Source organism: Akkermansia biwaensis (genome assembly GCF_026072915.1).
GTDB lineage: Bacteria > Verrucomicrobiota > Verrucomicrobiia > Verrucomicrobiales > Akkermansiaceae > Akkermansia > Akkermansia biwaensis.
In genome coordinates this window covers 2,825,439-2,882,833 of record NZ_AP025943.1, presented here as the reverse complement: position 1 = coordinate 2,882,833, position 57,395 = coordinate 2,825,439, and the positions used below count along the sequence as shown (strand labels likewise).

Annotated in this window: 47 protein-coding genes (1 of these 47 only partly in view); 23 read left to right on the top strand and 24 right to left on the bottom strand. The window is 59.4% G+C overall.

Annotated features, from left to right (window positions below; translation table 11 throughout):
* The 6 genes from OQH67_RS11890 to OQH67_RS11865 form a co-directional block, all read left to right on the top strand.
* Positions 1 to 1,008, top strand: the 3' portion of a protein-coding gene (locus tag OQH67_RS11890) for an efflux RND transporter periplasmic adaptor subunit (RefSeq protein WP_215433695.1). The gene continues 144 nt to the left of window position 1, outside the view; only the last 1,008 of its 1,152 coding nucleotides appear in the window; its start codon lies off the left edge, out of view; it ends in the stop codon at positions 1,006 to 1,008.
* Positions 1,009 to 1,018: 10 nt separating this feature from the next.
* Positions 1,019 to 4,108 (top strand): efflux RND transporter permease subunit, encoded by a 3,090-nt coding sequence (locus tag OQH67_RS11885; RefSeq protein WP_215433697.1) that lies wholly within the window; start codon positions 1,019 to 1,021, stop codon positions 4,106 to 4,108.
* A gap of 440 nt (positions 4,109 to 4,548) precedes the next feature.
* A complete protein-coding gene (locus tag OQH67_RS11880; protein WP_215433699.1) occupies positions 4,549 to 5,034 on the top strand; it encodes a hypothetical protein in 486 nt (161 codons plus the stop codon).
* 465 nt (positions 5,035 to 5,499) lie between these two features.
* Positions 5,500 to 6,078, top strand: a complete 579-nt coding sequence (locus OQH67_RS11875) for a flavodoxin (protein ID WP_251828193.1) — start codon at positions 5,500 to 5,502, stop codon at positions 6,076 to 6,078.
* 8 nt (positions 6,079 to 6,086) lie between these two features.
* Complete coding sequence (locus OQH67_RS11870) at positions 6,087 to 7,133, top strand: carboxymuconolactone decarboxylase family protein (RefSeq protein WP_215433701.1); 1,047 nt, start codon at positions 6,087 to 6,089, stop codon at positions 7,131 to 7,133.
* 207 nt (positions 7,134 to 7,340) lie between these two features.
* Positions 7,341 to 7,961 carry a flavodoxin family protein gene (locus tag OQH67_RS11865; protein ID WP_343195898.1) on the top strand — a complete coding sequence of 207 codons (621 nt, stop codon included), beginning with the start codon at positions 7,341 to 7,343 and terminating at the stop codon, positions 7,959 to 7,961.
* A gap of 6 nt (positions 7,962 to 7,967) precedes the next feature.
* On the opposite strand, the gene OQH67_RS11860 is transcribed toward OQH67_RS11865, so the two are convergent.
* Together OQH67_RS11860 and OQH67_RS11855 are read right to left on the bottom strand one after the other, a co-directional pair.
* Positions 7,968 to 8,453: a MerR family transcriptional regulator gene (locus OQH67_RS11860; protein ID WP_215433704.1), complete on the bottom strand. Its 486-nt coding sequence runs from the start codon at positions 8,451 to 8,453 to the stop codon at positions 7,968 to 7,970.
* Between the two features lie 243 nt (positions 8,454 to 8,696).
* Positions 8,697 to 9,401, bottom strand: a complete 705-nt coding sequence (locus OQH67_RS11855) for a PEP-CTERM sorting domain-containing protein (RefSeq protein WP_215433706.1) — start codon at positions 9,399 to 9,401, stop codon at positions 8,697 to 8,699.
* A 363-nt stretch (positions 9,402 to 9,764) separates the two neighbouring features.
* On the opposite strand from OQH67_RS11855, the gene OQH67_RS11850 reads away from it, so the two are divergent.
* Positions 9,765 to 10,214: a NanQ anomerase/TabA/YiaL family protein gene (locus OQH67_RS11850; RefSeq protein ID WP_215433708.1), complete on the top strand. Its 450-nt coding sequence runs from the start codon at positions 9,765 to 9,767 to the stop codon at positions 10,212 to 10,214.
* An 83-nt stretch (positions 10,215 to 10,297) separates the two neighbouring features.
* Here the strand turns inward: OQH67_RS11850 and OQH67_RS11845 are convergent, their stop codons facing one another.
* On the bottom strand, positions 10,298 to 11,797 hold the full coding sequence (locus tag OQH67_RS11845) for an alpha-amylase (protein ID WP_215433711.1): 1,500 nt from the start codon (positions 11,795 to 11,797) through the stop codon (positions 10,298 to 10,300).
* Between the two features lie 216 nt (positions 11,798 to 12,013).
* Complete coding sequence (locus tag OQH67_RS11840) at positions 12,014 to 13,399, bottom strand: MATE family efflux transporter (RefSeq protein ID WP_215433714.1); 1,386 nt, start codon at positions 13,397 to 13,399, stop codon at positions 12,014 to 12,016.
* Positions 13,400 to 13,633: 234 nt separating this feature from the next.
* Between OQH67_RS11840 and OQH67_RS11835 the strand changes: the two genes are divergently transcribed.
* A complete protein-coding gene (locus tag OQH67_RS11835) occupies positions 13,634 to 14,071 on the top strand; it encodes a hypothetical protein (protein ID WP_215433717.1) in 438 nt (145 codons plus the stop codon).
* 85 nt (positions 14,072 to 14,156) lie between these two features.
* Positions 14,157 to 16,343, top strand: a complete 2,187-nt coding sequence (locus OQH67_RS11830; protein WP_215433720.1) for a family 20 glycosylhydrolase — start codon at positions 14,157 to 14,159, stop codon at positions 16,341 to 16,343.
* Positions 16,344 to 16,478: 135 nt separating this feature from the next.
* Here the strand turns inward: OQH67_RS11830 and OQH67_RS11825 are convergent, their stop codons facing one another.
* Complete coding sequence (locus OQH67_RS11825) at positions 16,479 to 17,438, bottom strand: enolase C-terminal domain-like protein (RefSeq protein ID WP_215433722.1); 960 nt, start codon at positions 17,436 to 17,438, stop codon at positions 16,479 to 16,481.
* A 79-nt stretch (positions 17,439 to 17,517) separates the two neighbouring features.
* Between OQH67_RS11825 and OQH67_RS11820 the strand changes: the two genes are divergently transcribed.
* The 3 genes from OQH67_RS11820 (at position 17,518) to OQH67_RS11810 (ending at position 22,283) form a co-directional block, all read left to right on the top strand.
* On the top strand, positions 17,518 to 18,423 hold the full coding sequence (locus tag OQH67_RS11820; protein ID WP_215433723.1) for an SDR family oxidoreductase: 906 nt from the start codon (positions 17,518 to 17,520) through the stop codon (positions 18,421 to 18,423).
* Entirely contained in the window at positions 18,420 to 19,739 is a 1,320-nt protein-coding gene (locus OQH67_RS11815) for a class I SAM-dependent rRNA methyltransferase (RefSeq protein ID WP_215433724.1), read from the top strand. Before OQH67_RS11820 ends, OQH67_RS11815 begins: the two co-directional genes overlap by 4 nt.
* Positions 19,740 to 19,814: 75 nt before the next feature.
* On the top strand, positions 19,815 to 22,283 hold the full coding sequence (locus OQH67_RS11810) for a phage tail protein (RefSeq protein ID WP_215433726.1): 2,469 nt from the start codon (positions 19,815 to 19,817) through the stop codon (positions 22,281 to 22,283).
* Between the two features lie 87 nt (positions 22,284 to 22,370).
* Here the strand turns inward: OQH67_RS11810 and OQH67_RS11805 are convergent, their stop codons facing one another.
* Both OQH67_RS11805 and OQH67_RS11800 read right to left on the bottom strand, forming a co-directional pair.
* Positions 22,371 to 22,652, bottom strand: coding sequence for a KH domain-containing protein (locus tag OQH67_RS11805; RefSeq protein ID WP_067570394.1), 282 nt, complete (start codon positions 22,650 to 22,652; stop codon positions 22,371 to 22,373).
* Between the two features lie 321 nt (positions 22,653 to 22,973).
* A complete protein-coding gene (locus OQH67_RS11800; RefSeq protein WP_215433728.1) occupies positions 22,974 to 24,158 on the bottom strand; it encodes a class I SAM-dependent rRNA methyltransferase in 1,185 nt (394 codons plus the stop codon).
* A gap of 334 nt (positions 24,159 to 24,492) precedes the next feature.
* Between OQH67_RS11800 and nagB the strand changes: the two genes are divergently transcribed.
* A complete protein-coding gene (nagB, locus tag OQH67_RS11795; RefSeq protein WP_130082742.1) occupies positions 24,493 to 25,236 on the top strand; it encodes a glucosamine-6-phosphate deaminase in 744 nt (247 codons plus the stop codon).
* Between the two features lie 145 nt (positions 25,237 to 25,381).
* Here the strand turns inward: nagB and OQH67_RS11790 are convergent, their stop codons facing one another.
* On the bottom strand, positions 25,382 to 25,786 hold the full coding sequence (locus OQH67_RS11790; RefSeq protein WP_215433731.1) for a hypothetical protein: 405 nt from the start codon (positions 25,784 to 25,786) through the stop codon (positions 25,382 to 25,384).
* A gap of 53 nt (positions 25,787 to 25,839) precedes the next feature.
* On the opposite strand from OQH67_RS11790, the gene OQH67_RS11785 reads away from it, so the two are divergent.
* The gene (locus OQH67_RS11785) at positions 25,840 to 26,532 is read left to right on the top strand and encodes a type 1 glutamine amidotransferase domain-containing protein (protein WP_215458910.1); all 693 of its coding nucleotides are present in this window, start codon (positions 25,840 to 25,842) and stop codon (positions 26,530 to 26,532) included.
* A gap of 18 nt (positions 26,533 to 26,550) precedes the next feature.
* Positions 26,551 to 27,279 carry a nitroreductase family protein gene (locus tag OQH67_RS11780; RefSeq protein WP_215433737.1) on the top strand — a complete coding sequence of 243 codons (729 nt, stop codon included), beginning with the start codon at positions 26,551 to 26,553 and terminating at the stop codon, positions 27,277 to 27,279.
* Positions 27,280 to 27,403: 124 nt separating this feature from the next.
* Here the strand turns inward: OQH67_RS11780 and OQH67_RS11775 are convergent, their stop codons facing one another.
* Positions 27,404 to 28,132: a TlyA family RNA methyltransferase gene (locus tag OQH67_RS11775; protein ID WP_215433740.1), complete on the bottom strand. Its 729-nt coding sequence runs from the start codon at positions 28,130 to 28,132 to the stop codon at positions 27,404 to 27,406.
* Positions 28,133 to 28,277: 145 nt separating this feature from the next.
* On the opposite strand from OQH67_RS11775, the gene OQH67_RS11770 reads away from it, so the two are divergent.
* Complete coding sequence (locus OQH67_RS11770) at positions 28,278 to 28,898, top strand: DUF2062 domain-containing protein (protein WP_215458911.1); 621 nt, start codon at positions 28,278 to 28,280, stop codon at positions 28,896 to 28,898.
* Between the two features lie 39 nt (positions 28,899 to 28,937).
* Here OQH67_RS11770 and OQH67_RS11765 read toward each other — a convergent pair whose 3' ends face one another.
* Positions 28,938 to 29,636 (bottom strand): pirin family protein, encoded by a 699-nt coding sequence (locus tag OQH67_RS11765; protein WP_215433746.1) that lies wholly within the window; start codon positions 29,634 to 29,636, stop codon positions 28,938 to 28,940.
* A gap of 243 nt (positions 29,637 to 29,879) precedes the next feature.
* Between OQH67_RS11765 and OQH67_RS11760 the strand changes: the two genes are divergently transcribed.
* A complete protein-coding gene (locus OQH67_RS11760) occupies positions 29,880 to 33,071 on the top strand; it encodes an AsmA-like C-terminal region-containing protein (RefSeq protein ID WP_215458912.1) in 3,192 nt (1,063 codons plus the stop codon).
* A gap of 332 nt (positions 33,072 to 33,403) precedes the next feature.
* Here the strand turns inward: OQH67_RS11760 and OQH67_RS11755 are convergent, their stop codons facing one another.
* The 3 genes from OQH67_RS11755 to OQH67_RS11745 all read right to left on the bottom strand — a co-directional run bounded on the left by OQH67_RS11755 (position 33,404) and on the right by OQH67_RS11745 (position 37,126).
* Positions 33,404 to 34,156, bottom strand: a complete 753-nt coding sequence (locus OQH67_RS11755; RefSeq protein WP_215433757.1) for a GNAT family N-acetyltransferase — start codon at positions 34,154 to 34,156, stop codon at positions 33,404 to 33,406.
* A 399-nt stretch (positions 34,157 to 34,555) separates the two neighbouring features.
* A complete protein-coding gene (locus OQH67_RS11750; RefSeq protein WP_130082750.1) occupies positions 34,556 to 35,779 on the bottom strand; it encodes an aspartate kinase in 1,224 nt (407 codons plus the stop codon).
* A gap of 18 nt (positions 35,780 to 35,797) precedes the next feature.
* Complete coding sequence (locus OQH67_RS11745) at positions 35,798 to 37,126, bottom strand: homoserine dehydrogenase (protein ID WP_215433759.1); 1,329 nt, start codon at positions 37,124 to 37,126, stop codon at positions 35,798 to 35,800.
* A gap of 295 nt (positions 37,127 to 37,421) precedes the next feature.
* Between OQH67_RS11745 and OQH67_RS11740 the strand changes: the two genes are divergently transcribed.
* From OQH67_RS11740 to OQH67_RS11725, 4 genes are all read left to right on the top strand, one after another.
* Complete coding sequence (locus OQH67_RS11740) at positions 37,422 to 37,943, top strand: phosphoribosyltransferase (RefSeq protein ID WP_215433762.1); 522 nt, start codon at positions 37,422 to 37,424, stop codon at positions 37,941 to 37,943.
* Between the two features lie 115 nt (positions 37,944 to 38,058).
* Complete coding sequence (locus OQH67_RS11735) at positions 38,059 to 38,490, top strand: hypothetical protein (RefSeq protein WP_215433764.1); 432 nt, start codon at positions 38,059 to 38,061, stop codon at positions 38,488 to 38,490.
* A gap of 403 nt (positions 38,491 to 38,893) precedes the next feature.
* Entirely contained in the window at positions 38,894 to 39,214 is a 321-nt protein-coding gene (locus OQH67_RS11730) for a GNAT family N-acetyltransferase (RefSeq protein ID WP_215433766.1), read from the top strand.
* 288 nt (positions 39,215 to 39,502) lie between these two features.
* Positions 39,503 to 40,459 carry an acyltransferase family protein gene (locus tag OQH67_RS11725; RefSeq protein WP_215433768.1) on the top strand — a complete coding sequence of 319 codons (957 nt, stop codon included), beginning with the start codon at positions 39,503 to 39,505 and terminating at the stop codon, positions 40,457 to 40,459.
* A gap of 42 nt (positions 40,460 to 40,501) precedes the next feature.
* Here OQH67_RS11725 and OQH67_RS11720 read toward each other — a convergent pair whose 3' ends face one another.
* From OQH67_RS11720 to OQH67_RS11700, 5 genes are all read right to left on the bottom strand, one after another.
* Positions 40,502 to 42,547 carry a sulfatase-like hydrolase/transferase gene (locus OQH67_RS11720; protein ID WP_215711740.1) on the bottom strand — a complete coding sequence of 682 codons (2,046 nt, stop codon included), beginning with the start codon at positions 42,545 to 42,547 and terminating at the stop codon, positions 40,502 to 40,504.
* A 20-nt stretch (positions 42,548 to 42,567) separates the two neighbouring features.
* A complete protein-coding gene (locus OQH67_RS11715) occupies positions 42,568 to 44,538 on the bottom strand; it encodes a beta-N-acetylhexosaminidase (protein WP_215433779.1) in 1,971 nt (656 codons plus the stop codon).
* Positions 44,539 to 44,615: 77 nt separating this feature from the next.
* Positions 44,616 to 45,368, bottom strand: coding sequence for a PEP-CTERM sorting domain-containing protein (locus OQH67_RS11710; RefSeq protein ID WP_215433782.1), 753 nt, complete (start codon positions 45,366 to 45,368; stop codon positions 44,616 to 44,618).
* Between the two features lie 347 nt (positions 45,369 to 45,715).
* On the bottom strand, positions 45,716 to 46,159 hold the full coding sequence (locus OQH67_RS11705) for a DciA family protein (RefSeq protein WP_251828199.1): 444 nt from the start codon (positions 46,157 to 46,159) through the stop codon (positions 45,716 to 45,718).
* Between the two features lie 101 nt (positions 46,160 to 46,260).
* Positions 46,261 to 46,494: a ferredoxin gene (locus OQH67_RS11700; protein ID WP_067570353.1), complete on the bottom strand. Its 234-nt coding sequence runs from the start codon at positions 46,492 to 46,494 to the stop codon at positions 46,261 to 46,263.
* Between the two features lie 77 nt (positions 46,495 to 46,571).
* Between OQH67_RS11700 and lnt the strand changes: the two genes are divergently transcribed.
* Positions 46,572 to 48,539 carry an apolipoprotein N-acyltransferase gene (lnt, locus tag OQH67_RS11695; protein WP_215433789.1) on the top strand — a complete coding sequence of 656 codons (1,968 nt, stop codon included), beginning with the start codon at positions 46,572 to 46,574 and terminating at the stop codon, positions 48,537 to 48,539.
* Here the strand turns inward: lnt and OQH67_RS11690 are convergent.
* Both OQH67_RS11690 and OQH67_RS11685 read right to left on the bottom strand, forming a co-directional pair.
* Entirely contained in the window at positions 48,506 to 49,258 is a 753-nt protein-coding gene (locus OQH67_RS11690; protein WP_215433796.1) for a phosphodiester glycosidase family protein, read from the bottom strand. The two genes, lnt and OQH67_RS11690, sit on opposite strands and share 34 nt — an antisense overlap.
* Positions 49,259 to 49,266: 8 nt before the next feature.
* Positions 49,267 to 50,178 (bottom strand): nucleotidyltransferase family protein, encoded by a 912-nt coding sequence (locus tag OQH67_RS11685; protein WP_215433798.1) that lies wholly within the window; start codon positions 50,176 to 50,178, stop codon positions 49,267 to 49,269.
* Positions 50,179 to 50,322: 144 nt separating this feature from the next.
* On the opposite strand from OQH67_RS11685, the gene OQH67_RS11680 reads away from it, so the two are divergent.
* A complete protein-coding gene (locus OQH67_RS11680) occupies positions 50,323 to 51,639 on the top strand; it encodes a bifunctional UDP-3-O-[3-hydroxymyristoyl] N-acetylglucosamine deacetylase/3-hydroxyacyl-ACP dehydratase (protein WP_067570345.1) in 1,317 nt (438 codons plus the stop codon).
* A gap of 81 nt (positions 51,640 to 51,720) precedes the next feature.
* On the opposite strand, the gene OQH67_RS11675 is transcribed toward OQH67_RS11680, so the two are convergent.
* The 4 genes from OQH67_RS11675 to aroA all read right to left on the bottom strand — a co-directional run bounded on the left by OQH67_RS11675 (position 51,721) and on the right by aroA (position 56,941).
* Positions 51,721 to 52,674 carry a PfkB family carbohydrate kinase gene (locus OQH67_RS11675; RefSeq protein ID WP_215433800.1) on the bottom strand — a complete coding sequence of 318 codons (954 nt, stop codon included), beginning with the start codon at positions 52,672 to 52,674 and terminating at the stop codon, positions 51,721 to 51,723.
* A gap of 124 nt (positions 52,675 to 52,798) precedes the next feature.
* Positions 52,799 to 53,959, bottom strand: coding sequence for an iron-containing alcohol dehydrogenase (locus OQH67_RS11670; RefSeq protein ID WP_067570411.1), 1,161 nt, complete (start codon positions 53,957 to 53,959; stop codon positions 52,799 to 52,801).
* Positions 53,960 to 54,060: 101 nt separating this feature from the next.
* Positions 54,061 to 55,344 carry a hypothetical protein gene (locus tag OQH67_RS11665; protein WP_215433802.1) on the bottom strand — a complete coding sequence of 428 codons (1,284 nt, stop codon included), beginning with the start codon at positions 55,342 to 55,344 and terminating at the stop codon, positions 54,061 to 54,063.
* A 286-nt stretch (positions 55,345 to 55,630) separates the two neighbouring features.
* The gene (gene aroA, locus OQH67_RS11660) at positions 55,631 to 56,941 is read right to left on the bottom strand and encodes a 3-phosphoshikimate 1-carboxyvinyltransferase (protein WP_215433803.1); all 1,311 of its coding nucleotides are present in this window, start codon (positions 56,939 to 56,941) and stop codon (positions 55,631 to 55,633) included.
* Positions 56,942 to 57,395 lie beyond the last annotated feature (454 nt).

Here is a 57,395-nt window from a genome sequence, read left to right as displayed (position 1 = left end):
GTCACCTCCAATCTGCCCGGCCGCATGGAGGCCTTCCTTCAGGCGGAGGTGCGCGCACGCGTCACCGGCATCATTCAGGAACGCTTTTACCAGGAAGGGCAGAACGTCAAACAGGGCGACCTGCTGTTCAAGATTGAACCGGAGCCGCTTCAGGCGGCGCTGGACGAGTGCAAGGCCGCCCTGGACCGCGCGCAGGCCGTACTGACGGACGCGCAGGACAAGGCCAAAAGGTATTCCGCCCTGGTTTCCAAGGGGGCCGTGAGCGGCCGGGAGCACACGCAGTCCGTGGCGGAGGAAGCCCGCGCCCGTGCGGAATACGCCGCGGCGAAGGCCGCCCTGGAACGGGCCCGACTGGACCTGGAATACACCAATGTGACGGCTCCCATTTCCGGGCGGGTGCGCCGCGCCCTGGTCACCAAGGGGGCGCTGGTGGACCAGAACGGGTTCACCCACCTGACTACGGTGGAGCAGATAGACCCCATCTACGTCCGTTTCAGTTCCCCCTCCTCCCAGCGCAGCAGACTCCGCAGGGCCATTCTTTCCGGTCTGTGGAAGGAAATACCGCTGGAAGAAATCAAGGTCCGGCTGCTGCTCCCCAACGGAGAGGAATACCCGCATAAGGGCCATTTCTTCTTCTCGGACATGGCGGTGGACCCCGGCACGGACACCATTGAAATGAGGGCGCAGTTCCCCAACCCGGACCACGAACTGCTTCCCGGAAGCTACGTGCGCGTGGTCTTTGACAAGGCCGTCCGCAACCATGTCTTTTCCGTGCCGCGGGATTCCGTAATGCGCACGGCGCAGGGCGCTTCCGTCCTGGTCGTCGGGAAGGACGGCATTCTGGAAAGCCGCCCGGTGACGACGGAAACCATGAATGAAAAGAGATGGCTGGTCACCTCCGGCCTGAAGGACGGGGACAGGGTGGTCACCAGCAAGACAATGTTCCTCCGGCCCGGAATGAAAGTGAGCGTGAAGGAAGAGGCCGCTCCCCTGGAAAACTCCAACTGACCGCCAGACCATGCCTGACTTTTTCATCAACCGTCCCATTTTCGCGTGGGTGGTGGCCCTGCTGATCTCCCTGGTCGGCCTGCTGGCCCTTCCCATGCTGCCCGTAGCGCAGTACCCGGACATCGCTCCGCCCGTCATCACCATCCGCACCACTTATCCGGGGGCCTCCGCCCAGGTTACGGAGGAGGCCGTCACCGCCGTCATTGAGAAGGAAATCAACGGCGCGCCGGGCCTGCTGTACATGTCCGCCACCAGCGACTCCAACGGCATGGTGGAAATAGCCGTCACCTTCCAGCAGGGGACGGACCCGGACATTGCCGCCGTGGAAGTGCAGAACCGCCTGAAAATCGTGGAATCCCGCCTGCCGGAATCCGTACGCCGGGAAGGGGTGTTCGTGGAAAAATCCTCCAACAACATTCAGGCCGTCATTTCCCTGTCCTCCGACGGGGCGCTGGACGGCACGGAGCTGGGGGAACTTGCCTCCGCCCGCCTCATTCCGGAATTGAAGCGCGTGAAGGGCGTGGGCCGCGTGGAGCTGTTCGGGGCGGAAATGTCCATGCGCATCTGGCCGGATCCGGAAAAGCTGGAAGCCCTCCGGCTCACGCCCACGGACATCGTCAGCGCCGTGGCTTCCCAGAGCGAGCGTATCATCATCGGGGACATCGGCGGCGCGGCGGTCTCCAAAAACGCGCCGATCAACGCCAGCGTGGTGGCCAGCGAGGAATTGCACACGCCGGAGGACTTCGAAGCCATTGCGCTGAGAACGCTCCCGGACGGCTCCTCCGTCAAGCTGGGGGACGTGGCGCGCGTGGAACTGGGCGCCAACAATTACTCCTTCTTCTCCCGGTGCAACGGACTGGCCGCCACCGGCATGGCCATCAAGATGGCCCCCGGCTCCAACGCCGTGGAAACCATGGGGCTGCTGAGGGACAAGATGGACGAACTGTCCAAGGATTTTCCCCCCGGCGTTTCCTACCAAATCCCGTATGAGACCACCCACTTTGTGGAAATCTCCATCCAGAAGGTGGTCTCCACGCTGCTGGAAGCCATCGGCCTGGTGTTCCTGGTCATGTTCCTGTTCCTCCAGAACTTCCGGGCCACGCTGATTCCGACGCTCGTCGTTCCCGTGGCCCTGCTGGGAACCTTCGCCGTCATGTGGATTTCCGGATTCTCCGTCAACATGCTCACCATGTTCGGCATGGTGCTCAGCATCGGCATCCTGGTGGACGACGCCATCGTCGTCGTGGAAAACGTGGAGCGCATCATGCAGGAGGAGGGTCTGGACGCCCGGCAGGCCACCATCAAGGCCATGAAGCAGATCGGGGGCGCCATCGTGGGCATTACCGCGGTGCTGGTCTCCGTGTTCATCCCGATGGCCTTCTTCAGCGGGGCCGTGGGCAATATCTACCGGCAGTTCTCCGTAACCCTGATCGTTTCCATCTCCTTCTCCGCGTTCCTGGCCCTTTCCCTGACGCCCGCGCTCTGCGCCGCCATGCTGAAACCCTCTTCCGTGGAGCATCAGGACAAGAGGGGCTTCTTCGGCTGGTTCAACAGGACGATCAACCGCTCCACGGAACGCTATGGAAAAACCGTCTCCGGCATCATCAGGCGGCCCGTCCGTTCCCTCTTCGTGTACGTCCTCGTCATTGCCGGGGCCGGCTACCTGTACCTCACGCTGCCTTCCTCCTTCCTTCCGGAAGAGGACCAGGGGAGCTGCATGGTGCTTGTCTCCCTGCCGCCCGGCACCCTTCAGGAAGAAACGAGCGCCCGCCTGCGCGACGTGGAAGACTATCTGATGAAGAACGAACCGGTGAAGCACGTCTATTCCGTGGGCGGTTTCAGCTTCTTCGGCAGCGGGACGAACATGGCCATGCTCTTCGTCGGCCTGAAGGACTGGAGCGAGCGCACGGACCCGGCCCTGGGCGTCGGTGAAATCGTCAACCGGATCAATGGCCGCTTCATGAGCGATCCCCAGATGTTTGTCCTGGCCATGAACGTGCCGGCCCTGCCGGAACTGGGGAACTCCTCCGGGTTCGACTTCCGGCTCCAGGACCACGGCGGCATCGGCTACGAACGCCTGGTGGAAGCCCGCGAGGAGTTGCTCAGCCGGGCCGCTGCGGACCCCAGCCTGGCGGACGTCCACTTCATGGGCCAGGCGGACACGCCGCGCCTGGGCGTCTCCATTGACCGGGACAAGGCCTTTTCCATGGGCGTGCCCATGACGGAAATCAGCAACTCCCTGGCGGTCATGTTCGGCTCCAGCTATGTGGGGGACTTCATGCACGGCAGCCAGGTGCGCCGCATCATCATCCAGGCGGACGGGAAGAGCCGCCTGAGCGGGGACGACATTGAAGACCTGCACGTGCGCAACGAAGCGGGCAGCCTCCTGCCGCTCTCCTCCTTCGTTAATCTGGAATGGACGGCCGGACCGCCGCAGCTCACCAGGTACAACAACTATCCCTCCTTCACCATCAACGGCTCCGCCGCTCCCGGCAAAAGCAGCGGGGATGCCATGAAGACCATGGAGCGGATTGCCTCCTCCCTGCCTCCGGGGATCGGCTTTGAATGGACGGGGCAGTCCTATGAGGAACAGCAGGCCGGCTCCCAGGCCTCCCTCCTGTTCGGGCTTTCCATCCTGATCGTGTTCCTGGTGCTGGCCGCGCTGTATGAAAGCTGGTCCATCCCCTTCGCCGTCATTCTAGTGGTGCCGCTGGGGCTGATCGGGGCGCTCCTGGCCGTCTTCCTGAGGGACATGCCCAACGACATCTACTTCAAGGTGGGTCTCATCACCACCATCGGCCTTTCCGCCAAGAATGCCATTCTGATCGTGGAAGTGGCCAAGGAACTGTACCGCGACGGCATGGGCGTGATGGAAGCCACGGTGACGGCGGCCAAGCTGCGCCTGCGCCCCATCCTGATGACCTCCCTGGCGTTCGGCGCGGGCGTCATTCCGCTTGCCTTTGCGCGCGGCGCGGGCGCCGGAGCGCAGCAGGCCGTGGGCACGGGCGTGCTGGGCGGCATCATCACCGCCACGGTGCTGGCCATTTTCCTGGTTCCCCTCTTCTTCCGGCTGACGGCCGGGAAAAGAAAGAAGGTGTAAATCCGCCGGAGAATTTCCGGTGCAACGGGGCTGTTCCGCTTATGGGCAGGGCAGCCCCGTTGAATATCTCCCGTTCCGGATTTTGCGGAACCCGGTCATCCTTCATGATTCCTGAGGCTGGAAAAAGTTTTTGGAGTGCCGGATTTTTCCCATGCCTGCGCGGAATGAACGACATTTGATGTTGATAAAGAGAGATCGGAGCTGCGGGAACGTGCTGAAAACGGCATGCCGCCGATTCCTTCACATCTGGGGTTGAAGTTTGACTTATTTTTAAAAATATGGTACCATAAGGTGATATTTCAACTCAATCCCAAAAGAAAACTGCTATTTATGGATTTTAGGACTGGAAAAGGCCTGGGATGGCTGGCTCTCGGCGGAGTGGGAAGTTTTTCTATTTTTCATCTTCATGTAGATAATCTTATTAATGTACAACATTTTATTTGCAATGGGAATTGGAGTTCTCCCCCTCCATTTCAGGGGCCCGTGGCAGGTACGCCAAAGCCTCAACAACTGAAACCGTTCTTTCCGTTGCCGATCTTTCCCGAGACAGGGAAAAGAAAGTACTTGAGCTGGTTGAAAATCATTGCCGTTTCATGAACATCGGAAATGTAGAGGGACAGATGGCATGTTTCGGGGACCGCATTTTTAAGTATTTTGATAAAGGGCAGGTGGGCAAGTCTTTTATCATGAAAGATATAAAAAACCATACCCGCCCTTATGAAATTTTTGCCACGGATTTGTTGGATGTGAAGGCAAACAAGGCGGAAGGCAACAATTTATTTGATTATGAGGCGGTGGCAAAAATCCGTCTCACCCTTAAAAAAAGAGCGGGGCAGGTGAGGACGCAAATAATCACGAATTTTTACGGACTCAAGTTCCAGGGGGACAAACCTGAAATAGTTTATATTGATCGGATAAAGGAATAGGCCCCCCGGATTCTCCCTATCCCCGCGCCTTTCCTTTTCCAAAATTGGAGATAAGTGAAAGGTGCTGAAGCCGCTTGCCTTCCCAAATGGCCGGAGGTCGTGAACGGATCAAAATAGCGTACCTAGCGTACCGGATGTGTACGGATGGCAAACGGCATGCGGTCCCAGCATCGTCGCGTCATGCGGGGCGTGGAATTTTTTTCTGCCCGGCAGAAAGCCGTTGATCTTCATGAATGTGGGCGGCCCATGCCGGAATGAGGAGCATGGGGATTTTCCTTTGATGGAGCAATATTCCATCTTTGCCGGAAAAGCTGGAGAAAAAGTTTTTCATGGAATCCTGTTGACTTACAGTAACTGTAACCTTTAAACAGGAGACAAGGGGAAGCGCCGGAGTACGGCCTTCCCCGGATGAACCGGCCCGGTACGGACCGGTGCACAGGTCAACCATTCACCGGAACACCAGACATGAAGAGCAAATCAATCATAGCCGCCGTGGCGGCGTCACTCCTGACCGGGCTGGGATGTTCAGCCCAGGAACAGCCCAAAGTTTCCACGGAACCGTCCAGGATTCTCATCGCCTATTATTCCTGGGGCGGCAACACGAAGTACGCGGCCGCCCAGATCCAGAAGGAAACGGGGGGAACCTTGTTTGAAATCAAGCCTGTCAAGCCTTATCCCGCCGATTACCGGGAATGCACCGTGCAGGCCAAGAAAGAGATTCAGGAAGGAGCCAGGCCGGAATTGAGCGCCCGGGTGGAGGACCTCGGGAAGTACGACGTCGTGTTCATCGGGAGTCCCAACTGGTGGAGCACGATCGCCCCTCCCGTTTCCTCCTTTTTGGCGGGGCATGATCTCTCTGGAAAGACGGTGATTCCCTTTGTGACGCACGGGGGCGGCGGCATGGCGCGCTGCGCGGACGCGGTCCGCAAACTGTGCCCTAAGTCCTCCGTCCTCAAGGGCGGCGCCTTTGCCGGCGACGGAATCAGAACGTCCCGGGCCGCCCTGGCCAAGTGGGTCAATGACACAATCACCATCAACAAATAATGCTCCTGATGAAACGAATCCTTCTGGGAACGGCCTGTTCCCTCCTTTTCCTGATGAACTACACGGAAGCACAGACCATGAACAACAGCACGGAAGCCCTGTCGCCAAAGGAACGGCAGATTGCCGCCATCAGCGCCCATACCGCCCGCGGCGACATGGACGGACTCAAAACCGCCCTGGCCGCGGGGCTGGACGCCGGACTCAGCCTGAACGAGATCAGGGAAGTTCTCGTCCAGATGTATGCCTATTGCGGTTTCCCCCGCAGCCTGAACGCTTTGAGCTCCCTGATGGAGCTGTCCAAGGAGCGCGCCGCGCGCGGCATCAACGACAGGGAGGGTGCGGAAGCCGGAGCCCCTCCGGCTGGCAGGAGTATCGACTTCGGCACGGAGAACCAGACAAAACTCTGCGGCGCTCCGGTCAAGGGCGAGCTTTTCCAGTTTGCCCCGGCCATTGACGAGTTCCTGAAAGCCCACCTCTTCGGCGACATCTTTGGGCGCGACAATCTTGACTGGAAAACCCGAGAGCTTGCCACCATTGCGGCTCTGGCTTCCATGAAGGGTACGGAAAGCCAGTTGAACTCCCACATCCGCATCGGCAAACACAACGGCCTGACGGACGAACAGGTGGACGCTATCCTGGATATTTCCGGCTCCGCCGGAAGGGACGACCCCTTCCCGAAGGGCAATCCCGCCCCCGCCAATTTCACCGGGAAGGCCTGGGTGGCCATGATGGTGGACAACAGGGATTACGACATGTCCGCCTACAACGTCACCTTTGCCCCCGGCACGCGCAACAACTGGCACAGCCATTCCGTGGGGCAGGTGCTGTTCTGCACGGAGGGTGCGGGCTATTACCAGGAGCGCGGCAGGAAGGCCCGCCGCCTGGAGCCCGGCAGCGTGGTGGAAATCCCGGCAAATACGGAGCACTGGCACGGAGCGGCTCCGGACAGCGAATTCGTCCACATCGGCATTACTCCTAAAGCCGCGTCCAACAAAACCGTCTGGGGCGGCCCCGTGACGGATAAGGAATACGCGGAGGCCGCCGGAGGGAAATAGCAGCGCCCGGAACAGAAAACAGATCATGACAAAGAGGGGGATGTCTTCCCCCTCTTTTTTGTAATAGGACCATCCATGATGAATAGTTCAAGCAGCATCTCGCGGAGAGCGAGCCTGAAACAGATGGGCATGGCCGCCGCCGGAGCCGGGCTGGGGCTGGGCTTTGCGTCCGCCGCGGAAACCGTTCCCGCCGCCTCCGGAAAAAAGCTGAAAGTGGCGCTCGTCAATGGAAGCCCGCATGAACACGGGTGTACCTATACGGCGCTGAAGGAAGTTGCGGGGGCGCTGGAGGGCTGCGGCGTGGAAACGGAAATTTTCTGGATAGGCAGTCATCCGGTAGCCGGGTGCATCGCCTGCGGCGAATGCCGGAAAACGGGCAAGTGCTTCCGGAATGACTGCGTGAACCTGTTCCTTGAAAAAGTTCCGGGATGCGACGGCTTCGTGTTTGGCTCCCCCGTTCATTTCGCTTCAGCGGCGGGGGACATGAGCTCCTTCCTGGACCGGGTATTTTATATCGCATCGGCCCGGTTCAGGGGCAAGCCCGGCGCGGCGGTCACCAGCTGCCGCAGGGCGGGGAGCACCGCCACGCTTGACCAGTTGAACAAATACCTGCTGTTCAGCTCCATGCCCATCGTCTCCTCCCAATACTGGAACATGGTTCACGGGAACACGCCGGACGAAGTCCGCAAGGACCTGGAAGGCCTGCAAATCATGAGGACGCTGGGCCGGAACATGGCCTGGCTGCTGAAAAGCATTGAAGCGGGAAAGCTGGCGGGAGTGCCCCTTCCCGAGGAAGAACCGCGCGTGGGGACCAATTTCATCCGGTAACCGCGTTCAGTCCTCCGGCGTGATGTTCGGTTCGTTCGCGGGGGCGTGGTTCAGGGGATTGCAGCTGTCCGGCCTGCGGTTTTCCAGCAGGTCCTGGTAGAATTTCTTCTTGTATTTCAGCACTTCCATCTGCTTTTTCAGCACGCGGAGCTGGTTCCTGAGGCTTTTTTCCTGCTTGAAGATGAGTTCAGCCCGTTCCGGAATGGTGGAATCCCCTTCCTGGCACAGGTCGATGTAGTGCTTGACCTCCTCAATGGGAAGCCCCGTCATGCGGAGGCAGTGAACCAGGCGGAGCCAGCCCAGGGTGTATTCGGAAAACATGCGGGCGTTTCCGCCGCTGCGGTCCACGTCGGGAATCAGCCCCACGTTCTCATAATAACGGATGGTGTAGGCGGACATTTCCATCATGTCCGCCACCTGCTTGACCGTATATTTGGGAGTGCGGTCGTGGGAGGCCCTGTAAGTGCCCAGTTTGGGCTTTTGCTTGATCATCGTTTTGGGGGACAGTTACAGTTACTCTAATATTCTGATGAAGATGAAAAGGCAAGCCTTTTGCCATACTGCATGACGAAAGGAGATTCCCGGAACAGGAACGAGAAGGAGAAAGGGTAGATTGCAAGCATGCCGGAACAGGGGGGAAGGGCGCCTTTTCGGAATAATCCTCCGACAAAAAAAGGCCGTCCCGTGGGAAGGGACGGCCTTTTCCGTGAAAACCGGAAGGAAATTATATTTCCGTTACACCCTGCGGCGGCGCATCATCAGCGCGGCCAGACCCAGAAGACTCAGGGAAGCCGCTGCGGGTTCCGGAACCGCCAGTGTTCCTTCCAGCGAAATATCGCGGATGATTCCGTTGTTGCCGTTGTTGCCGCCCGAACTGCCGATGACGGCATAAACCTTGCCGTTGCCGTTTGTCTTCATGGCCGCGAGCTGTTCGTCGGTCACATCGTAGGAAACGTTCCACTGGGAGGCATTGTTGCCCCTGCTTCCCTTGCAGAGTTCCACTAAATCTCCGTCCGTGGTTTCATACCAGACGGAATAGGTGTACGTGGGGCCCGTTCCGGGAGGAGTCAGGCTGAAGCTGAAAGTGAGTCCGGAATAGGCCTGGATGTTTTCAATGGTCATCTTCAGTCCGGCGCAAACCCCGATCGTGCCGGGCATGTTGGGAAGGGTGATGGTCTGGTCCGCCGCATTGGCGGAAGCCTGGCCCCAGCGCATGTCGCCGTTTCCGGTGGTGGTGTACCATCCGTCCGCGCGTCCGGCGGGCCCCAGCCATGCCTTGACGTCGGCGGCCGTGATGTTGTTATTGGCAAGACGTCCTGCGGAATTGTAGCCCTGGCCGGTGATGGAGGAGATTTCCGGCATCAGCTCAACGGTAGCCGCGGAAACGGAGGCTGCCAGAGAGGCTATGCCCAGGCAAATGGTACAAAGGAGCTTTTTCATGCGAATATTGAACAGAAGAACTGTTCATAGCTTGTCGGATTACGAATCCGTGCCAATATTGTAAAAAGGGCATCAAAGGATAACTCCCGCACGGATAGGTACGATCATAAAAAACCAGGCAATTTTAAATCATGTTTTCTTAATTTTTACGGGAAATAGCACTGGTGGCAACAGGCAAAGTCTAAAAATATTTTCTTGACGCCGGATTCGTAATCCGATGTGCGTTTTTTTATTTTTCCAATATATTGACTGTTTGTTTCAAACGATGTTTGAAGAATAGGAATTGAATGGATTTAACCAAAGGATTTGACGGAGCCTGCCGGTATATTAGAATGGCGTTTCCTTTAAACAAAATTCCCTGCCATGATTATTGCCTCCCTTGCCGATTCCGCCCGTTATGAAAAACTGAATCCCCTGTTTAGGCAGGCTTTCGACTTCGTACGCGCGGCGGATCCGGCCGTTCTGGAGCCGGGGCTCCATGTCCTTGTGGAAGGCGCTCTGATCGTGATGGTGAACGAGACGGCGATGAAAGCTCCGGAAAAGGCCAGAATGGAGGTCCACAACAAATTCATCGACATCCACGTCCCCCTTTCACGGGACGAACGCTTTACCTGGAAGGAGCGCGCCGCGCTGGAAAAACCGTTCGAACCCTTCCAGGAAGAGAAGGATGCGCAGCATTACGACGACGCGGAAGAAACTTCCTTCACCGTCAGGCCCGGCCAGTTCGCCGTGTTTTTCCCGGAAGACGCCCATGCCGGGTGCATTGGGGAAGGCGTCATCCGCAAGCTGGTGATTAAAGTAAAAACGGCCTGACCGCGTTCCGGAAAATTCCGGAAGGGCCAGACCACCGATAAAAAGTCCCGTCAGGCGGTGCTCATCCGCCTGCGGCAAATGGGTCAGCTTTCTTCCTCGGCATCGTCCTTCCGGGCGTCCTGTTTGGGGTCCTGGGGAGCGTTCTCCGGAATCCAGACGGCCACGTTGCCGCCGTGGACGATGAACTGACCGTTGCCTTCGTCGTCGATGGTGACGGTTTCCTCCACGTTTCCGGTGGCTTCCTTCCAGGTTTCTCCCGCGTGCTGTTTGCCCACGTTCATGACCTTGTCCCCGTTTTCCCCGTTGGAGATGAGTACGGCCACGCCGGATTTCGGATGCTGTTCGTCCCCCACTCGGGTGAAGCCGATGGTATTCGGATGGTCGAAGTAGTAATTCTGCTCCCCGTAGGCGTGGTTCTTGCGGATTTCCAGCAGGTTGTCAATGATGCCGCGGTGCACGGGCGGATTGCCGCTGACGCCGTAGTAATCCCCGTAAAAGATGCAGGGGTAGCCGTCCTTCATGAGCAGGATCAGTGCGTAGGCGGAAGGCTTGAACCAGTCCTTGACGGCTGATTGCAGGGAACTGCCCCACTGGGAATCGTGGTTGTCCACAAAGGTGACGGCCAGGGTGGGGTGGTTCTGGACCAGCGTTCCGTCCAGAATCTTGGTCAGGTCGTAATCCCGGCCGTGTTCGGAAGCCTGGTACATGTTGTAGTGCAGGGGCACGTCGAAAAGGTCCACCTTGTAGCGTTCCTCCTTCAGGTATTCGTCCAGGGAATCCAGGTCCTGCTTCCAGTATTCCCCCACGGCGTAGAAATCCTCGCCCCGCTCCTTGCGGACGGCAGCCAGGAACTTCTTGATAAACTCGTCGTTGATGTGCTTGATGGCGTCCAGCCTCATGCCGTCCAGGTCAAGTTCGCGGGAGACCCATACGCCCCATTTTTCCATCTCCTTCACCACTTCCGGGTGGTCGAAGTCCAGATTGGCGAACATGAGGTAGTCGTAATTTCCATTTTCGTCATCCACGCCGCTGCTCCAGTCCTTCCCGTCCCCCATGATCTTGAACACGGTGGTTTTGCCCGTCTTGTTGTCGTAATCCGTGCCGGTAAAGTGGTACCAGTGCCATTTGAAGTCGGAATACTTGTCTCCGCGGCCGGGGAAATTAAATCCGGTCCAGCCTTCAATTTCGTAGGCGTCCGTGGTTTCCTCCTCCCGGTTGTTCTCGTCCACTTCCTTGGCCATGAACTTTTCCGTGTAATCGGCCCCGGCCTTGTGGTTCATCACGGCGTCCAGGTAAACGTCCACATGGTGGTCGTGGAGGGCCTTGATGGCGTCCTGGAGCTCCTGCTTGGTGCCGTACTTGGTGCGCACGGTGTTTTTCTGGTCGAATTCCCCCAGATCAAACAGGTCGTAGGTGCCGTATCCCACGTCGTTCTGTTCCTTGCCCTTGTAGGCCGGCGGAATCCAGACGGCCGTCACCCCTATTTCCTCCAGATGGGGGGCGTCTTCCTTCAGTTTGTTCCAGAACTGTCCGTCGTTGGGCAGGTTCCACTCAAAGTATTGCATCATGATTCCGTTTTTCATCGTCTCTGTGAGTTTGGTCAGAATAATTTTTCCGCATTTGTCTTTTTCCGCCGCGGTGGAGCGGAGGCGGTTGCGCGGACGCCGTGAAAAGCTCCGGGCTTTCCGCCTCATTCCATAGGGGGCTGTCATCAACATAGAGTCCGTAAAACGCGGCGCGTTAGGCATACTGCCAGTATCATGTCCTTGAAAAAGGACGCAACAAGGCCGCCGGAAATGTTAGACCTGCCCGGCAGGCTGCGCCAGGTATTCCCGGTTTTTCCCGCAGTAATACTTCAGGAACCTGCGGATAAACCACAGGGTGACGATGGAGGAAAGAACGTCCGCCAGCGGCATGGACGCCCACACGCCCGTCTGCCCCCAGAACTCCGGTAAAATCAGCAGGAACGGCAGCAGGAACAGCAGCTGGCGGGTGAGGGAGAGGAAAATGGCCAGCCTCGCCTTGCCGATGGCCTGGAAAAAGTTCCCGATGACGATCTGGCTGCCGATGAGCGGAAAGGCCAGAATGACGATCTTCAGACCGCCCGCGGCCAGGCTGATCAATTGTGCGTCATCCGTAAACAGGGCCGCAATGCCGTGGGAAAAGAACATGCAGGCCAGGAAGCCCGCCGTGGTGAACGCCGTGCCCGTAATCACCCCGTATTTCAGGGTAAGCAGCACCCGGTCCGGTTTCATGGCTCCGTGATTGTAGCCGATGATGGGCTGCATGCCCTGCGTGAGGCCGATGACGAGCATCGCGAACAGGATGAGAATCCGGTTGATGATGCCGAAGGCGCCTATGGCCAGGTCCCCGCCGTGGTCCGCAAGCTGCCTGTTGATGGCAATGGCCACCGCGCTGCCGCACACGTTCACCAGGCACGGAGCCAGTCCGATGGACAGGATGCCGGTGACGATGGCTTTTTTCAGGTTCCAGATGCCGCTGCGGAAATGGACGGCGCTGGATTTATCTGAAAAATGGATGAGTACGCGCGCCATGCCGGCAATCTGGGCGATCAGCGTGGCGAGCGCCGCCCCGGTGATGCCCCACTTGAGCCAGAAAATGAAGATGGGCGCCAGAACGATGTTGATGCCTACGGAAAGCAGGGTGGAGCCCATGGCCTTCTTCGGGTAGCCCGTGGCCCGCATCACGTGGTTGAGATTGAAAAAGACGTACGTGACGGGCAGCCCCAGCAGGGTGACCAGCATGAAGTCATACCCGTAGGCCAGAGTCTGCCCGCTGGCTCCGAAGGCGGCCAGAATTTCCTTGAGGAAAATCAGTGTGGGAACGGCGAGCACCACGGAGGCGATCAGGCTCATCACCAGGACGTTCCCCAGCGTGTGCTCCGTCCCCTCCGGGTCCTTCTTGCCCAGCCTGATGGAGCTGATGGCCGCCCCGCCTATGCCCACCAGCGTTCCCAGGGCGAAGGTCAGGTTCATGATGGGGAAGGTGACCGCCAGGCCGGAAAGGGCGAGCGGCCCCACGCCGTGGCCGATGAACACGCTGTCAATGATGTTGTACAGGGAGTACACCACCATGCCTGCGATGGAGGGCAGGGAATACTGGACCAGAAGACGCCAGACGGATGCGTTTTCCAATTCCGAGATGTTGCGTGACTGGGGTGTCATGAATCCGGCTCTTTTTTCAACGGAGTGCAAACTATAGGAGTGCGGAAAAGGGATGTCAAGCGGCCCCCCTGTCCGGCAGGGAAAGGCACGGTTTCCTTTCCGGACGCCGCAGGAAAGGCCCGCTTTCCGCGCCGCGCGGTCATTCTCCCTTTTTTCCCGGAAATTGGCGCCTTTTTGATTGACTGGGGAAGCGTTGGGGAGTTGATTCCTTTCCGCAATTTCCCGAAGCACGCCATGTCTTTTCCCTTTCATATTTTCCTGCGCGCCGCCGCCGGCTGTTCCCTTTCCCTCTGTGCGTCCTGCCTCCCCATGTTCGGAGCGCACCAGATGCTGGCGGGCAGCCATCTGGCGGACGGGCTGCTATCGTCCTCGCCTCTGGAACTGGTGTGGAGGGGGGAAATCCGGTCCTTCCCATCCGCCGGGCTGGAGACCCCGCGCGGGTTTGCGGTGTCTCCTGCGGACTCCTATTCCCTCCTGATGGAGGCCCGGCCCGGCGTTGGCGGGGAATGGGCCTGCTACCATGACCGGAAGTCCTATTACTGGGCGTTCGTATCCGGAAAAAGCGGGGATGAAGCCGCGCTTTATGCCGTGCGCCGCGGCGTGGCCGTTGACGGCGTAACCGGGGAAGTGGAGGACACCCTGCCTGCGGGGGCCGCGCCCGGCACGGAATAAAAGCTCTGGTCTTTTTGCAAAACCGGGCCGGAATGACGCTGAAGTTTGACAGGAATGTTTTTCCCGGATATGTATCATGCGTCGTATGAAATCCTTTATATTGCCAGTTATCTGCCTTTGTCTGGCGGTCGGCGGCGTCCGGGGGCAGGACACGGCTCCCGCCTTCCCCGCCAACGGCCCCAATTACCGGATGTTCCCGGCGGACCGGCCGCCGCTGGTTCCCATGCCCCAGCAGGTGAAGTGGAGCGGCAGGGCGGTCCCCGTCCAGTCCGTGCGCATCCAGGCTCCGGCGCCAGCTCGCACGTCCTATCCGGAACAAATGAAGTTTATCGTGTCCGAGCTGAAGTCCTTCCTGGCCGGCCACGGGGTGCAGGTTTCCCAGGAGGGGGCGTTTGCCGTCAAATTCGTGCAGGGGGACGTGAAGGCCGGCACGGAAAATCCCAAATTGAAGGAAGAGGCCTATTCCCTGCGGGTGACTCCCGGCGGCGCCCTGATCATGGCCAGGGACACCAAAGGTTTTTATTACGGATTGAAAACCCTGGAACAGCTTCTTCTGCGCCGGGACGGGAAAACGACGATTGCCGCCTGCGACATCGTGGATTGGCCGGATTTTGAGGTCCGTGGATTCATGAACGACGTGGGACGCAATTACATGCCGCTGCCCCTGATCGCCCAGGAGCTGGACTCCATGGGCCAGCTCAAGCTGAACGTGTACCATTTCCATTTCACGGAGAATCCCGGCTGGCGCCTGGAGTCCAGGATTTATCCGGAACTGAACGACCCCAAGAATTTCACGCGCATGCCGGGCAAATTCTACACGCAGAAGGAATTCAAGCAACTGGTGGAATACTGCCGCCTGCGCAACATTCTGCTGATTCCGGAAATGGACATGCCGGGGCACAGCGCGGCCTTCCGCAAGGCTCTTGGCGTCAAGATGAGCGATGAAAAGGCCACCAAGGCCCTGGTGGCCCTGATCAAGGAGATGTGCTCCCTGGTCCCCAAGGAAAAGATGCCGATTATCCACATCGGTACGGACGAGGCTCACGGCAAGGACGAGCAGGTGAACGATGCCATTCTAAAGGAATACGTCAATGCGGTGGAGTCCTGCGGGCGCACGCCCATGAGGTGGCAGCCCGGCCTGAATCCTAAGGGCTATAACGGCTCCATCCAGCACCTGTGGTCCGGACGCCAGAACCGCCGGGCTTGGCCTACCGCCGGGTCGAAGTATATCGATTCCCTGGAAACCTACCTGAACCACATTGATCCGTTTGAAACGGCCATGACCATGTACTTCCGCCGGGCATGCCCGTTCCAGAACGCGGAAGGGCTGGGCATGATTCTCTGTTCATGGCCGGACCTGGAGATTACGGACCCGCGCAACCAGGTCCTCCAGACGCCCGTTTACGCCGGCATGGCCTTCGTTTCGGAACCCCTGTGGAACAATCCGCATGAAAAGGTTCAGGGGGACCCCAACCAGGACGAGTACATGAAATACTTCTCCAACCTTCCCGTGCAGGGGGACCCGCTCCTGAAAGGCTTTGCGGACTATGAAAACCGCGTACTCGCCATCCGGGACCGCTTCTTCGTAAACAAGGAGTTCAACTACGTGCGCCAGGCGAACATTCCGTGGAAGCTGTTGGGGCCCATTCCCCACGGCGGGAAGACGGAAACGGAATTTGGTCCGGAGGAAGACGTCAAGAGCGGAAAAATGAAGGATTCCTATGAAATTGACGGTGTCACCTACACATGGTCCAAGGACGACTACACCGGCGCCACTGTCATTTTCAAGCATTACTGCGATTTCCCGACGCTGTTCAACGGAGCGAAAATGGGGGCCTTCCCGCACAAGAACCATACCTATTACGCGCAGACCTACATTTATTCCCCCAAGGCCCAGACGGTCCCCTTCTGGGTGAGCGGCCACACCTGGGCCACGTCGGACTGGCGCAACGGCCCCGCCAGCGTGCCGGGCAAGTGGTTCCATGCGAATCCCAGGTTCTTCGTCAACGGAAAGGAAATTGAGCCTCCCAAGTGGGCCAGGCCGCGCAACGGCGGCGTGATGGTGGATGAAAACTACCATTTCCGTGAACCTGCCATGATTGCCCTCAAGAAAGGCTGGAACCACGTTCTGGTAAAGAGCCCGAACAACAACAGCACCCGCCGCTGGATGTTCACCTTCGTCCCGGTGCAGGTGAATCCCAAAACGCCCGGCTGCAACGTAAAGGAATTCCCCGGTCTGAAATTTTCCACGGACCCAGGCCGGAAACCGTGAAATTCTGAAACAGAGGCGGAAAAGAAAGGCATGGAACCGTTGCGGCTCCATGCCTTTTTGCATGCGGCGTCCGCCGGGAGAAGGCGGAAGGAAAAAGAAGATCAGGGGGAAGGATGGGAAACGGGCGTCCTCCGTTCAGAGCTTCTTCCAGGGCAGTGCTTCCAGCATGCCGTCAAAGCCCAGCCCCGTTCCGGCGGGAACGGCTACCTGCGGATTCATGCCTCCCATCTGGTCGATGAAGGGGTCCGGTTCAAACAGGAGGTGGGTGCACAGGCCGCAAAGCGGAATCTCCGTGGGAAGCGCGTCGCGGTAATACTCCGCCGCCTGGTAAACGGCCCACAACTGCCCCACGGGGTGGTCCATGACGGTGGTGAAGACGGGGGGATCATGCAGGTCCCCGGGCGTGGCCTCCCGCGCCGGTTTGACGATGCGCGTGACGGGAAGGTCCGCCGTGACGGCGGGCTGGTGTTCCGTGTCTGTCCCCATGTCCAGGGCCAGCGGCATGCCCGCATCCACCAGACGTTCCCAGCCGGGAACGGAAAAGGGGCAGGGGTCTTCAATGAAATCTATCCGGCTTTTGAGGTGGTGCGGCAGGGACTTCCAGAACTGGAGCGCCTCGTTCCCGTCCAGGGAACCGTTGAAATCCAGGCGCCAGCGCCAGGAAGGAACCATGGAGGCCAGCATGGTCAGCCGTTCCAGGGCCGCCGCCGGATTGGAGCTCGCCTTGATCTTTCCCGCCTTGAAGCCCTTCGTTTCCATGATTCTGATAGTGGCCGGGCTGACGCAGCTGGGAAGGGTGGCATGGCTGGCCGGAATGTGGAGGCCGGAGAACAGGCTGACGCCGGCGGCGCGCGCCTCCCCGTCCACCCGCGCGCATTCCAGGGCCCGTTTGCCCAGGGGCAGCGGATTGCCTTTCCTGAGCGCGTCCAGTTCCTTCTGCAGGGAGTGGTCCCCCAGCTCCGGCCAGGGCTGGATGCAGCCGTAGCCGCCTTCCTCCGTCCTGATGAGAGCCCCTTTCCTGCATACTTCCGCGGCCCTGGCATTGAGAGGGCCGCAAGCCGTTAAAGAATATTCATAGTAAAACACAATATTCATTGAATCAGCTTTTGGTTTTTTGTCACGATGAAAAGAGGTTTTCACTGGATTTTAGAGGGACAGCGGGTAGGCTGTGCGCATGTCCAGAACATTGGTATTCGGGGCCGGAGGCCGTGTGGGGAGCCGCCTGGCGGAACACCTGCGGGATGCAGGAGCGGAAGTGGTTGCCTGCGGGCGCAATACCTGCGATTTGGAGGACTTGTCCGCGCTGAAAAAATTTCTTCTTTCTTCCGGAGCCACGCACGTCATCAACTGCGCGGCGGTAAGTGGGCTGGAAGCCTGCCTGGACGACCCGGTAACCGCGCACCGGGTGAATGCCATGGCGCCGGAGCTGATGGCGCGCCTGTGCCGCCTGGAGGGCATGCGCTTCATCCACCTGAGTACGGACTACGTTCTGGACGGCCGCCGGCCCGGCCTGAAGACGGAGACGGACAAATGCCGCCCCGTGAACGTGTACGGGGAATCCAAGCTGGAGGCGGAGCTCCGCGTGCGGGAGGAAATGCCGGAAGCCCTGGTGGCCCGCGTTTCCTGGGTGTTCGGCAATCCCGCCCGCCCCTCCTTTCCGGAGATGATGCTCCGGCGCGCGCTGAACGGGCAGGCCCTGGCCGCCGTGGCGGACAAGTGGTCCCTCCCCGCGTGGATTGAGGATTTGTGCGAATGGCTCCGCTTTCTGGCCTATGAGAGCGACGCGGCGGGAATCCTGCACCTGTGCCAGTCCGGGGAGCCGGTCTCATGGCACGGGTACGCGCTGGCGGCCCTGGAAAGCGCGGTGAAGCACGGGCTTCTGCATGAGCTGCCGCCCGTGGCGGAACAAAAGCTCGACGAACAGGCGGGTTTCAGGGATGCTCGGCCCAGGCATACCGCCATGTCCTCCGGACGGCTGGCTTCCCTGCTGGGCCGTCCCGTGAGGCCGTACCGCGAAGCCGTTGAGCTGGCCGTGGCCAGCTATGCCGCAGATCCAACATTTCTTTCCCGCATCTCATGAACGATTCCCATTCTCCCCGCAGTTCCTACCATCCGCGCGACTCCCGTTCCAAACCTTCCTGGAGAGACCGCCGCCCCCCGGCGGGTCGCCCGCGCACCGCACCCAAAAAGAACCTGTTTGTCAACAAGTCCCCGGAGGGCAGCGAAAGCTGGCTTTCCCCGTGGGTGGAGCTGAAATACTTCACGTACAATCCCGCCGTGTTCCCCCGCATGCTCGGCTCCGTCAGCGGAGAAATAGCGCCGGGGAGCCTGGTGCACGTGTACGACAAAAACGGGGAATTGTTCGGCTCCGGCTTCTGGAACGAGACGAGCCGCACCCCCCTGCGCATGGTGTACCACGGCCGCGACGCCTTCGGGGAACGGGAACTGGACGCCGCTCTGGAACGGGCCGTGAAACTGCGCCGCGATATCCTGCGCCTGGATGAGACGACGAACGCCTACCGCGTGCTGCACGGTGATTCCGACGGCGTGGGCGGCCTGGTCGTGGACCGCTACGCGGACGTCCTGAGCCTGGAAGTGAGCACGCTGGCCGTCTGGCAGCGGCTGGAGCGCTGGCTCCCCCTGCTGCACCGCCTGTGCGACACCAGAAGGCACGTGATTCAGGTGGACGATGGAATCGCCCGCATGGAGGGCATCCGCCCGGAAGACGCGCCGGAATCCTCCGCTCCCGTCAAGCTGGTGAAGATTGTGGAAAACGGCATTACGTATGAAGTGGACTTCGCCCAGGGGCACAAGACGGGCTTCTTCTGCGACCAGCGGGACAACCGCCTCAAATTCGCCTCCCTCGTGAAGGGGGGGACGGTGCTGGACCTGTGCTGCTACAGCGGCGGCTTCTCCATTGCCGCCAAAATGCTTGGCGGCGCCGCGGAGGTAACGGCCGTGGACCTGGATGAAAAAGCCGTGGCCATGGCCAGACGGAACGCGAACATCAACCAGCAGCGCATCGAATTCGTGCATGCGGACGCCTTCGTGTACGCGCGCCAGATGGTGCGCAACGGCCGCCTGTTTGACGCCGTTCTTCTGGACCCGCCCAAATTCATCATTGGCCGCGACGGCTTTGAGGAAGGAATCAAGAAATACCATGACCTGAACATGCTGGGGCTCCAGTGCGTCAGGCCGGGCGGCCTCTTCGTCACCTGCTCCTGCTCCGGGCTGCTTTCCCCCTACGAATTTGAGCAGACCGTCATCAAAGCGGCCCAGCGGCAGGGGCGCAAGCTCCAGATCATGGGCATGACCGGCCCCGGCTGGGACCATCCCTACCTGAGCACCTACCCGGAAGGGCGCTACCTGAAAGTCCTCTGGGCCATCGCCCTGTAGCGGCCGGGCCGGGAAGGGCAGCACCTTTCCGGCGTCTTGACTGCGCCTCTTCCTCCCTGTTTCCGTGGGGGGAATATGGCAAAGCAAGTATTACAACGGCTCAGTTTCACGGCGGGAGAATTAAGCCCGTGGCTTTCCGGCCGCGCGGACCTGGACCCCGTAGCGCGCGGGGCCTCCCGCCTGATGAACTTCCTGGTCACTCCCTTCGGCGGCCTCAGGCGCAGGCCCGGAACGCAGCTGGTCGCCCGTGCCGGGGGCGCGGAAGGCATGGTGAGGCTGGTCTCCTTTAAATACTCCACGGGTGTCCAGTTCATGCTGGAGCTGGGCCGCGGCTACGTCCGCTACTTCAAGGACGGCGCGCCGCTGCTGGATGCGGAGGGGAAGGTGCTGGAAACCGCCTCCCCCTGGAAGAGCGACGCGCAGGTCAGGAACCTCAGGATGCAGCAGTTGAACGACGTGATTTACTGCGTGGAGCCGGAAACTCCCCCCATGACGCTCTCCCGCCATGCCGACGACGACTGGCGGCTGAAGCCGCTGGAGTTTTCCGGCATTCCCTACGAAAGCTCCCTGCTCAACTCCGTGAGGATCGAATACCGGGTGGTCTTTTCCGATGAGGGGAACAAGCTGGTAGTAACCGCGGATGAAGACGTGTTCACTCCGGAGATGGAGGGCACGGAACATATCCGCATCACCAGAAGGCACGACGAGGGCTTTGCCCGCGCCGAACAGATGCCCATGTTCCATACCACGACGCTGAACCAGAACTTCTACAAGGGAGCCACCTTTTCCATGGAAGGAAAGAACGGATGGCGGAACGCCTACACCTGCATCCGCCCGTTCAGCAAGGATACGGACTATGTGGCCGGAAAGAATTCTCCGGAACAGTACACGTCCTTCTTTGAAAAAGGCGCGGATGCCTGCCCGTACACGTTCGTCAGCGGGGCGTGGACGGTGGAAACCACCGGAACATGGGACGCGGAATGGGAAGTGCGCCGGGCGTACCTGGACGGCTCCAACTACCTGCCCAATGAGCCCTCCCTGGTCTGGCACTCCGTCAAGAGCTTCTACCAGAAGGATGGGTTCAGGAACAACTTCGCCCTGAGCGGGAATGAAGAAGAATTCTCCTTTTACACCCTCCGGCTGATGTCCTATAAAAACGGTTCTTCCACGGGAACTCCGGAATTGCGGGCGGCGTCCTGCTCCTACGACCACGAATTCGTGGTGGACAAGTACATTTCCCCGCGGTGCGTGCATGTGCGCGACGCCGTGCACATGTCGGGCCGCATGCTGTACGACTATGACACCAACGACTGGTCCTTCAGCGCCTTCGGGGTGAGGAACGGCTACCCGTGCACCATTGAATTTTCCCAGGGACGCCTCTGGTTCGGCAGCACTCCGGACCAGCCGCAGACCCTCTGGGCCAGCAGGGTGGACGACTTTTCCTCATTCACTCCCGGAATACCGGCGGACTCCCCCATGATTCTGACCATGGCGGCCTCCCAGCAGAACAGGATCGCGTGGATATCCTCCCTCCGGGGCCTGATGATCGGCACCAGCGAAGGGGAATGGCGGCTCCGGGCGTCCGACTCCGCGGGAATCAATGCGAACAATGCGGAATTTGAGCGCCACTCCGGCGTAGGTTCCTCCCTGCTGGACGCGCTGACCGTGGAAAACAGCCTGCTCTTCGTCCAGCAGGGGGGCAGGAAAGTACGGGAATTTTTTTATTCCCTGGAGGCGGACGGCTTTCTCACGCGGGACGTGAGTCTTCTTTCCGACCATCTTCTGACGGAGGGTATCGTGGACTGGACCGTCCAGCGCAGCACGGCGTTTCACGTCTGGTGCGTACTGAAGGACGGCAGTGCGGTCTGCATGACTCTGAACAGGGAACAGAACATCGTGGCGTGGCATGCCCACCGCCTGGAGCATGGCCGCATTCTGTCCGTGGCCTCCCTGCGTAGTTCGCAGGACACGCAGGATGAGGAAGTCTGGTTCACCGTGGAACGGGGAGAGGGGGAACATGCCTGCATCACGGTGGAACGCATGGCGGAGGGCAACGAATACCTGGACGCGTGCACGGAAGCGGTCGTCCGGGACGGCCGCCTTTCCGGGCTGCGGCATCTGGCCGGATGCGAGGCGGTCCTGATGGACGGAAACGGCTTCTGCTCCACAATTCTGGTGGACGGGGAAGGAAATGCGCCGTGCCCGGAAAGGAGGGAAGGGGAAACCGTCAGGGCAGGGATGGCCGCCCCGGCCGAGGTGAGAACCATGCCCCTTGAAAGTCTGGAAACGCTCGGCAGGTTGAAGAAACAGCTGGGAGCCAGGGCGCTCCTGCATGAAAGCTCCCTGCAATTCCTGTACGGCACGGGGACTCCCGGAGCGTGGCGTCGCTTCCAGCCCGGCCGGTATGGCGCGGAAGCCCCGTACTCCGGCTATGTCCGGCTCACCCACAACTACGGCACGGATGAACAGGCCGCGTTCGCTCTCCGCGTGGAGGAGCCCGGCCCCTTCAATCTGCTGGCCCTGGTGCTGGATGTGGAATTGTAGGAGCGGCGCGGGAAGCACGGTACGTTAAAAAGCCGGGGGGAACGGGATTCCCTCCGGCTTTGTCAATTTTAACGCTGTGCGGGCCGCTCAGGCCTGTTCGGCGGCTTCCTCATGGGAAAGCATGTGTACGATGACCTTGATGCCGTTCTTCTCCCCTGCCGCCTTGGCCAGGGAACGGATGGCGGAAGCGGTCATGCCGTTGCGCCCGATGATGCGGGCCACGTCCGTCTTTTCCAGAATCAGCCGGAAGCGCACGGCGTCGCCCTGCGGGGATTCGGCCACGCGCAACTCCGCCTGTTCCGGATGTTGGACAAATTGAAGGGCAATCAGTTGCAGGTATTGGCGGATTTGTTCTACGGCAGGGTGCATGGAAGGGAAAAGGTTGTTACAGTGATAACTTTACTATAAAACCGCCAGCTTGAAAAGATGCAAATCCAGGCATTCCCCGAAAAAGAAAGTCGCCCCGGCCGTAAAACGGCCGGGGCGCCCCAACTACCCTATGAAACTGGGTCCTTGCGAACCCAGAGAGCTTTTTTAACGAGCGCTCACCTGCTCGGAACGCAATATAGGTGAGGACCGCCGGGGTTACAAGCTTTTTTTTTCATTCAAACGACTGTTTTTTTTCTCAAAAAAACAGAGCGGCCATTACATTCAAGGGGAAGCGGGAAAGTTATCGTAATTCTAACGATATTATCTCCCCGGAAGCAGCTCATACGTGAAGCCCTTAAGGTATTCCGTTTCAGGAATGTTCAGCAGAACAGGGTGGTCCGGCCTCTGTCCGTGTTGCTGTATCAGCCGCAGGGTGGCGGGAGCGTCTATGGCCGCTTCCAGAATGCTCTCCCGGAACAGGCCCGTGCCGGCGTGGTGGGAGCAGCAGAAGGTGGAAAGGATGCCGCCGGGAGCCAGAAGCTTCATGGCGCGCAGGTGGATTTCCTTGTACCCGCGCATGGCGTCATGCACGGATTTCTTGTTTCTGGTGAAGGAAGGCGGGTCCAGAATGATCAGGTCCCACTTGTGTGCTCCCCCGTCCCGGACCAGGGCCGCTTCCTTCTTCAGAAAATCGAACGCGTTGTCCGTGACGCCCCGCACGGAAACCCCGTTCAGGCGCGCGTTGCGCTCCACGGCATCCATCGCCTCCTGGGAAACGTCCACGGCGGTGACTTCCGCCGCTCCGGCCCGTGCGCAGGCCAGGGCAAAACCGCCCTGGTTGCAGAAGCAGTCCAGCACGCGGCGTCCAGGCGCCAGGCGCGCCACGGCCGCGTAATTGTCCAGCTGGTCCAGGTACAGCCCGGTTTTCTGGCCCGTCTGCAGGTTGATCATGAACTGGATGTCCCCGCTCCGGGCGGTGAACGGCTCCGGCTCCGCGCCGCGGGCTATGCTGACGGAAGGTTCAATGCCTTCCGCCGCCAGCATGGGGGAATCGTTCCTGACGATGATTCCCCTGGGGGAGAGCAGGTCCTCCAGCACGTTCAGGATGATGTGGAGGCGGCGTTCCATGGCCAGCGTCAGCGTCTGAACCACCAGGTAATCCGCATAGCGGTCCACGATCAGGCCGGGCAGGCCGTCCGACTCGCTCCAGACGACGCGCGCGAGCGTTTCTCCCGGCAGGAAGCGGCTGCGCAATTCCAGCGCCTGGCTGATGCGCCTGCTGAAAAAATCCCCGTCCAGCTCCTGCTTGCGGCGGGAAAAGCGCCTGGCCACAATCTGGGAATGGGGGTTGAACATGGCGGATCCCAGGAAGCGGTCCTTGAAATCCTTCAGCGCCACCACGTCTCCGGGCTGGGGATTGCCGAAAACCTTGCGGACCTCCGTTCCGTAAACCCAGTCGTGTCCCTGAAAAATGCGCGCCCTTGGTGAAATAATTAAACCTGCCATGTCAGGCACAGGCAATACATGATCGGAGGGGAAAGTGCAAGGGGAATGCGGCGTGCCGCACGGGACGGAGGAAAGGACGGATTCCTCCGCCTTGCGGCGAGTTCCCTTCTCCCGGTACTTCGTCCATCCGGAGGATTTTCCGTTCTCGACTGGCAATGCGGCGGCGGGAAGTGCGGAGGAGAAAGGAATATCCCGGAACGCGGGGAAGGGTGGGAATCCTTTCCCGCCCGGTTCGCCCCGGGGGGACCCTGGCGGTCTTTTCCATTTTAGCGCATCTTTCCGGGACTATTTCTGATTGAATGATGCCAGGGAGCGGAGTAGGATGTGGCGCGTTATGAAAGTAGAAACTTTTGAAACTCCCCAGGATGCTGCCAAATCCCTGGCAAAAGAAGTTGCGGAACTGATCCGTTCCCGCGCCGCCGAAGGCCGGAACGTGGTGCTGGGCCTTGCCACCGGAGCCACCCCCCTGCCTTTTTATGCGGAACTGGTGCGCATGCACAAGGAGGAAGGACTCTCCTTTGCCAACGTCATCTCCTTCAACCTGGACGAATACAGCGGCCTGGACCGGGACCATCCGGAATCCTACTGGTACTTCATGCATACCAACCTGTTCAACCACATCGACATGAAGCCGGAAAACATCAATCTTCCCTCCGGCACGGTGAAGGGAGACGAAATTGCCGCGCACTGCGCCGCCTACGAACAGAAGATCAAGGATTGCGGCGGCATTGATCTCCAGATTCTGGGCATCGGCCGCACCGGGCACATCGGTTTCAACGAACCCGGCTCCGACGACACCACGATCACCCGCCAGGTGCACCTGGACGATCTCACCCGCTCCGACGCGGCCCCCGCCTTCGGCGGCATTGAAAACGTTCCCACTACGGCCATCACCATGGGCGTGGCCACCATCATGGGCGCCCGTGAAGTGGCCCTGATGGCCTGGGGAGAAAAGAAGGCTTCCATCGTGAAAAAGGCCGTTCAGGGCCCGGTGACGGTGGACGTGGCCGCCTCCTACCTGCAGAAGCACCCGAACGCCAAGTTCCTTCTGGACAAGGGAGCCGCTTCCCAGCTTTAATTCTCCGTTTCAGCAACGGACACGCCGCCTTTCCCGGTTCCGCGGAAGGGCGGCGTTTTTGATGGAATGAAGGAAGGCGGAATCTTCTTTTTCCAGCGGATTGATGCCGGAGAGGAGCGCTGCATGTTCAGGTGCCCCGGTTCCGTCAATGAAGATTCTGTGTCATTGGAGAAGGTGCGGAACCGCCGTGGCCGTTCCGGTGTTCGCGGAGCGGCAGGGAATGAAGGGGGCCCGTTTCCCCCTCCATGGCCGGACCGGAGGAATAAGATAGGGGTGGTGTTTTTGTATTATGTTGGAAATGAATTGATTTTAAATATTTATGCAACATGTTTTCCTCTTTCCGGATGCCGCCCTGAAGCCCGGAAGGCCACCCCGGAATTCCTGTTAGGGATATCCTTAAAAGGGGAGCGGCAGGCCGCCATTTAACCGGCGGCGCCTTTTTATTAGAATAAAGTGGCGCATTGACAAGGGTTTCATTTTCCGTGCATGGTTGAAACTGCCAATAGATGAAAAATAAAATATGCCCGGCAGTGTGTAATGAATAATTCATTCAGAAATTACAGATGATGGCCGGCAGTTATATAGAACAGGAAAAACAGAAATATGAAACAAATGAAAATATTAATGGTAGTAACCGGAACCGGAATGTTTCCGGACGGAAAACAGGAAACGGGATTATGGCTCAGCGAGCTTGCCCACATGTATGACAGCGCGAAAAAGCGGGGATATGATATTGTCATTGCAAGTCCCAGGGGAGGCGATACCCCTGTTGATCCCACGAGCCTGAAAACAATGTACATGGACAAACTCTCCAAGGAATACTGGGACGATTCGGAATTCCGGAACGTGCTGCGGCACACGAAAAGCCTGGATGAAGTTTCCGGTGAATTGTTCGACTGCATTTATCTGGCCGGCGGCCACGGCGCGATGTTCGATTTCCCGGATAACACCGTTCTGCAGACGCTCATCAAGGACCACTATGAAAACAATAAGGTAGTTGCGGCCATTTGCCATGGCGTATGCGGATTATTGAACGTGAAACTCTCGGACGGGCAATATCTGGTAAAAGATAAAAAGGTCACGGGATTCAGCTGGTTTGAGGAAGGCCTGGCCGGAAAGAAAAAGGAGGTGCCTTTCGATCTGGAATCCGCGCTGAAGGAACGCCGTGCGGATTACAAAAAGGCATTGATCCCGATGATGCCGGAAGTAGTCACTGACGGAAACCTGATCACGGGCCAGGACCCGTTCAGCTCTGAAAAAATGGCTGAAACGGTCATGAACCGATTTAATCAATAGCAGTTGGCGGGAAGCGGGATGAACTTGGAAGAGGCCTTGAATTACCGGCGCGCCGTGCGGGTATTCGATAAAAATAAACCGCTGGACCCCGAAAAGGTAAAGCGCTGCCTGGAACTGGCCGCCCTGGCTCCCAGCAGTTCCAACATGCAGCTGTGGGACTTCTTCCAAATCACCCGGCCTGAATTGATAGCCCGTATTGCCGGAGCGTGCCTCGGCCAGTCGGCTGCCGCCACGGCTTCGGAAATAGTCGTTTTCGTGACGCGGCAGGACTTGTACCGGCAGCGGGCGCAATTTGTCCTCGAATTCGAGCGTGGAAACATCCGGAGGAACAGCCCGGAGGCACGCCAGGCCAAACGCATCAGGGACCGGGAGTTATACTATGGAAGGCTGATGCCGTTCCTTTACGCGCGCTGCGGCGGGATTCTGGGAGCGTTCCGCGTTCTGCTGGCTAAAGGCATCGGCCTTTTGCGCCCCATGATGCGCGAAGTTTCGGAATGCGATATGCGCGTCACAGTCAACAAATCCTGCGCTCTTGCCGCCCAGACGTTCATGATTGCCATGGCCGCTGAAGGATATGATACCTGTCCGCTGGAGGGATTTGACAGCAAGCGGATGAAAAAGCTGCTGAAACTGCCTCACGGCGCCGGGATCAATATGGTTGTTCCCTGCGGCATGCGGGACGGAGAGAAAGGCATCTGGGGCGAGCGGTGCAGAGTCCCGTTTGACGAGGTGTACCACAGGCTCTGACCCACCGGGGAAAGAAAGTTCCACTTCTCCGTCAGCGTGCTGCGTCAACGGAAAGCTGGCGTGGACAGCCTGCGGCGGCGTTTCCGGGACGCGGCATGCCTCACAGGAAAAGGGGGCTCCGGCTCTACTTGAGCCACGCCAGGAATTCGTGATTGCCGTCCGTGCCGGTGATGGGGGAGGGCTCGCACCCCATCCAGGAGCGGCCCAGTTCCTCCGTGACGAAAGTGCGTATGGAATCCACCGCGCGCCGGTGCAGGACGGGGTCCCGGACGATGCCCCCGGCTCCGATGTCCTCCGGCTGGAGCTCGAACTGGGGCTTGATCAGCACGAGGGCGTTCCCTCCCTCTTTCAGCAGGGAGAAGGCGGCGGGCAGGATCTTTTTCAGGGAAATGAAGGAAACGTCTGAAACGATCAGGTCCACCTGCTCGCCGATGTCCTCCGGAGTCATGTAGCGGGCGTTGAACTTCTCCTTCACGACCACGCGGGGGTCCTGGCGCAGCTTCCAGACGAGCTGGTTGGTTCCCACGTCGATCGCGTGGACCCGGCAGGCGCCGTGCTGGAGCAGGCAGTCCGTGAACCCTCCCGTAGAGGCCCCGATGTCCAGGCAGACCTTGCCTTCCGCGGAAACGGGGAAGGCCTTCAGCGCGCCCTCCATCTTCAGGCCGCCGCGGCTGACGTAGCGGGGGCGGTTCCGGATGGAAATGTCCGCATCTTCGCTGACCTTGAGCCCCGGCTTGGTGGAAGGATGCCCCCCCACGCTCACCTCTCCGGCGATGATGAGCCGCTGGGCCAGCTCCCGGGATTCTACGAGATTGCGGGAAACCAGAAGAACGTCGAGTCGTTGTTTGCTCATAAAATAACCGGGAAAAAGTGCGTACGCAGGTATTTCATGAAACCGCATGGGGAATCAAGCAAAACCGCGCGGCGGGGGCATTTGGGATAAAAATGCGGCATGGAAGGCGCTGGAGCATTTTGCGATTGATCAGGCGCGGGATTGTATGAGACTGTGCCGCGGAATGGAACACCGCTACAGGCAATTGATGCGCAAGGTCAGGCTTTACCTGCTGACGGAAGTGCGCAAAAAATCGTGGACCAGCCGTTTTCTCTCCGCAAAAATCTTCGACCCGGTCTATTGGTCGTGGACGCGTGAATCCGTGGCTGTGGGGGCCGGCTGGGGGGCCGCCGCCGCGATCGCCCCGCTGCCCATGCAGAGCCTGTGGGGCGTATTCGCCTGCCTGTGGCGCAAGGGGAACATTCCGGTGGCCATCCTGATGGCCTGGCTCTCCCCGCCCGGTTTTACCTTCTTTGCCATTCCCGCCCAGTGGTGGCTGGGCTGGTTCCTCTTCTCCCGGTTTGGCCTGCCGACTTCCGGCGCCACCTGGCACATGCTGAAAACGGGGGTGGAACAATGGTCCTGGGCTCCGTTCAACGGCCTGGGCATAGGCATGGTTTCCCTGGAATTCCTGACGGGCTGGGCCGTTTCCAGCGTTGTGCTGGGGGGACTGTGCTACGGGCTCGTGCAGCTGGGGTGGTGGCTGGGCCTGCTCATCAAGGGCCGGAGGAAGCACGGGGAGGACGGCAAAAGGGCCCGCCCTCCGCATGAGGGCAGGCCCAAGTAAATCATATCCGGATGAAATTCCGGAGAAATCCCGGCTGCGCTATTGCGCCACTTCCATCAGAAGAACGGTGGAATTCTGGAGGGCCTCCATGGTGATGGCCTCCGTATCCGTGATGCCGGCTCCGTCGCGGCGGTTCAGCACCGTGTCCCCGATCTTCACCTCTCCTTCCACCACGAAGACGTACACGCCCGTATTCTGGCCCTTGAACTTGTATTCCCGCGATGTGCCGCGATCCAGTTCCGCCCAGGAAAACCACGCCTGCTGCATGATGGAGATGGCCGTTTCCGGAGCCAGGAAGGTGGAAATCTCATTGTGCTTCAGCAGGGGCTTGATGTCGTAATCCTTGTACTTGGGCTCCGTGTTGATCCTGTCCGGAATAACCCATATTTGCAGGAATTCCAGATTATCCGTGGAACTATCGTTGTACTCGCTGTGCAGGATGCCCGTTCCCGCGCTCATGAGCTGGATTTCCCCGCGCGTGATGGTGTGGCTGTTGTTCAGGCTGTCGCCGTGGCGGAGCTTCCCTTTCAAGGGAATGGAAATCACTTCCATATTCTTGTGGGGGTGGGTGCCGAACCCTTCGTCCGGAAGCACCGTATCGTCATTGAGTACGCGAAGGGCTCCGAACTGCATGCGGTCCGGATTGAAATAATTGGCAAAACTGAATGTGTGGTAGGTATTCAACCACCCGTGGTTGGCATGTCCCCTGGACGATGCCCTGTCGATAATAATATTCATGATCTACAAAATTAAGATTCTTCCGGCTTTTGACCGGACCTGGCAAAGGTTTGACTGGATGGCGTTTCATCCTGTTCAAGCCGGATGACAGGAGCGGGAACCCTTCGCCGGGCGCCGTTTTTAATGGAAAAACCCCGTGCATGTCCGGAATACGAAATAAATTGCCAACGTAAAATGATGGTGCAATGTCTCTCCTTTTAAGGTAGCATGGGCAGGTACCTGTGCAAGTAAGGCAAGTGGCGTATGGCTCGTTCGACATTCATGAGATGGCTCCGGGGGTTGGTCCCCACCGTGATTATTCTGCTGTGCGCCCTGGTGTTTGGCTTCATTTGCTATGTCTCCATCTGGGGCGTTCCCTCTTTCGTAGTGGTGCGCGTGGAACAGGCCCTGCTGGAAAAAGGGGTGCCCGTGAACATCGGCACGCTGAAAGTCAGCATCTGGCCCCGGGCCGTCGTTACGCTGAAGGACGTGGAAATGCTGGACCCGGAAGCGCCTCCGGAAAACCGCCGTCCCATCGCCTGGCTTCATGAGGCGGACATCTCCCTGAACTGGAAAAAACTGCTGGACGGCCAGGTGGACCCGGAGAGGGTGAACGTGGAGGGGTTGAGCGTCAGCATGCCGGTGGATAAGGAAAGACCGGAACGGGTCTTTTCCGTCGCCGGGCTGAATGCGGAGATAGACCTGAACCGCCCCGGCATGGTGGACCTCACGAAGGCGGAAGCCGTGGTGCAGGGAATACGGGTCACCGCCCAGGGAAGCTTTCCCGCAGGGCAGGAGGAGGGCGGAGACTTTGTGCTGACGCCCGGAGACGTGGCGGCCGTCCGCAAGCAGCTTGACCGCGTGCTGGAATACCTGGACAGGGTGAAGTGGCCGGAATCCGCCCCGCCGCAGCTTGCCGTCAACCTGAGCGACGACATGAAGGGCGGCGGAATCCGCGTGGGGCTGGACTTTCAGGCCCCCTCACTGCAATACGGCAGAATTCGTGTCAAGGACCTGATGTTCAGCGTCGACTATTCGGACTCCGTCATCATGGCCAGGCGCTTCACCATGAGGGATGCGGAAACGGCGGGATTCATGAGGCTGTCCCTTCAGGCGGATTTGAAAAAGCGCTCCCTGATCTGGGACGTCACCAGCACGGCCCCCCTCGTGTCCTGGACGGTATCCTTCCTCAACGAATCCCTTGTTCCGCGGGAAATGAAATTCCTGAGCGAGCCGCACGTTCAAATGTCCGGCAGGCTGGTGTTCACGGAAGGGTGGGAAGGCGTGGACCAGGTAAAGCTGCTGGGGTCCGGCTCCATGGGGGCCTTCTCCGTGTTCGGAGAGAAATTTTCAAAGGCGTCCGGGGATTTCAGCTATGAAAACGGCAACTTCTACGTGACGGACCTGGACATACGGCACCAGGGCGGAAGCTTTTCCGGCAAGGTGATGGGCGTGGATGGAGAAATCAAGGTGGACATCCACAGCACGCTGCCCGTGAACGCCATGCTGAACATGGCCCGGTCCATGGCACCGGAAGATGTGGAACTGCCGCCCACCCTGGTCATCAACGGAGACCCGGAACTGAACGCCGCGGGCACGCTCCGCATGGGCGTGGACTGGTCAGGCCCGGTCCGCGTGGACCGCCTGAAACTGGACGCCGCCGTCAGGGACGTGGCGTACCAGGGGGTGGAATTCGATTCCGCCACGGCCAAGGTGGAAGTGATCGGCAAATCCATCAACGTGACGCTGCTGGAACTGGTGCGTGAAGACGGACGGATGAAACTGGACGGCAGCTATCTGGGAACGGACCTTGTCTTTACGGTGGAATCGGACTTGAAGCCGGAAATTCTCGTGGCCCTGGGCGGCAAATCCGTTCCCGTGCCGGAGGAACTGAAGATTCCGGAAAAAGCGACCCTCCGCGTACACGGCAGGCTGGACATTCCGGAAGGAAAACCCGTGGAACCCACCCTGGTGCGCGCACGCATCAAGGCGGAAAACCTGGCCTGGAACAAGGTGCCCGTGAAAACGGCGGACCTGGAGGTGGAATACAGGCCCAACCAGCTCTTCGTGCAGAACTGCCGCATAGAACTGGAAAAAGGGAAATTTGAACTCTTTGCCAACGGCTTCCTGGACGGGCAGATGTTCGTGATGGGACAGTCCACGGTTCCCCTGGACACGATCGACAAGTTGATGGCAATGAAAGATGACGACTTCTTCATGGAGCGCTTCGCCTTCCACGGCAACTCCGGGATCAACCTCTCCTTCCAGGGAACGTTGGGACTTTACAATCTGGAAAAGGCCTACGACATTGAGGCCGTCGTATCCGTCGCCAACACCAAATACAAGGGGGTGGAAATCAAATCCGCCCGCGCGGACGCCCACCTGGTGACGGACCAGCTGGTCCTGACCAACGTGGCGCTGACGGTCTCCAACTCCGACTATCTTTCCTCCGCCGGATTGTCCGGCGGTCCGGCGGACAGTTCCCTGAAGGCCAAAAGCATCGACTTCCGTTTTGTCCCGGACACCGTGGAGGTTCTGGGCCTGGAAGGGCAGGCCTATCCGGCCCATACGCTGCGCATGTTCTCGGACGACGCCGCGAAGGTGCTCCGGGAATTCGTCTTCACGCGCCCCGTGACGCTTTCCGGCGGCGGCATGTTCCCGATGGGGGACGACCTGAAGCTGATGAAGGGGCGCATCCGCTTTGACGCCTCCGCAGGTCGCGTCCGCTATAAAATCCTGGGAACCACGCTGGACCTGGGCAGGACGAAGGGGGAAGTGCTCATCTCCCCGCAGTGGGTGGTGGTGGACAAATTGCAGGGAACCATCTGGGAAGGCTCCTTCACCGGCCGCGTGCTGGCGCAGATTGACGGCGGGGACGCCTTGAACGGCTCCTTCGTGCTCCAGGACATGAACCTGACGGCCATCGGCAAATCCTACGGGGAAAAAATGGAGAAGGCCACCGTGCACGGAGCCATTGAATTTTCGTCCAAGGGCGGCAACATGAACAGCATCCAGGCCAAGGGGGAAGCGGCGCTGGTCCACGGAAACCTGGTGGAAATCCCCATCTTCGGCTTTTTGGGGGAAGCCCTGGCCAATTACATCCCCGGCCTGGGCCACCTGATCAACTACAAGCTCACCCGCGCCGACTGCGACTTTTCCATAGAAAAAGGCTACATCCGTACAAACAACTTCGTGGCCACGGGCAGCAACCTGTCCCTGAAGGGCGGCGGATGGATACGCCTGGCCGACCTCCAGGTCAACTCCGACTTCCAGATGGGGTTCCGCGGCATTCCGCAGCTCCTCACCTCGCCCGTTTTCCTGCTGGCGCGCGGCCTGTTCCAGGTGCGCGGCAGAGGGCCCCTGAATAACGTGAACTGGAGCTTTGCCCCCTTCTCCGGCGGGAAGGCCCCGGCACCTCCCGCTCCCCCGGCGGCCCGGCCTGCAAGAAGAAGATAGTCCGGAACGGCTCTCCCGGAGCGCCGCGGTTTCATTTTCCATATTCTGCCGCCTTTTCCGCCTGTTCCGTTCGTCCCGCTCATCCTCTTCCTCTGCTTTCCCTGATGAAAAAAAACTTATTCGGGGGCGTCAATAGAGGGGAAAGGAGAGGAAACGGCCGCTTGCGGCACAACTTCGGGGAAATCCGTATTCCGGCATGGCGGATGTTTGCCGCATTCCCCTTCCTGGCACGTTATTCCGGGAGAGCAGCGGCCGGGGCCGATGTTTCCGGCAAGCCCGCATCATCCCGCAATCGCCGGAAAAACACGGAACCGCACGTTCATTTTCCAAGACTACTTTTTCAGTATTCTCTTTAAGGCGGCCACATCCGGCAGCAAATTCACCGTCTCAAACTTCCCCTTGTAAAACACGGCCCAGTTATTGAAAACACAGGGCAATTCCTTGGCTTTTTGCAGGGAATCCACGTGAATGAAAAACACGGGAACCCCGTTCGTTTCACAATACTGCCTGATGATCCCGATGTTTTGATAAACATACGGGCATTGCATATCGTAATAAATGGTCAGCTCCCTGCTTTCAATTTCCAGTTTTTTAGCTCGTTGGGAAAAGCTCGGCAGGGTTCCGTCCAGGGAAAGCGCCAGCAGTTCATACCCGTTGCCGGCGGTATCGGCAACTTCAAAACCGAACTTCTTCGCAAACGACTGGTCGGAAAGCCAGGCTTTCTGTTTTGTTGCTCCAAGCATGCAAATGCCGGATTTGCCGTTTTTCCCGGCATCCGCCAGACAATACTCCATCAGCGCCTTTCCGTACCCTTTCCCTTTGCAGCTGCCGGAAACCCACAGGCAGTACAGATAATAATAATTGTCGCCGATGATAGGAACCCAGGCGGTTTCCAAGGGAGCATATTCAATAAAAACCGTAGCCTTCTCATTCAACTTTCTAAAGACATGGCCCTCCTTCAGCCGGCCGGAAAGCCATTGCCGCTTGGCGTCAATACCCGGATGGAACTTCTTGCTGCGGATAATGCAGCATAAATGTTCATGGGGAAGGTTTTCCGCCGTCAGGTTCACAAATTCGGTACTCATCTCTTTCCTGTGCCAATGATCGCATAAACCGGGGAGGAAGTCATCCGCTTTCCCGCCTCCCCTCCTTTTGTACATTTCCGGCAGACCCATATAACGCATCGGCATGGCGCGGCGGTGCTTGCGGAAGGGCCGTCAGACGAACGATGCCGCCGGAAATCAGGCTGGAAACTCTCCTTTTTTCTCTGCTCATTCTCTTCTTCCGCCGCAACATGAGGCACATGGCGGCGGATTCTGCCCTTGACGTCATCACTCCTGCCATTCGTTGAAAAGGGGCGCTTTTCTTCATCAGGTGTGCGGGAATCCGCAGGGAACGGGATGAAAAGGGATGAAATGGCAAGAAAGAAAAGGCCGGTCCGCCGCGCAAGCGAACCGGCCTGGAACAGGGAAAGGGGGGACTGGTTAATTCTGGCCGCCCAGGTTGAATGCCTTGTGGACGACGCGCGCCGCCTCGTCGATGTCGGACTCGTCCACCATCACGGCGATCTTGATTTCCGACGTGGAAATCATGCCGGTCTTGATGTTGGCGTCCGCCAGGGCCTTGAACGCGGTGGCACCCACGCCGGAATGGGAACGCATGCCGATACCCACCAGGGAAAGCTTGGCGAGTCCGGCTTCCGTCTCCACTTTCACATCGGGGCCCAGCGCTGCCGTCACGGGTTTGAGCGCCGCCTGGGCGCGGCCCAGTTCGTTGGCGGGCATGGTGAAGGACTGGCGGACGTAGCCGTCATGGGCGGTGTTGGCCAGAATCATGTCCAAATTGATTTCCGCCTCTGCCAGGGCGCCCAGAATCCTGGCCGTATAGCCGATTTTGTCCGGAATGCCGGTGATGGTGAGGCGGGCCTGGTTGCGGTCGATGGAGATGCCGCGGATGACGACGGCTTCCATGGAGGGAGTTTCTTCTTGCACGATGGTACCGGGGTTATTGTTCATGGAGTTGCGAACTTCAAAGACGACGCCGAATTTTTTGGCGAATTCCACGGAGCGCGACTGCATCACCTTGGAACCGCTGGATGCCATTTCCAGCATTTCGTCGTAGGAAAGGGTCTGTATCTTCACGGCGTCCTTCACCACGCGGGGGTCGCAGGTGTACACGCCGTCCACATCCGTAAAAATCTGGCACACGTCCGCCTTCAGAGCGGCGGCGATGGCGATGGCGGAAAGGTCCGAGCCGCCGCGGCCCAGCGTCTGGACCATGCCTTCCTCCGTCACGCCCTGGAAGCCGGCGCAGATGAGGATGTTGCCTTCCATCAGGCATTTGTTCATCCGTTCCGGGTCAATTTTGTGGATGCGGCCGCGGGTGTGGGAGCCGAAGGTGGTAATGCCCGCCTGGGCTCCCGTGAAGGACACGGCCTTGTCTCCCAGTTCATGCAGGGCCATGCAGAGCAGGGCGATGGACTGCTGTTCCCCGGTAGCCATCAGGACGTCCAGCTCGCGTTCGGAGGGGGAGGCGGACAGTTCCCTGGCCAGGCCGATCAGCTTGTCCGTCACGCCGCTCATGGCGGAGACGACGGCCACTACCTGGTTGCCGTCTCCGGCGGTCTCATGGATGCGGCGCGCCACATTGCGGATGCGGTCAATGGTGCCCACGGAGGAGCCTCCGAATTTTTGAACGATAAGTGCCATGTAACAGGATGATGTAGGTTAGGATTGAGGAAGAAGGTGTTCGATGCGCAGCACGCGGGCTTCCGGCGCCACGAAGGAAATCTGGGCAATTTCCTCCAGCGCCATCTGGAGCTGGCCCCACGGGCAGGTATGGAGGATGAATACCAGGTCGTTCCACGCCACGCCGTCTTCGTCGATGTGGCTGGGTGCGGAGGACGTAGCGGAGATGCCGATGCCGAAGGTGGCCAGGATGCGGGCTATTTCCGCAATCACGCCGGGCTGGTCCGCCACCTGGAAGCGCACGTAGTACGGCGTCGTGGTGTCGTTGATATGCATCACGCCGCAGGATTTGGCGTAAGGGGTGAACCCCGTGTGGAATTCCGGGTAGCGGCTTTCGCGCATGGCCGTAATCACGTCGCTGATCACGGCGGAGGCCGTGGGATTCTTGCCCGCTCCGCGGCCGTAGAACAAGGTTTCCCCCACAATGTCCCCGTTCACGGAAATGGCGTTGAACACGCCGTTGACGGAAGCCAGGATGTGCCAGTCATGGACAAAGCAGGGCTGTACGCGCAGTTCCAGCGCGTCTTCCTGGTTTTCATGGTAGCGGATGACCACGAGCAGCTTGATGGTGTACCCCAGTTTTTTGGCGAATTCGAAATCCCGGCTGGTGATGTTTTCAATGCCGCTGACGTAAATTTTGTCCGGGGAGATGGTGGTGCCGTAGGCCAGGGTGGCCAGAATGAGGGCTTTGTGGGCGGCGTCCCAGCCGTTGACGTCCAGGGAGGGGTCTTCCTCCGCAAATCCCAGTTTCTGGGCCTGCACCAAGGCGTCCTCGTAGTCGGCCCCGTGTTCCCCCATCGCGGAAAGAATGTAGTTGGAAGTCCCGTTGATGATCCCCACGATGGAATTGATGTGGTTGCAGATCAGGGAATTCTGGAGGCTCTGGATGATGGGGATGCCCCCCCCGGCGGAAGCCTCAAAGTAGATGGGCGTGCCCATCTCCGCGGAAAGCTTGAAAATCTCCGCGCCGTATTCGGCCAGCAGGGCCTTGTTGCCGGTCACCACGGGCTTGCCCGCGCGGAGGGCCGTCGTCACCAGGTCATAGGCCTGCCGGGTGCCCCCGATCAGTTCAATGATGATGTCTATTTCCGGGTCCCCCACCAGCTCGTGCCAGTCGTCGGTCAGCAATTCTTCCGGAACGGCGGTTTCCCTGTGCTTGTTCAGGTTGCGCACGGCAATGCGCTTGATCCTGAACGGGATCTTGCTCCGCGCTTCCAGCAGGGAGTGGTTGCGGTACAGCGTCTCATAAACGCCGGAACCGACCGTACCCAGCCCGGCCAGGCCAAGTTGTATGGGTTTTTCCGTCATTCTTGCCGGGCGATTATGCAGAAAAATCCCTGTGACGCAAGAGCTTTTACCGTGCGGGGAAGGCCGTTTTTCCGGTAGCTTCCGGGGAAGGGGCGGCCTCCCGCATCCCGGCGGGCCGCCTGTCCGGCCCGGAGGCCGGAAAGCGGTGCAATAACGCAGCCGGATGGAATGACCGGCCCCCCTGCCTCCGGCTGCGGGGAAATCATGGAAGAATGCCCCGGCTTCCCCGCATCCGTCTCCGTTCCCCTTCCGGGATTGATTTCCCGCGCGGGGCAGGCTATCCTGCTTCCGTTTCATGACTTATACCATTACGCCGCTAATTGGGGAACAGGCCATTGCCGCACGCGTGCGGGAACTGGCCGCCTCCATTGACGCCGACATGGGGGACCGCCCCTATGTCCTGCTCCGGCTTCTGGACGGGGCCGTGCCCTTTGCGTCCATGCTGGCGGAGCATTTGAAATCCCGCCCGGAAGTGAGGTCCGTCAAGGTATCCAGCTATTCCGGCATGGAAAGTTCCGGCTCCGTGGCGTGGCGCGGGGATTGCGGCGCGTTCCGGCCCGGCGTCCCCGTGCTGGTGGTGGATGACGTACTGGACACGGGCAGGACGCTGGCGGGCGTTTGCGGAGAATTGAAAAAGAGGGGTGTGCAGCGCGTATTGACGGCTGTGGCCGTGGACAAGCACTGCTGCCGGAAGGTTCCCTTTGAAGCGGATTATGTAGCCTTTACCTGGGGCGACGACTTCCTGGTAGGGTTCGGCATGGACTTGGACAACCGGTACCGCGACCTCCCCTACATCGGCAAGGCTGCCGCAGACTGAATAAGTTTTTTCCAGATTGAACAAACTATTGAAAAAAAGTGTCTAAATCCCTCGGAGCGGTAGAGCCGTCCGCCGCCCCTCCAAACAAGGAAACACCGGAAAGGAGATTCAAGACATGAAGATCGACAGGGTAAGACAACTGGAAAGCGTGACCGGCTTCGGCCAGGCAACGTCCCTCATACGGGACGTTCTGGACAACCTGGAGCTGGAACAATCGCTCACATGGCTTCTGGAAGCCATCAACACGCACCTGGAAAACGGTGCGGAAGGAGAACCGTGGCATCTGTACCAGACCACGCTGTTCGCCATGTACGTGGACTATGACAACGGGCAGGTCCGCCTGTCCGCCATGCTGGCCTGCCATGATGCGGACATGGAATTGCCGCTGAAGGATTTTCTGGAAATTCTGCGCAGAGAAGCTCGGAAAGAGTCCCATCCGCGCCATTTTTCAGAAGCTAATGCGGACACGCAGATTCATCGCTGCCGCCATCCGCGTTTCAGGCGGAAAAAGCCGGAACGGGAGCCGGACAACGGATTTTATTCATGAACAAGTCCCTTGCCGGATCCCTTTCCCATGGCTGGTTCCTTTCGGAAACAGCCATTTTTTGGGGGATGACGGCCGGACGTACGGCCCCACTTGGCCGTAGCCGTGTTAACGGAGGATATGCGAGGGAAGGCGCCTATAAGGAACGGCGGTTCCCGCACGGCAAACGCCATGCACATTGAAAGCGCTATTGATGCGGACCAGGGGCGGCCAGCCTTCCCGGAAAGGTCCGTTTCTGGTGCTCTGCAGTTGCTTCCGCTTCACGGAGGCCGGATGACAAAGGAAGCGCTGTCCCGGATGCTGGTGCCTGTTTAATCCCATATTTCCACAGGAAAGGTTTTCAGAATTCGGGCAAGATACGAGAAGCCTGGAATGGAGAATGCCATGCCCGTCACGGAAATTTTCAATGATTATATTGAAAATGGTACGGCGGCTTTTGCGGATGCACCTTTGCCGGGAGCTTTTTTTTCATGCTGTTGGAAATGACGGCCGGATATCCCGCTTATGCGGTTGTGGACGCATCGGCAGGAAACGTCATCGAATTTTGCTGGCTGAGCGCCTATGCCCCTGCAGCGAGTTTCTGGAAAACGGTCAAAATCACCTTTTTATTGCGCGCGAGCATGCGGGGAAGGGCATGGGAAAACTGTGCTTTGACCGACTGGAGGCCGACGCCAGGCAAATGGGCATGGAAAACATCATTGCGGAAATTTCGTTGGAAACCGCGTAAGCCTGAAATTACATGTCCATAACGGATTTGCCTTTTGCGGCGAACTCAGGAACATCGGGTCCAAGTTAAACCGTCAGTTCGGCGTGGTTTACATGCAGAAAACCTTGTAAAACCTGTTTTCCCGGAAAGTTCCGCACTGTAGCGACGGAAGAAAGGCGCCTCTATATTTCAGGCGGTGCCGCGGAAACGTTCGTCAAGGGCCATGGCGGTCCTGCGAGCGGTATTTTCATCATGATTCGGAGGAAAAATAGTGCTTTTACGGCGTGATTCCGCCAGAATGGTCTCGCCATGACGCCATCCCGCACTCCCAGCGCCACTCCCTCCGGCCGTTTGCCCTGGGTGGAGATTGCGCGCCTGCTGGCTACATTAAGCGTCATCATGCAGCACGTTCCGGGAGGAGGATTTCCCCCCAACCATTGGCTGATCGGTCCGGCGCTGGCCGTGTTTTTCCTGCTGGCCGGGTATTTTTCCGCAGCGCGCCTCCAGGAGCAGGGGGCCGGGAGATGGACGGCTAGGCGTCTGCTGTCCCTGCTGCGGCCCTATCTGTTCTGGTGCGCGGCTTACTGGCTGCTGGCGGGCATGCCCGTTTCCCCCGCGTCCCTGGCTTCCGTGTTCGGCCTGGGCGCGTGCCCCATGCTGACACCCATGTGGTTCCTGCGGGATTTGATGATTTTCACCCTGGCGGCGTTCCTGCTGGTCAAGTGCCGCCCGGCGCTTTACACGCTCGGCCTGTTCTGCCTGTTCCTGAACAGGTGGGATGATTCCCTGGCGTGGCCCAGTCCCTGCATGTTCGGGGATTTTGCTCTCGGCATCATGCTGGCTTCCGCCGCACCGGGCTGTCTGAACCGCTGGGAGAAGATTCCCCTGGCCATGCATGCCGCCATTCTGCTGGCCTGCGCGGCTCTCATCTGGGCCAGCTGTGCGGATACGTTCCTTCTTCCGGACGGCTCCTTTTCCGGACTGACCGTCTTGGCGTTCCTGAGTTCCGGGATCGTGCTGAAGGCCGTCAGCCCCGGCCTGTCAAGACTCATGGCCGGGTGGGCCTCCGGCAGTTTCTTCGTGTACTGCTCCCATATTTTCGTGCTGATTGCCCTGATGGGGGTGGAGACGCGCTTTACGGCTCCATGGCCCCCTTGGGCATGGTGGTGCCTGGTGCCCGTCGTTTACATGCTGGCGCGGGGCATTTACCTGCTGGTCAGGAGGTACGCTCCGCGCGCGCTTGTTCTGATGACGGGGGGAAAATGAGGAGGGGAGCAACGGCTCGGCTCTCTCCCCGTATTTCCCGCTTTATCCCGCCACGCAGAAGGATTGGGAAGGGATTTCCCTTTTTTCTCCGCCTTCCTTTTGCCAGAAGAAGAGGGGAAGGCCGGAGAAGCCTTCCGTTTCAATGATGAAGGGATGCCAGCCTTTCTCCAGCGGCACGGGCTTCAACCCTGTGCGGGCGGGATCGTTTTCCGTGGTACGTTCCCCCATGGAGGAGGAGACTTCCGTTCCCGGCTTGTAATGGTAATCCGCGTCCAGCAGGTGCATGTCGTGCAGCCTGACAAATGCCCTGGCATTCTTTTCCGCCGGGGTTTTCATGAAGAAGGTGTATTTCCCCGTTTCCGGAACATTCAGGTAGAGCACTCTCTTCATGCTGCCGTCCTTTCGGCGGATGCCCTGGGCGGATTGCGCCGTCAGGGGAACCAGTTTTCCGGGCATTTCCTCCTTCCTGAGGGCCGGAACAGGCTCTTCGTCATAGGGCCTCTGGGCAAAGGTGCCGCGCTCCGGATGGGTATAATCATAAATACGCCTCATTCTCAGCGTTTTGCCGTGCATGATAGGCTGCATCTTTTTGCCTTCCGGCGTGTCCTTCAGGTCATGGCGTTCCGCCGGATCCTTCACTGTATCGTAAATTTCGAACAAGTCCGCATGGGACTGGATGTTGGTGCGCACTCCCTTGTATTTGCCGATGTAAACCATCTGCTCGTCGCCCCGGACGGCGTTCCTTCTGGACGGGAGAAAGTCCTTGTAGCCGGGCGTCGTCTTCTTGCTCTGGGACATCTTGGCGCTGTATTCCATGTACAGTCGGCCGTCCGGCTGGGTCCCCTTGTTCAACAGGGTGGGAAGCAGGGAAACGCCGTCGCTGCGGAAGGGAGCCCTGACGCCGCCGATGGCGGCCAGCGTCGCCATCCAGTCGTGGAACTGGGAAGGATGGTCGTTTACGGAACCGGCCGGAACGTGTCCGGGCCAGCGTACGATGGTGGGAACGCGGAAGCCGCCCTCCCACGCATCCTGCTTGATGCCGTCAAAAGGTCCGTAATTGCGGAAAAACTGCGGATTCTGGCCGCCTTCATCATGGGGGCCGTTGTCCGACGTCATGATGATGACCGTGTTTTTGTCAATGTTCAGATCCTTCAGGGTCTGGATGAGGTCTTCAAAAGAATCGCTCAGCCGCGCGATCATGGTGGCGTACCTCTTCTGCGCCATGGGCCACTTCTTGTCGGCATACCGCGGGTAGATGTAGGAGTTGATCTTGCCTTCCGCCGTGTTGACCAGCTTGTGGGGCTTCCCCAGCCATTGAACGCCCCCTTTCACCCCGCGGCCTTCTGGATACGGGCCGGTGGGTATTTGAAGCTGGGAATGGGGCGCGATGTGGGTCAACGCCAGAAAGAAGGGCTGGCGGGGATTCTGGCGGTGCGTGTCCACAATCCACTTTTTGGCGCGGGCCGTCAGCAGGTCTACGGAGTACGCCTTGTCGCAGTCCGCCGTGACGCACTTGTCTCCGTCCCAGATACCGCTCTTCTTGGTGGGAGAAATGGGATTGGGGTCTTCCTTGGGATAATGGTGGTGGCCGCTGACGTGGTCCAGGTAGCCGAAGTAGTAGTCAAAGCCGCGCCTGGTGGGGTAGGCCGTGGATTCCTGCGGTGTCCCCGCATGCTCCCGGCCCCCGCCTATTCCCCATTTGCCGATGAGGGCGGTCTTGTACCCGGCGGACTGCATGACGGTGCCGAGGGTGGGGGCGTCTTCAATGGGCAGGTCAAAGGACCTGTCCCGGATTACCTTGGCATGGCCCTGGTGCACGCCCGTAAACAGGGAACCGCGGGCCGGGGCACAAAGCGGAGCGGAGGAGTAGTGGCGCGTCAGCGTCATTCCCTCCCGGGCCAGCGTCCTGAGGCCCGGATTGTCCATGGCGGGAAGCCCTTCCTTCATGCGCTGGTCCTGGTAGGCGGGCAGGTCCCCCCAGCCCATGTCGTCCATCAGGATGAGGATGACGTTGGGGCGCTGGGCCGCCGCGGAAAAGGGAACCGCCAGCAGGAGAGCCAGAAGTGGGAATAAATGTTTACCTCTCATTGCTGTGGGAAGACGGAATTCTATTTTTCTCCCTTGTTCTTGAGATAATAGCTCGGATCGGCAATCCAGCGGTCTCCCGATTTTTTCACCGGAATGAAGCTGACGCCCCAGGATTGGAAATTCCCCGTGTACGGCTGTTCAATCAGGATGGTGTTTTCCCCGGCCTTGACCTGGAAGGGAATCGGAGGACGTGCCCACCAGAACTCCTCATTGTCAAAGGATATTTCATTATCGGGAGAATTCCAGGTGTGCTTTTCATAACGCCGCTGGCCCGCCAGTTTATAAGTCTGGGGGTTTTTCACTTCCTTGCCGTTCACCCATATCCTGGTGCCGCACTGGGACCATTCCCCGGCAGCCGGAACTCCGGAACAGCGCCGCGTGGAGCGTGCCGGAGCGTCAAATCCTACCATGGCGTACATGGTGCCCGCCTTGGGAGCGTAAAAAGTCGTCTTCGCCCAGGCGGTATTCCTCGGATTCGTTTTGGAGAACAGCCCTTCCGCACCAGCGCGGGTCCGGAAATACAGATTGCCTCCGCGCGCCTGGACAGGTTCCAGTCCAGCAGGGGATTTTCCCGCCAGCAGGTCGTTCCTCACTTCTTCCTGCCTGCCCTTTGGAACGGGACCGAACACGGTCCATTCCACGAAGGAATCCCGCCAGTAGGGGAAGGGCTTGTTTCCGGCCAGGGCTTCCATGCGTTTTTCAAACAGGGAGAAGGCCTGGTAAGCCTCCGTATCCTTTTCCGGCAATTTGCCGGCAAAGCGGGAGCCATCCTCCGGAATGCCCTTCCAGCTGCGTTCCGCCATGGCGAACATGGCCGGCCACTGGGGGCTCTGGATGGGAATGTTCTTCTTGTCTTCCACCCGGGTATCCGGCCACAGGCACTGAATGACGCCCAGGGAATGGTCATCGCTCTTGGCCGTTCCGCAGGGCTGGCGGAAGAAATTCCTGCGCACCAGAATGCCGGGGTCAAAGGAATTAATGTAGCCTGCCGTGGAATCAAAATAGGGGTTTTTCTGTTTGGCGGGATTCGGCAGGCCTACGGAATTCTCGTCATTCCACAACTGGGCGTAGCTGTCTCCGGAAACGGGCAGGTCGTTATTGCCCGCCCACTGGATGGGCTGGCGTCCCAAAGATTTGACCTTGGCTGCCATCCGGTCCGCAAACTGCTTCCCGTTGGGGATGTGGATTTCATCCGCGCCGATGTGGAGGTAGGGGGACATTTCCACCGGAATTTCCCGGCAGAATTCTTCCAGTAGCTCTTCCAGAATCTTGATGCCTCTGGGATCGTGCATCGGAAAGCCGAAGCAGTTCTTGAAATAGGTGCTGTGTCCCGGCATGTCTATTTCCGGGATGATCTGGATATGGCGCTTCCTGGCGTAGCGGAACAGGTCCCGTATCTGGTCGTAGGTGTAGGTATCGTTGACGTCCCGGCCCTTGATCCTCTTGGAGGGATCATTCAAAATGGGATACTTCTTGCACTGGATGCGCCATGCGGGGTAGTCCGTCAGGTGCCAGTGGAAGGCGTTCAGCTTCAGCCGCGCCATCTCGTCAATGTCCGCCTTGAGCGTCTCAATAGGCCGGAAATTGCGGCCCACGTCATGCATGAAGCAGCGGATGGCGAACGCCGGGCTGTCCTTGATGTCGCAGCACGGATAATCCCCCTTGGCGCCCAACTGGTCCAGCGTCCGGCGGGCATAAAAAACGCCTGTATCGGTAGCGGCCCTGATCTGGATGCCGTCGGGACGGACCTGGAGCTCGTAGCCTTCCTTGCCCAGCGTCTTGGCCAGGGCCGCATTCTTTTTCACGGAAACGGGAGCCTTTTTAGGGCATGTCCCCGTCTTCCAGTCTACCTGGGACGGGAAGGGAATGAGAGGAACCGGCGCGTTTTTTTCCTGCTGGAGGGGGTGCGGGGAAGTCCAGTCTCCGTAGGAAGCAGGAGAACAAAGCATCAAGCCTGATGCCAGCAAAAGGAGGGAGAGGGTTAGTCGCATAATAATATTACACTTAAATAAAAGACTTTCTTTCATCAAACTTTAAATGGCTCGGAGCACTGGTCTTTTTTGTTGCCTCACCTTCTCTTTCTTCTGAAGATACAAGCTCCCAGACCGAGCAGCGTGACAGCGGCGGAGGAAGGTTCCGGGACCGCAAGGCCTTCCATGCGGAAATTTTTTACGGCAAGCTCCTGATAAGCGTAGGTGTTGTCAAGAACGCCGGTATTCATCACCAGATAGAAGGCGGCTCCCTGATCAAACAAGCCGCCGTATTCGTCTTTGGAAATTGTCCAGCCATAGGAATTGTTGCTGACGTTTCCCGCCATTCCGGAAATCGTGGAACCGACCTGGAAAAGGGAATTTTCCTCGCCCCCCAAGCTGTACCACAGGCTGAAATTCTGGGGCTGTCCCGTTCTGCTGGCGTTGAAAAGACCGCCTGTATCAAAGGAAATCCTCAGGGTTTCATATCCGGATACGGTGTCGGCGGACAATTCATGGAATTTGACGGCTGTAAATCCGCCTCCTGCGCCGGAGGCGGAAATCAGATTGGTAGTGCCGTCCGCCGTCACGGAAGCAAGCGTACCGGTATTGTTATTCTTATTGCCGGAATACCATCCCGCATCCAGGGTTCCAAGGACGGACTGCACCGCGTTTGCGGAAGGCCCCCCGTTCGCGATCAGAGCCCCTCCGGAAGAATAATCAATGCGGGAGATGGAGGTTTCCTCCATCTTCAGTTCCGGAATGATGCTGTCCAAGGAACTCCATATTTCCGCTCCATGCGCCGACAGGGCCGCCGCTGTGGATAATGCCAGGAAAAGGGATGTTTTCATGTGTATGTCGTTGTTGTTGGAAAGCAAAAAGGCCACGCCGCCATGACGGGAATTTCGCTTTATTCGGCATGAAACTACAGGATTTGCAATCCGCTAAAGAAACTCCAATACAGAAAAACCATATAACTAACTAACCATTATAGAATGATAAAAATATTCAATATCCCCTTTTCTGTCGCTTTCACATGAGGGGAAACTGTGGAGAATAACGGGAAAGTCCTGACCATAAATCAGGAAAGAGAAAAATCCGTTTGACAGCGGATTGCAAATCCTGAAAGGCATTTCCCGCTCCTCTAATGCAATGAAGGACAGGAGATTGTCACAAGGAGCGCCGTGCGGCGGCGAATTTATCCTATCCGTATGCGGATGGAATGGACGGCATCCTTGCCGAACTGGTCTCTCAATTTTCCCAGCAGGGCGCCCTGCCACTGCTGGAGATGGTAGTTCATGGCCGGTTGAAGCACCTGGATGGTCGCCACTCCCTTGACCAGGGAGACCAGGCAGGCCTGCTTTCCCAGGAACGGCCCCGCCGCGGCCATCCACCCCTTCCGGAGAAGTTCGGGGTCCATGCCTTCTTCATCCAGGGGCAGTTTGGAGAGGATGGCCCCCAGCAGGGATTCCGCCGTGTGGACATTGCGCGTTTCACTGAACACCGGAACGGCCTGGAACCAGTCCGCAAGGGCCTGCCGCACCTCCTGTTCGTCCCGGGAAAGGTATTCGTACCGGGTGGGGGAGGCATGGGGGGCGGGACGGTCCCTGTCGGGAACGTAGGCTGACCAGGGCGGAATCATCACGGGGAAGGGCGGAAGGGAAAAAAGAGGACCGGTTAAAGAAAAACGCCCGGAGCGTGTCTGTTCACAAGCCCGGGCGCTGTAAGGTGGCAAGAAGATGGTTATTCGCCGTCGTCGCCGATGGCTTCCACAGGGCAGCCTTCCAGGGCTTCCACGCAGGCTTCCAGTTCGGTTTCATTGTCCGGCTGCTTCTTGACGTAGGATACGCCTTCGTCTTCGTCGCGGCCAAAGTTTTCCGGAGCGGTTTCGCGGCAAAGGTCGCAGTCAATGCAGGAACTGTCCACGTAAAACTTGCCGGGGACGTTTAATGGTGTCTTTTCGTCTATATCTGCCATATGTATGGATGGGTTGTATGAACTGGGCTAACTATTTCCGCATTTGACTGAATTTTGCAATCTTTTTTGTTGCAGGAATGAGTCAGCATGAGGAAGAATGCCGGAGCGCCTTTTCCGCTGAAAAGGCTTTGTTTTTTCCCTATTCCACGATGCACGCCGTTCCACGATCCACCCCGCGCGCCCTCCCCCTGTGGGCCGCCTTCCTGCTGTCCGCCCTTTCCGGGGCGCTTATGGCCTGTTCCTTTATTCCGGTGGACTGGAGCGGCTGCGTCTGGATAGCTTTTCTGCCCCTGCTGACGGCCCTGTGGTACGGCCCCCGGCGCGAAGGGAAGCGCGGCGCCCTGGCGTATTTCCTGTACGGGTGGACGTGCGGAGTCGTGTTTTTCGGCATTTCCCTGTGGTGGATCAATGAGGTGAGCACGCTCGGCTACATCCCGCTGATTCTTTTTTACGGGGGCCTGTTTCCCGGCATCTGGGGCCTGGTGATGGGAACCCGGTTCCGTCCGGCACGGCTCCCGCTGCCTGACGCGCAGCTTCCGCCCGCGGAACGCAGGCGCGCCTGGAAGGAGTGGGCCACGCGCGACATGGCGCCCAGTGCCGCAGCGGCTCTGGCGGGGGCCTCCCTGTGGGTATGCCTGGAATGGCTGCGGGGCTGGCTGATCCCGGGCTTCAACTGGAACAACCTGGGGGTGGCCCTGTACGGGAATCCCCTGGCCCAATGGGCGGAATACTTCGGCGTGACGGCCCTGGCTTTCATCCCCGCCGTGTTTTCCATCTGGCTGTGGCGCGTCTGCCGCCGTGCGGGAACCATGGTGATGCATGAAGGCAGAAGGTCCGTGCCGTGGGATTTCTTCATGCTGGTGGCGGTTCTGCTGGGCATGTTCGTCATCGGCGTGCAGTGGACGGCGCGCTACGCGCCCCTTTCCGACGTTTCCACCGGAAACGGGGCTTTCACCATTCCCGTCATGACTGTCCAGTTAAACCTGAGCCAGAAGGAAAAGTGGGATGCGGCCAACAGGGAAAACATTTACCGGGAATTACTGGAGACGACGGAGCAGGGGATGCTGGAACTCCAGGAAAAAGCGCTGGAACGGTCCGCCCGGGAAGGGACGGAGACCTCCCTGGAAATGCCCGCCTGGGTGATCTGGCCGGAGAGTTCCTTCCCCATCTCCACGTTTTACCGGGATTCCACGGGAGAAAGGTTTCCGGGGCAGGACAACGTCAATTTCCTGAGCACGGAGGAAGAGTACGTCCAGGCCATTCGCGACAGGGTCTGCGATTTCATCCTGCTGACGGGCACGGACGATATCTACCTTTCCGACGAAGGCCGCGTGGCGCGCGCCTACAACTGCCTGACCGTGTTTGAAGGGGACTATTCCACGGCCGTTCCTTTCGCCAAGGCCGTTCTGGTTCCCTTCGGGGAATACATTCCCATGCGGGAGACGTTCCCGTTTCTGGAAAAAGCTTTTGAGGCCTCCGCCGGAACGGCCATGGGGATGAATTACACGCCGGGCACTTCCTCCGATCCCGTCCCGGTGCCCATCCGCCCCGGCAGTTCCGTGAAGGTGGGGGTGATTCCGCTGGTCTGTTTTGAAGACGTGGTGGGAAGCTGGGTGCGCCGCTTCGTGCGGCCGGAGCCCCAGGTACTGGTGAACGTGACCAATGACGGATGGTTCAACCGCTCCTGGGCGAACGAACAGCATTGGCGCAACGCGGCCTTCCGGTGCATGGAGCTGCGCCGTTCCATGGTCCGGGCAGCCAATACGGGAGTCAGCGTGGCCCTGGCCCCCAACGGGGCCGTGATCGCGGATTTGCGGGATGCCTCCGGCTCCCCCTTCACCAGGGGCGTGATGACCGCCACGCTTCCCGCCGGCTGCACGGAGGTGACCCTGTACGCCATGCTGGGGGACTGGGCCGTTCCGGCCTGTTTCCTGCTTTTCCTGGCCCTGCTGGTGCGCAGGATTCTGGCGTCCGGGCGCGGAGCGGTAAGGGAAGGCGTGCACAACGGCGTTTACCGACCGGAGAGGGGAGCCACCCCCAGATAATTCCTGACCTGCTTGAAGGAAGGGTAGGAGATGCCGGACTCATGGCACCAGAAGGCGGAGGAGGCACCTCCGTCCAGGTTCAGCGCCGTCTTTACCTTGAAGTCGCCCAGAGCGCCCGGAATGGACAGCCATGCCGCCAGTTCCTTCAGCGTCAGTGAGGAAGAAACGCCGATGCACCACCGTTTGCCGCCGTCCGTGGCAATGAAGGTGCGGTAGGTGGATTTTTCCGCGTTCAGGCCTTTGACGGCCGTTCCGTTTTCCACCAGAAAGGGGCCGCCCTGGATGGCGGCCTGCATGGTGGGGAGGCTTTTCATCCGTTTAAGAACGGAGCTGCGCACCAGTTCCAGGCCGTTTTTGCCTCCGGAGTAAACGACTCCGGACACGGCAAAGGAGCCGGAGGCCAGCGGGAAAAGGCGTTTGCCGTCCTGGACGACCAGCCCCAGGGGAGTTCCCGCCGCATCCGCGCCGAAGAAGCCGCCGTTCACCCCGGCTACGCACGGGCTTCTGCGCATGGCCTTGTCCAGAGAGCCATAGCGGGGAGTTTTCACGCTGCCTTCGTCGCGCACCAGCAGGCGGTGCGTGTCCGACCGGAAAAAGTACACGTTCAGCTTGTCCTTCATGGAGAGGAAGCCGTCCTTCTTCGTAAAGACGCGGTGTTCCGCGTGGACAAGGCTGGAAACGCACAGGAGCAGGGCAAGGAGGCGGAAAATGTTCATCATGGGAGCAATCAGCGGGAAAGATAAAAAATGCGGCGTTCCGCCCGGGTTCCCGCGGGAACCCGGGCACCGGGCCAGACGATGCAGCCGTTCAAACGGCAGTTTTCCTCCACAACGGCGCCGGGGCCGACCACGCAGGCGGCGTCCACGGAAGACCCGGAGGAGATTTCCGCTTCCGGATGGATGCGCGGCAGGGGGGAGGGAAAGTCCAGGTGGGCCTGCAGGTAGGATTCCGGCGTTCCCATGTCCATCCACAGGCCGTCGTCCGCCAGAATTCCGTGCAGGCGGCCTTCCCGGATGTAGTCCAGGAAGACGGGAATGATGGAAACGGCCTCGTCCGTGGGAATGCGTCCGAACACTTCCGGCTCCATGCAGTACGCTCCGGTGAACTGGCAGGCTCCCGGATCCCGCCCCAGCGCGTGCCTCATGTCCGTCACCAGGCCGGAAGAGGCGTCAAACCCCACGTTCCGCTTGTCTCCGTCCGTCCGGAGCGCCAGGGTAACGGCAGGGCGGCGTTCCATGTGGGCGGCTATCACGCGGTGCAGGTCGAAGGTGGCGGCGGTGTCTCCGTTCATCACCAGAAGCGGTTCGTCCGCAGCGGCCCAGGGTTCTATTTTCTTGACGCCGCCGCCGGAATCCAGCAGCACGGCCTCATGGCTGAAATGCACGGGACAGCCGTTCCAGGAGCGTTCCGGAAAAACCCTGTCCCACGCGTCCGCCAGATGGTGGGTGTTGATGATGAATTCACGGATGCCGCATTCGTGGCAGCGGCGCATCGCGTGCAGGACGAGCGGTTCATGAAAGAAGGGAATCAGCGGCTTGGGCAGTATATCGGTCAGGGGCCGCAGGCGGGTGCCCAGTCCGGCGCCGAGGATGAATGCGCGGGATATGCCGGAAGTGCCGGAACCGTCCGTGATGTGCATGAGTCATGACTAATGGGAGAGAGGGGCTTTTTCAAGCGTCCTTTTTCCGTCCTTTTTCCGATGACACGCTGGAAAGCTTGAATTTACAGGAAAATCGGTGATTTCGTGCTTTTCAAACAGGGTCTCATTCACTAGCATTTCCGCATGGCATGTGGAAACCAAAGAACTGTCGGCTCTCCGGCCTCCCTGGCCGGAACTTCTCTGCATACGGGACAACCCGTCACCCTGACCCTGAAGCCGGCCGCCGCCGACTTCGGCATCAAGTTCCGCCGCGTGGATTTGCCTGACCAGCCCTTCATCAATGCGGACGTGGAAAAAGTGCAGACCGTCGAACGGGCCACCAGCCTGGCGGAAGGTTCCGTAAAGGTGCACACCGTGGAACATATCCTTTCCGCCCTGACGGGCATGGGCATTGATAATGCCGTCATTGAGATGGATGCCAACGAACCCCCCATCGGCGACGGCTCCTCCGCTCCCTACGTGGAATTGATCAAAAGCGCCGGCATTGTGGAACTGGACGCCCCGCGCCGCTATCTGGAAGTGCGTGAGGCCGTGACCATTGAAACCCGGGGCGGCTCCATCCTGACTATTCTTCCCTCCAAGCAGTTCCGCGTTTCCGTCACCTGCGTGGGGCCGGAAAACCGCATTACGCAGTACTTTGACGCCGTTATCACGCCGGAGACTTATGAAAAGGAACTGGCCCCCGCACGCACCTTCACGTTTTACGAGGATATCAAGCCGCTGCTGGAAAAAGGGCTGATCAAGGGCGGCAGCCTGGAAAACGCCGTGGTCATCCGCGGGGAGGAGCTCATGAGCAAGGAGCCCATGCGCTTCATCAACGAATTCGCCCGGCACAAGGCCATGGACCTCATCGGGGACCTGTCCCTGTGCGGCAAGCCCATCCTGGGCCACGTGATCGCCATCAAGCCGGGGCACGGCCCGAATACGGAACTCACCGCCAAACTCAAGAAGGAGCACAAGCGCAATCTTCAGCTTATGCCCAACCCCGTCAACGTGCCGTATGGGGACGCCGTGCTGGACATCAATGAAGTGATGAGCCTGCTGCCCCACCGCTATCCCTTCCTGATGGTGGACCGCATTGTGGGCTTTGAGGGGGAAACCAAGTGCCGCGGCCTGAAAAACCTCACCATGAACGAGCTCTTCTTCCAGGGCCACTTCCCGGGCCATCCGGTCATGCCGGGCGTGCTCCAGGTGGAAGCCATGGCGCAGGTGGCCTCCATCGTCATGCTGCGCCAGCCCGGAAACGCCAGCAAGATCGGCTACTTCATGAGTGCGGACAAGGTGAAGTTCCGCCATCCCGTCGTTCCCGGAGATTGCCTGATCATTGAAGCGGAACTTGTCAAGATGCGCGGCAACATCGGGCAGGCCATCGGCCGCTGCCTGGTCAACGGCCAGGTGGTTTCCGAAGCCGAGCTCAAATTCGGCCTTCAGGACATGTAACCGGTCTTTTCCTGCGAATTGATTTCATTTCAGCAGCCCCGGCGCGCCTGCCCGCGCCGGGGTTTTTCATGGCCGGAAACATTAAATCCATGAATTGCATGCGGCAGGCATGCTGCACATTTCCGTGTATTCCGCCAGGCGTTTGCGGAACGTTTCCGGAGTCATGGAAAGCAGGGCGTCCGCGGAAAAGGATTCGCACGTGAAGGAGGCGGCCACCGTGCCGTACACAATGCCGCGCTTCACGTGCTCGAAGGAGGGCAGGCCCTCCGGCAGGGTGGACAGATAGCCCGCCAGCGCGCCCAGGAACGTGTCCCCGGCCCCGGTGGGGTCCACCAGCGTTTTCAGGGGGTAGGCCGGGCAGCGGAAAATCCTGGTCCGGCCGTCCTCCCCGCGGCCGATGAGGGTGGCGCCGTATTCGCCCTGCTTCACGACGGCGTAGGAGGCTCCCCTGGAAAGCAGGAATTCCCCGGCTTCCAGAACGGTGGAGGCTGCGGCGTATTCCTTGGCCTCGTCCTCGTTCATCATGGTGATATGGGAGCGGGAGATGACGGCGTCCAGCAGTTCCGGCTGGCGCCGCAGCCATTTGTCCATGGAGTCGGAAAGCACGAGGGAGGCGTCCGGGCACTGTTCCATGCACTTGAGCTGCTGGGCGGGAACCATGCAGCAGCACACCAGCACGGGGTGGCCGCGCAGGGCGTCCGGCACGTTCACCTGCCAGTCCAGCATCACGGAATCGTTGGCGCAGACCGTCCTGCGCTTGTTCATGTTGTCGAAGTACTCCCCGGTCCAGGCAAAGGAAGGTCCCTTTTTGCGCTCCACCCCGTCCATGCACAGCCCCTTGGCGGCCAGGGCCTCCTCGTAATGAACGGGAAAATCCTCCCCGATGATGCTGACGGCATCCACCCGGTCCGTAAAAAGCAGGGCCGCTACGGCGGCGAAGGAGACGGAACCGCCCAGCACCCCTTCCGCCCGTCCGCGGGGGGTGATGATGGTGTCAATGCCGATGGTTCCGGTGACGAGGAGGGGAAGGGACATGGAGGAAAAAGGAGGGTTTGACGGAAATAAAAGAGCCGTCCGCACGGAAAGCGGACGGCCCGGATACTTGCATATTATCCTGAAGCAAGTCAATCACAAGGAAGCGGCGGCGGAATTTCCGCGCTTACGAATAGGACTTTTCCAGGATGCTCACGACGTCCGCCGTGGTGAACTTGCAGCGGTCCAGTTCAAACAGCCCTCCCATGGTGGAAAAGGCGGTTCCGGCGTATTCCTCAAACAAGTCCGGAGTGATGCCGAAGTCGGACATTTTCAGCTTGTCCACGCCGCAGGCTTCCTTGAGCTTGTTGAGGCCGTTCAGGAAACCGTCCACGGAGGGTTCCATGCCCATGGCCGCGGCCACTCTGGCGTACCGTTCCGGACAGCTGGGGGCGTAGGCTTCATGGTAGGCCCAGGAGATCATGATCAGGCCCGCTCCGTGGGGCAGGGAAGGATGGTAGGCGCTCAGGGCGTGCTCGATGGAATGTTCCGAGGTGCAGCAGGAGATGGTTTCCACAAAGCCGGAATAGGTATTGGCCAGCGCGACATAGGCCCGCGCTTCCAGGTCCTGCCCGTCGTCCACGGCGCGGGGAAGGTATTTGGCGATGTATTCGATGGCCTGGAGGGCGAACATGTCGCTCATGGGGGAGGCCACCTTCGCCATGTATCCCTCCACGGCGTGGAACAGGGCGTCAAAGCCCTGGTAGGCGGTCAATTTGGGAGGAACGGACAGCATGAGTTCCGGGTCCACGATGGACATGGTGGGGAAGGTTCCCCGGTAGCCGAAGCCGATTTTTTCCTGCGTGTCCTCCTTGGTGATGACGGTCCAGGGGTCCGCTTCCGTCCCCGTGCCCGCCGTGGTGGTGATGCAGACGATGGGCAGGGGCTGGTTGGGAATTTCAAGCCCCAGGCCAGAGCCTCCCTGGATGTAGTCCCAGTACGTTCCCGGATTGGCGGCCATCACGGCGATGCTCTTGGCGGAGTCCATGCTGCTGCCCCCGCCAAGGCCGACCACGAAGTCGCAGCCCGTTTCCTTCGCCAGGGCGGCGGCCTCCATCACGTGTTCCACCACGGGATTGGGCTGCACTTTGTCAAAGACGACGCTTTCCACACCCTGCCGTTTCAGCAGGGACTGCACGCGGTCCAGATAGCCGAGACGCCTGACGGACGTTCCGCCAATGACGACCAGGGCCTTGGAGCCGGGGAGGGGAGCCGTGCCAAGCTGGTCCAGACATCCCGCGCCAAAGAAGATCTGGGCGGGCATGAAAAATTGAAATGGCTGATACATGGCTCCCATAGTAAAACGGCGGCGCCGGACGTCAAGAATGCTCTGCGCATTCCGTGTACGCCGGCGCCGCCGCAGGACGGTATTTCCGGGATGAAGACGGTTCAGGCGTCTTCAAAAAAGTCGTCGCTCTTGGCGGGGTCCGGTTTGGGAGGCTTGGGAACGTCCGTGCCGATGGCGCCCGGATCGTCCATCTCCCGGCTCGTCGTTATCGTGGTGGAAGGAGTCCGCCGGACGGGAGGACGGGGAGCGGCGGGGCGCGGTGCCGCGGAGGGAGAGTCCGATGCGGCCATTTCATCCTCAGCGCCGGGCATCATTTTCCGCATGCTCTGGATGAGCTTGTCCCGGAGGGTTCTGATGCCCTGTTCCCGGCGGACGGGGTCCGCCGTGTTCTTGATCAGCACCATCATGTTCCGGGTGGCGTTCGCCTGGTCGCCGAGTTCAAAGCAGTCCAACTCGCAGCGCCAGCGCAGGCGGTCGAGCTGGGATAGATCCCGTTCGTCGAATTCTTCTTCCGAGGCGGAGGCGATGCGGCCCTGCATCCCGGATTTTTTACCGGAGGAAATGGCGTGGCTCACCTTGCCAAGGAGCGTTTCCATGGCGATCCGTCTGTTCCACGCCGTTCTCAATGCAGCCAGATTCCGGGTTTTCCGGTAGCCGGCGAAGAAGAGCTTTTCAAAAATTTCATCCCGGTTTTTCATGGAGTCCGGAAATGCTCGGGACGACATGCTGGCGATGCCGAGAGCTTCGCCCACTTCCGTGCCCAGCACGGACTGTTCCGCAATGCGCGCGCCGGCCCGGCCCCCGCCTCCGCCATTGTTATTCTTGGATGAAGAGGAAGGGTCCAAGAAGTCGGGATCGGAACAGGCGGAAATGTAGGCGTTCAGCAAATCCATGGCCGGCTTCTGGAATTCCGTAACGTCCAGAATTTCTTCCTCCACGCTACCTGTGGAAGTGGCCTTCATCATGTTCTCCTTCAGGCGGGCCTTGAGGACGAGAACGCCCCACTGGTATTGAAGCATCAGCCCCTTGCGGGAGTTTTTGTCCTGGTATTTCTTGGCTTCGCGGTCCATCCAGTCCTTCAGGGCGTTGGATGCGTTCTTGGCGCTTTTGCCCTGCTGGCGGTCCTTTTCCTTTTCCGCCTCCATCAGAAGCTTCTTGGACTGGATCAGCAAATCGTAGGCGGCATTGGGGTCCCGGCCTGCGGCGGTGAGCCTGCTGATAGCCGCATTGATTACTTTGGTTTCTGCGGATCTGTTCAGCGCCAGAAGGTTATCCAAATCCTTGATGACCTTCTTCTTGGCATCGTTGTCCATAACCTGCTGGGCAGAACAGAGGGAGGCGATGCCGAGGCCGCCAATGAGACAAAGAGAGACAAAAGTGTTCATATGCTTTTTTTATTATGGCGGATGAAAAGTGATCTGGCAAGAGAGAACTCGGCTTGAAACCCGGTGAAGGAGGGAAATATCCTCCTTTTTATGAAGGAATAAGGAAAGTTTTAAAACAGATTTACAAGCTCACTTTCCAGGGAAAGGGCGTTGGAGAGCGGAATGGGAAAGGAGGAAGGAAGGCCGGAGTTCTTTAATCCGGCTATCTCCCACGGTGAAATGGATGGTCAGAGGCGGCAAATGGTTAAAATGGTTAAGTGAAGCTCCCATGAACGTTTTCCGCCGTTTATGGGAGGAATTGGCTCAAATCCCGGTCAAATCCGGGGTAGGACGTATTAATGCATCCGGCATCCGTCAGGACGGTTTCTCCGCTGGCGCTGAATCCCGCCACCAGGAAGCTCATGGCGATCCGGTGGTCTCCGTAGCTGGGCAGTTCCGCACCTTTCAGAGCCGTGCCGCCGCGGACGATCATTCCGTCGTCAAATTCTTCAACAGTTGCGCCCATCGCCCGGAGGTTGGCCGCCGTGGTGGCGATCCGGTCCGTCTCCTTCACCCGCAGTTCACGGGCGTTGCGGACGACAAGATCGCCGTCCGACAAGGCTCCCGCTACGGCGAGAATGGGGATTTCATCAATCAGGTTGGGGATTTCCTCCGGCAGAAGTGCGGTACCGTGGAGGGAGCCGGCGCCGTAGATGGTGATGTCTCCGTAGGGTTCCCCGGCATCTTCCGGAGAGGTTTTCACAATGTCCATGTGTGCGCCCATGCGCCGCAGGGCGCTGATGACGGCGCAGCGGGTTTCGTTGAGGCCCACCTGGCGGAGCGTCAGACGGGAGCCGGGGCGGGTGGCGGCGGCAACCATCCAGAAGGCGGCGGAAGAAATGTCCGCCGGAACCGTCAGGTCGTGGGCGCGGGGAAGGGCGGGGCCTTCCGTGCTGACAGCCAGACCGTCCACGGAGCAGGAAACGCCGAAATGGCGGAACAGGCGTTCCGTGTGGTCGCGCGTGACGGCGGGCTGGATGACGGTGGTGGTTCCCTCGGCAAACATGCCGGCCAGCAGGATGGCGCTTTTCACCTGGGCGCTGGCCATGGGAAGGGTGTAGGAGATGGGACGGACGTGTCCCGCGTGGATGAACAGCGGAGCGCACCCGGGTTTGCTTCCGCGGGCCTCAATCCGTGCCCCCATCTGTTCCAGGGGGCTCATGATGCGGCCCATGGGGCGGGAACTCAGGGAGGCGTCCCCGAACATCTCGGAATCAAAGGGGCAGGCGGCCAGCATGCCGGCCAGCAGTCTCATGCCCGTGCCGGAATTCCCGCAGTCAATGGGACGGGAGGGAGAATGGGGCCGCATGGCCACGCCCGTGATGCGGAAGCGCACGGGGCCGCAGCCTTCCCGGCTTTCCAGCACCTCCACCCGCGCTCCCAGTTGTTCCATGGCGCGCAGGGTGTTCAAACAGTCCTCGCTGCACAGGAAGTTGTCCACTTCCGTCACTCCGTCCGCCAGGCCGCCCAGAATGGCGGCGCGGTGGGAGATGCTCTTGTCTCCGGGTACGGTCAGTACCCCTTGCAGGGAAGGAATGGAACGGGAGTAAAGGTTCATGAGCTTTTGTGTCCCGGAAGAACTACCCTGTATCGGCCTCCGAATCAAGCCAATTAGAAGGGCCGGAAGCCCGGAGCGGAATGGTGGGAGAGGAAGAAAAACCCTCTCTGCGGAGGAAACCATGCCGGAAGCCCGGCTGGGCCGCGATTCTTCCGGAGGAAAGGGGATGCGGACCAGAATGGGGATTGATTTTCCGCGGCGGGGAAGTATATTGCCGGGGTTATCGGCAGAGTCTGCCTGAAAGGAAGGAGAGAGCTTTTCAGGAGCAACAGACGAAGCTGGTTTTCATAGGTAGTAAGTTGGAGCGGTCACGGGAGGCATCCTGTGGCCGCTTTTTCCGTCCGTTTCACAGGGATTCCGGCATTCCGCCCCAGCAGGAGAGGAAGCTGAGTCTGAAGGGGCTGATGAAGAACGCTTTCCCGCCATGTTCTGCCGGGAGATGGGGACGTTCGCA

Bases quoted from the DNA above. Each gene is read 5' to 3' on its own strand.
- OQH67_RS11805 (WP_067570394.1), bottom strand. From the start codon at position 22,652: ATGCACCCTGCCGTAGAACAAATCCGCCAATACCTGCAACTGATTGCC.
- OQH67_RS11785 (WP_215458910.1), top strand. From the start codon at position 25,840: ATGAAACAAATGAAAATATTAATGGTAGTAACCGGAACCGGAATGTTT.
- OQH67_RS11825 (WP_215433722.1), bottom strand. From the start codon at position 17,438: ATGAATATTGTGTTTTACTATGAATATTCTTTAACGGCTTGCGGCCCT.
- OQH67_RS11735 (WP_215433764.1), top strand. From the start codon at position 38,059: ATGAAGATCGACAGGGTAAGACAACTGGAAAGCGTGACCGGCTTCGGC.
- OQH67_RS11850 (WP_215433708.1), top strand. From the start codon at position 9,765: ATGATTATTGCCTCCCTTGCCGATTCCGCCCGTTATGAAAAACTGAAT.
- OQH67_RS11815 (WP_215433724.1), top strand. From the start codon at position 18,420: ATGAACGATTCCCATTCTCCCCGCAGTTCCTACCATCCGCGCGACTCC.
- OQH67_RS11860 (WP_215433704.1), bottom strand. From the start codon at position 8,453: ATGATCAAGCAAAAGCCCAAACTGGGCACTTACAGGGCCTCCCACGAC.
- OQH67_RS11855 (WP_215433706.1), bottom strand. From the start codon at position 9,401: ATGAAAAAGCTCCTTTGTACCATTTGCCTGGGCATAGCCTCTCTGGCA.
- OQH67_RS11680 (WP_067570345.1), top strand. From the start codon at position 50,323: ATGGCATGTGGAAACCAAAGAACTGTCGGCTCTCCGGCCTCCCTGGCC.
- OQH67_RS11820 (WP_215433723.1), top strand. From the start codon at position 17,518: ATGTCCAGAACATTGGTATTCGGGGCCGGAGGCCGTGTGGGGAGCCGC.
- OQH67_RS11810 (WP_215433726.1), top strand. From the start codon at position 19,815: ATGGCAAAGCAAGTATTACAACGGCTCAGTTTCACGGCGGGAGAATTA.
- OQH67_RS11830 (WP_215433720.1), top strand. From the start codon at position 14,157: ATGAAATCCTTTATATTGCCAGTTATCTGCCTTTGTCTGGCGGTCGGC.
- OQH67_RS11750 (WP_130082750.1), bottom strand. From the start codon at position 35,779: ATGGCACTTATCGTTCAAAAATTCGGAGGCTCCTCCGTGGGCACCATT.
- aroA (WP_215433803.1), bottom strand. From the start codon at position 56,941: ATGAACCTTTACTCCCGTTCCATTCCTTCCCTGCAAGGGGTACTGACC.
- OQH67_RS11670 (WP_067570411.1), bottom strand. From the start codon at position 53,959: ATGTATCAGCCATTTCAATTTTTCATGCCCGCCCAGATCTTCTTTGGC.
- OQH67_RS11710 (WP_215433782.1), bottom strand. From the start codon at position 45,368: ATGAAAACATCCCTTTTCCTGGCATTATCCACAGCGGCGGCCCTGTCG.
- OQH67_RS11705 (WP_251828199.1), bottom strand. From the start codon at position 46,159: ATGATTCCGCCCTGGTCAGCCTACGTTCCCGACAGGGACCGTCCCGCC.
- OQH67_RS11685 (WP_215433798.1), bottom strand. From the start codon at position 50,178: ATGCACATCACGGACGGTTCCGGCACTTCCGGCATATCCCGCGCATTC.
- OQH67_RS11730 (WP_215433766.1), top strand. From the start codon at position 38,894: ATGATTATATTGAAAATGGTACGGCGGCTTTTGCGGATGCACCTTTGC.
- OQH67_RS11715 (WP_215433779.1), bottom strand. From the start codon at position 44,538: ATGCGACTAACCCTCTCCCTCCTTTTGCTGGCATCAGGCTTGATGCTT.
- OQH67_RS11875 (WP_251828193.1), top strand. From the start codon at position 5,500: ATGAAGAGCAAATCAATCATAGCCGCCGTGGCGGCGTCACTCCTGACC.
- OQH67_RS11780 (WP_215433737.1), top strand. From the start codon at position 26,551: ATGAACTTGGAAGAGGCCTTGAATTACCGGCGCGCCGTGCGGGTATTC.
- OQH67_RS11775 (WP_215433740.1), bottom strand. From the start codon at position 28,132: ATGAGCAAACAACGACTCGACGTTCTTCTGGTTTCCCGCAATCTCGTA.
- OQH67_RS11870 (WP_215433701.1), top strand. From the start codon at position 6,087: ATGAAACGAATCCTTCTGGGAACGGCCTGTTCCCTCCTTTTCCTGATG.
- OQH67_RS11765 (WP_215433746.1), bottom strand. From the start codon at position 29,636: ATGAATATTATTATCGACAGGGCATCGTCCAGGGGACATGCCAACCAC.
- OQH67_RS11740 (WP_215433762.1), top strand. From the start codon at position 37,422: ATGACTTATACCATTACGCCGCTAATTGGGGAACAGGCCATTGCCGCA.
- OQH67_RS11840 (WP_215433714.1), bottom strand. From the start codon at position 13,399: ATGACACCCCAGTCACGCAACATCTCGGAATTGGAAAACGCATCCGTC.
- OQH67_RS11790 (WP_215433731.1), bottom strand. From the start codon at position 25,786: ATGAATTATTCATTACACACTGCCGGGCATATTTTATTTTTCATCTAT.
- OQH67_RS11745 (WP_215433759.1), bottom strand. From the start codon at position 37,126: ATGACGGAAAAACCCATACAACTTGGCCTGGCCGGGCTGGGTACGGTC.
- OQH67_RS11800 (WP_215433728.1), bottom strand. From the start codon at position 24,158: ATGGCAGGTTTAATTATTTCACCAAGGGCGCGCATTTTTCAGGGACAC.
- lnt (WP_215433789.1), top strand. From the start codon at position 46,572: ATGAGTCAGCATGAGGAAGAATGCCGGAGCGCCTTTTCCGCTGAAAAG.
- OQH67_RS11665 (WP_215433802.1), bottom strand. From the start codon at position 55,344: ATGAACACTTTTGTCTCTCTTTGTCTCATTGGCGGCCTCGGCATCGCC.
- OQH67_RS11720 (WP_215711740.1), bottom strand. From the start codon at position 42,547: ATGAGAGGTAAACATTTATTCCCACTTCTGGCTCTCCTGCTGGCGGTT.
- OQH67_RS11725 (WP_215433768.1), top strand. From the start codon at position 39,503: ATGACGCCATCCCGCACTCCCAGCGCCACTCCCTCCGGCCGTTTGCCC.
- OQH67_RS11700 (WP_067570353.1), bottom strand. From the start codon at position 46,494: ATGGCAGATATAGACGAAAAGACACCATTAAACGTCCCCGGCAAGTTT.
- OQH67_RS11675 (WP_215433800.1), bottom strand. From the start codon at position 52,674: ATGTCCCTTCCCCTCCTCGTCACCGGAACCATCGGCATTGACACCATC.
- OQH67_RS11760 (WP_215458912.1), top strand. From the start codon at position 29,880: ATGGCTCGTTCGACATTCATGAGATGGCTCCGGGGGTTGGTCCCCACC.
- OQH67_RS11770 (WP_215458911.1), top strand. From the start codon at position 28,278: ATGAGACTGTGCCGCGGAATGGAACACCGCTACAGGCAATTGATGCGC.
- OQH67_RS11845 (WP_215433711.1), bottom strand. From the start codon at position 11,797: ATGAAAAACGGAATCATGATGCAATACTTTGAGTGGAACCTGCCCAAC.
- nagB (WP_130082742.1), top strand. From the start codon at position 24,493: ATGAAAGTAGAAACTTTTGAAACTCCCCAGGATGCTGCCAAATCCCTG.
- OQH67_RS11835 (WP_215433717.1), top strand. From the start codon at position 13,634: ATGTCTTTTCCCTTTCATATTTTCCTGCGCGCCGCCGCCGGCTGTTCC.
- OQH67_RS11885 (WP_215433697.1), top strand. From the start codon at position 1,019: ATGCCTGACTTTTTCATCAACCGTCCCATTTTCGCGTGGGTGGTGGCC.
- OQH67_RS11755 (WP_215433757.1), bottom strand. From the start codon at position 34,156: ATGAGTACCGAATTTGTGAACCTGACGGCGGAAAACCTTCCCCATGAA.
- OQH67_RS11690 (WP_215433796.1), bottom strand. From the start codon at position 49,258: ATGATGAACATTTTCCGCCTCCTTGCCCTGCTCCTGTGCGTTTCCAGC.